Source organism: Microbulbifer sp. TYP-18 (assembly GCF_040932045.1).
Taxonomy (GTDB): Bacteria; Pseudomonadota; Gammaproteobacteria; order Pseudomonadales; family Cellvibrionaceae; genus Microbulbifer.
Map to the genome: position 1 here is coordinate 287,707 of NZ_JBFRBC010000003.1, position 57,671 is coordinate 345,377.

Below are 57,671 nucleotides of genomic sequence, written 5' to 3' on the forward strand. Positions count from 1 at the left end.
TCGGGAACTGCACTGGATCAAAGCCTCGCACTGGTGGACTGGTCCCAGGCCCGGTCGCTGGCCGGTGGCGTTGCCGGCGCCGGTGTGCAGTTGCGTCTGCAGGATATGCTGGGCTCCTACGGGGTACTGAGGGAACTGCTGCGCGAGCTTCCGCGACAGGATTTTTACGGTACCGACTGGACCCGTACCCACGGCAACCTCTACCAGGCCATTCAGATGTCGCGCAATCTGGTGAGTCTGCTGGTGTTGCTGATCATCGGTATCGCCGCATTCAATGTGGTGTCGACCCTGGTCATGGTGGTTATCGATAAACACAGTGATATCGCCATCCTGCGCACAATGGGCGCCAGTACCGGCGAAGTCCTGCTCACTTTCGTCAGCCAGGGTGCACTGGTGGGTTTGGTGGGCGCGGTGGTCGGTGGATTGCTGGGCGTACTGGGTTCCCTGGCTGTCACGGACCTGGTGGCGGGGCTTGAGTCCCTGTTTGGTATTCAGTTCCTCAAGTCGGATGTGTACCCAGTGGATTATCTGCCGTCGCAACTGCACTGGGGCGATGTCGCACTGGTGGTGGGGGCTGGCTTTCTGCTGAGCCTGATCGCGACCATTTATCCGGCACTGCAGGCGAGCAGGGTTCAGCCGGCGGTGGCGCTGCGCAACGAACAATAACATTGCGCGGAGCAAAACCGCGGACTTTTGCGGGTATTGGGGGGAAGCCGATGCAGTTTGCACGATTTATGGCGGTAATACACAGAGTGGAGATCTTCTGGTGGCCCTTCCCCTTTCTGCGTCCCAATGAAGGCAGCGCTTTTGGCCGTTTTCGCCTGTTTAGCTGTGCGCTCCTCTATCCGCTGTTCTTCTGGTCCTGGTTATCGGTGCTGCTGTTTTTGAAAAAAGGCGTGCTGATTGATGCACTGATCCTGTTGTTTGTGGCTATGATAATGTTCTTTTTGTCCTATTACGCCCTCGTCGCCCACTGCTGGAACCGGGTGCATCTGCCCCCGTCCAATCACAGCGGCCATACTTAGGCAGGCTAACAGCCTGTGGCCGCACGCCGCTTCAGGCGCAGTTTCCAGCGTTTAATCACCTGCCAGCGCCAGAGTGCCTGCATCCCCAGGTAGGCCAGGGTGGAGAAGAAGATTCCCGCCAGAAGTGAGCCAAAAAACAGTGGCAGCCAGATTTTTCCCACCTCGTTGGTCAGCCACTCCAGAGAGAGTTCCATGCGGAAGTCCAGTGGCGGAGTGCCCAGTATCCAGGCCCCCAGCTTGTATGTGCTGTAAAAAATCGCCGGTATGGTTACCGGATTGCTGATCCATACCAGCAGCATCGACAGGGGCAGATTGCAGCGAAACCACAGTGCCAATAGTGCCGCTATGACCATTTGCCCGGGCAGGGGCAGAAAGCTGGTGAAGACGCCTACGGCAAAGGCCACGGATACCGAGTGGCGGTTCAGGTGAAACAGGTTTGGATCGTGCAACAGGGCGCCGAGAAACCCCAGGCCTTTGCTGGCCCGGACCTGCTCGGGAGTTGGCAGCCAGCGCCTGATAACACTTTTCGGCATAACGTCACTGATTCCGCGAAACCGACGGCCAATATCACTGGTGTTCCGGGCACACCGGGCAGGCAACCCTGGGGTCGCCTGCCTCTCTCCGGCACTCCACCATCACCCCGCAATGTTTGAACACGGGATTTATAGGATAGATTGCGGCTGGCCACCCGGTGGGGGTGGCGCTGCGGGCGCTATTATGCCCAGATGGTCGGGATAAAACTACTATTCCCCGGCAAGTCATCCCCAGCCCCTTTTTGTCAACAATTAGAGCGATTTTTTGCCATTGACTGGGCAAATTTTGTGGATTATTGTCCGCTTCCTTGAATATTGTCGACAATTTCGTGAAAAGTCTGGAGAGACCCCAGTAGATGCAGGAGCTGTCACAGGCGCAGGGAGGGGAGTCGAGTCTCGCGGACCGGCTTTTCGTCACACTGCGCGGCGAGATAGTGGAAGGGCGTATTGCCGCCGGCAGCAAGATCAGCGAGCCGGAACTGGCGCGCAGGTATGGCGCCAGCCGCGGCAGCCTGCGCGAGGCACTGATGCGCCTGGAGTCCCTGGGACTGCTGGAGCGCCGGGTCAATGTGGGTGCCCGGGTGGTGACTCTGAGCGAGCGGGGCCTGTTGGAACTCTACGAGGTGCGCGAGGCCCTGGAAGGTATGGCCTGTCGCCTCGCCGCCGCAGAGCGCACCACAGAGGATCTGGTTGATCTGCGCCATATGCTCGCCCGCCATGAACAACAGGAGGAGCTGCAGGCCGGTACTGCCTATTTCCAGCCCGAGGGCGACTTTGATTTCCATTTTCGTATAGTGCACGCATCGCGCAATGACCTGTTGGTGGACACCCTCTGCAACCGGCTCTATTACCGGGTCAGAATGTATCGCTACCAGTTGGGTATGGCCAGCCCGCGCGCCCGCAGCGCATTCCGAGAGCACAGTCATATCATCGAGGCGATTGAGGGAGGGGATGGTGAATTGGCGGAAATTCTCATGCGCCGCCATATTCGCGCCTCGCGTCAAAACATAGAACACAAGTTGAGGTAGTTTATGAGTCTGCAAATATCCGCCGGTGCGCGTTTCCGGCGCGCTCTTGCCGAGAGCCATCCGCTGCCGGTGGTAGGCACTGTCAACGCTTACTGCGCCATCATGGCGGAACGCATAGGGCACAAGGCGATATACTTGTCCGGCGCCGGCGTGGCCAATGCTTCCTATGGGCTGCCGGACCTGGGTATGACCAGCCTGGACAATGTGCTGGAAGACGTGCGCCGTATTACCGCTGCCAGCACTCTGCCGCTGTTGGTGGATATCGACACCGGCTGGGGCGGTGCCTTTAATATAGCGCGCACCGTAAAGGAAATGATTCGCGCCGGCGCCGCGGCGGTGCATATTGAGGACCAGGTGGCGCAGAAGCGCTGTGGTCACCGCCCCAACAAGGAGATTGTTTCCAAAGGGGAAATGGTGGACAGGATCAAGGCGGCGGTGGATGCCCGCACCGACGATGACTTTTTCGTTATGGCGCGTACGGATGCGTTCGCCCAGGAGGGACTGGAAGCAGCCATAGAGCGCGCCCAGGCCTGCATCGAAGCCGGCGCCGATGGGATCTTTGCCGAAGCAGTCACCGAGCTGGAGCATTACCGCGCCTTTAAGGATGCCCTCGGAGTGCCGATTCTGGCCAATATTACCGAGTTCGGTAAAACCCGGCTTTACAACTGCGAAGAGCTGGCCGGGGCCGGAGCCGATATTGTGCTCTACCCGCTGTCGGCTTTCCGCGCCATGAGCCGCGCGGCGGAAAATGTGTATGCTGAAATTCTGCGCAACGGGGACCAGCAGGCGGTCGTCGATACTATGCAAACCCGGGAGCAACTTTACGATTATCTGAACTACCACGAATTCGAGCAAAAACTCGACGAGCTGTTTTGCAAGTGAGCGCTTCACAGGAATCAATGGAAAAGGGGAACTAGAGATGGCTGAAAAAAAACTGGAGGGAGCGGGCCTGCGCGGCCAGGTTGCCGGCAAGACTGCCCTGTCGACAGTGGGGAAAAGCGGCTCCGGTCTCACGTACCGCGGCTACGATGTGAAGGATCTCGCTGAGCACTGTGCGTTCGAAGAGGTCGCCTACCTGATTTTTTATGGCGAACTCCCCACCAGCGCGCAATTGGCGGACTACAAGAGGATGCTGAAAGGGATGCGCGGCTTGCCTGCGGCGCTGAAGGATGTGCTGGAGCGGATCCCGGCGGATGCGCACCCGATGGATGTTATGCGCACCGGCTGCTCCATGCTGGGCAACCTGGAGGGCGAGGAGTCTTTCGCCCAGCAACAGGAAAAAGCCAACCGGCTGCTGGCCGCATTCCCGTCCATCATCTGTTACTGGTATCGGTTTACCCATGACAATGGTGTGCGGATAGAAACCGAGACCGATGACGACTCCATCGGTGGCCATTTCCTGCACATGCTGCTTGGCGAAAAACCCAACGCCCTGCACGAACAGGTGATGAATGTATCCCTGATTCTCTACGCCGAGCACGAATTTAACGCCTCCACATTTACCGCGCGGGTGTGTGCATCGACCCTTTCAGATCTGTTCAGCTGTATTACCGGTGCTATCGGTTCCCTGCGGGGCCCGCTGCACGGCGGTGCCAACGAGGCCGCTATGGAACTGATCGAGCGCTTTGCTTCCGCTGACGAAGCGGAGCAGGAGCTGCTGGGGATGCTGCAGCGCAAGGAAAAAATCATGGGTTTCGGCCACGCGATATACACTGAGTCCGACCCGCGCAACGCCATTATCAAACAGTGGTCGGAAAAACTGGCGGCGGATGTGGGCGATGAAGTTCTGTTCCCGGTTTCGGTGCGCTGTGAAGAGGTGATGTGGCGGGAGAAAAAGCTGTTTTGCAACGCGGATTTCTTCCACGCCTCCGCCTACCACTTTATGGGCATCCCCACCAAACTGTTTACGCCGATTTTCGTCATGTCGCGGGTCACCGGCTGGGCCGCCCATGTGTTCGAACAGCGTGCCGACAACCGTATTATCCGGCCGAGTGCCGAGTATATCGGCCCTGAGTTGCGCAGAGTGGTACCGATCGCCGACCGGGGCTGAGAGATTCCCTACAGGGCGTTCATCGCAAACCGGTGAAGACCATTCCGCCCGGCCATGTTATTAACCCGGCAACTAATGCCGGGTTAATGTTGGCAGAAGCCCCCGATTCGCCTACCTTCCAGTACTCGACTGATTGACCAACTTATGAATAGCAAATATCGCAAATCCCTGCCCGGCACGGAGCTGGACTATTTCGACACCCGTGCCGCGGTGGACGCCATTCAGCCGGGGGCCTATGCCAGACTCCCCTATACCGCGCGCATACTGGCGGAAAATCTGGTGCGCCGCTGTGAACCGGATGCACTCACCGCCAGTCTGCGGCAGATTATCGAGCGCCGGCGCGAGCTGGATTTTCCCTGGTTTCCGGCCCGCGTGGTGTGCCACGATATTCTAGGGCAGACGGCACTGGTGGATCTCGCCGGCCTGAGGGACGCGATTGCGGAGCGGGGTGGCGACCCGGCCAAGGTTAATCCCGTGGTACCCACCCAGTTGATCGTCGACCATTCACTGGCGGTGGAATACGCCGGCTTCGATACCGACGCCTTCGAAAAAAACCGCGCGGTGGAGGAGCGCCGCAACGAGGACCGTTTTCACTTTATCAACTGGAGCAAGACGGCGTTTGAGAACGTCGACGTAATTCCGCCGGGCAACGGCATCATGCACCAGATCAATCTGGAAAAGATGTCTCCCGTAGTGCAGGTGCGGGAGGACGGGGATGGCAAGCGTATCGCATTTCCCGACACCTGCGTGGGTACCGACAGCCACACGCCCATGGTGGATGCGCTGGGCGTGATCTCCGTCGGTGTCGGCGGTCTTGAGGCCGAAAGTGTCATGTTGGGTCGCGCTTCCTATATGCGCCTGCCGGATATTATCGGGGTGGAGCTGAGTGGCAGGCTGGGGCCCGGTATCACCGGAACCGACTTGGTGCTGGCACTGACGGAATTTCTGCGCCGCCAGCGGGTGGTGGGCGCCTACCTGGAGTTTTTCGGCGAGGGCGCCGCCAATCTGTCTCTGGGTGACCGCGCCACTATTTCCAATATGACCCCCGAATACGGGGCCACAGCGGCCATGTTCGCTATTGATGAGCAGACCATCGACTACCTGCGGCTGACCGGCCGGGACGATCAACAGGTGGCACTGGTGGAAAGTTTCGCCAGGGAAACCGGTCTCTGGGCAGACGCGCTGGCGGGGGCGGAATACGAGCGCCTGCTCAAGTTCGACCTGTCCTCTGTAGAGCGCAATCTGGCCGGTCCCTCCAACCCCCATGCGCTGCTGCCGGTGGCGGAGCTGGCAAAGCGCGGCATCGCCCAAGCTTGGGAGGAAAAGCGGGATCAAATGCCGGATGGTGCCGTGATCATTGCCGCCATTACCAGCTGCACCAACACCAGCAATCCGCGCAATATGATCGCGGCCGGCCTTATAGCGCGCAACGCGAACAAACTCGGCCTGACCCGCAAGCCCTGGGTAAAATCTTCCCTGGCGCCGGGTTCCAAGACGGTCAAACTGTATCTGCAAGAGGCCGGCCTGCTGCCGGAACTGGAGCAACTGGGTTTTGGTGTGGTGGCTTTTGCCTGCACCACCTGTAACGGCATGAGCGGCGCGCTGGACCCGGACATACAGCAGGAGATCATCGACCGCGACCTCTATTCCACCGCGGTGCTGTCCGGTAACCGCAATTTTGATGGCCGCATCCACCCCTATGCCAAGCAGGCGTTTCTGGCCTCTCCACCCCTGGTGGTGGCCTATGCGATTGCCGGTACTATTCGCTTCGACATCGAGAAGGATCCGCTGGGGCTGGATGCGGACGGCAAGCCGATCACTCTGAAAGACATCTGGCCGAGCGACGAAGAGATAGATGCAATCGTCGCGCAGAGTGTCAAGCCGGAGCAGTTCCGCAGCGTCTATATCCCCATGTTCGATCTGGACAAGGGCGGGGAGGAGCGGGGCGAACCCCTGTATGACTGGCGCCCCAGGAGCACCTATATCCGCCGCCCGCCCTACTGGGAGGGCGCCCTGGCCGGTGCCCGCCATCTGAAGGCCATGCGCCCGCTGGCGGTGCTGGGCGACAACATAACCACTGACCATTTATCGCCATCCAACGCGATCCTGGCCAGCAGTGCCGCCGGTGAGTACCTGGCGCGGATGGGGCTGCCGGAAGAGGACTTCAACTCCTACGCCACCCATCGCGGCGATCACCTCACGGCCCAGCGCGCCACCTTCGCCAACCCCAAACTGTTGAACGAAATGGTGCGCGACCACAAGGGTCGGGTGAAGCAGGGTTCCCTGGCGCGTATCGAGCCGGAGGGTCGAGAGGTTCGCATGTGGGAAGCCATCGAAACCTATATGGAGCGCAAGCAGCCGCTGATCATCGTCGCCGGCGCCGATTATGGCCAGGGCTCTTCGCGGGACTGGGCCGCCAAGGGCGTGCGTCTCGCCGGTGTTGAAGCCATTGTGGCCGAGGGGTTCGAGCGTATTCACCGCACCAACCTGATCGGCATGGGAGTCCTGCCGCTGGAGTTTGAGCCGGGCACCAGCCGCAACACGCTGGCCATAGACGGCACCGAGACTTTCGATGTTATCGGTACCCGCGGGCCGCGCGCACGGCTCACCCTGGTGATCCGGCGCCAGGATGGCGAAAGTGTGGAAGTGCCGGTGATCTGTCGTCTGGATACGGCGGAGGAGGTTACCATCTACGAGGCGGGCGGCGTACTGCAACGCTTTGCCCAGGATTTTCTGCAAGCGGAGGCGCAGGTCTGATGTCGCAATTCACCCCGCAAATAAGAATTCCCGCCACCTATATGCGCGGTGGCACCAGCAAAGGTGTTTTCTTTCGCCTGCAGGATCTGCCGGAAGCCGCGCGCCGGCCGGGTCCGGAACGGGATGCATTGCTGCAGCGGGTGATCGGCAGCCCCGATCCCTACGGCAAGCACACCGACGGCATGGGCGGCGCGACATCCAGCACCAGCAAGGCGGTGATTGTGGCGCAGAGTTCGGAGCCAGAGCACGACGTGGACTACCTGTTCGGCCAGATCGCCATCGACAAGCCATTTGTGGATTGGAGCGGCAACTGCGGCAATCTCACCGCGGCGGTGGGCGCTTTTGCCATCAACAGCGGCCTGGTGGATGCGGCGCGGATTCCGCAGCAGGGTATATGCTGTGTGCGTATCTGGCAGGCCAATATCGGCAAATCGATCCTTGCCCATGTGCCCATCAGCAATGGTGAAGTGCAGGAAAGCGGAGATTTTGAACTGGACGGCGTCACTTTTCCGGCGGCGGAAGTGAAGATCGAATTTTTGCGCCCGGCGGATGGCAGCGGCGGTATTTTCCCCACTGGCAATCTGGTGGATGAACTGGTGGTGCCGGGGCTCGGTAGCCTGCGGGCGACGATGATCTCCGCCGGGATACCGACCATTTTTATTAATGCGGCGGATATTGGCTGTGACGGCACTGAATTGCAGCAGGACATCAATGGCAGTAAACAGATGCTGGCGATGTTCGAAACCATACGCGCCCATGGTGCCGTGCGCATGGGGCTGATCGATTCGGTGCAAGAGGCGGCCAATCGCCAGCATACCCCCAAAGTGGCTTTCGTGGCGCAACCGAAAACCTATGTGGCATCCAGCGGCAAAAAAGTGGATGCCGAGGATATAGACTTGCTTGTGCGCGCAATGTCTATGGGCAAACTGCACCATGCGATGATGGGCACGGCCGCCGTGGCCATAGGCACTGCTGCCGCCGTACCCGGCACCCTGGTGAATCTTGCTGCTGGCGGTGGCGAGCGCAGTTCAGTGCGCTTTGGACATCCGTCGGGAACCCTGTGTGTGGGTGCCGAAGCGGAAGAGCAGGGCGGCCGGTGGACCGCCACCAAGGCTGTGATGAGTCGCAGCGCAAGAGTGTTGATGGAGGGCTGGGTGCGGGTGCCGGAAGGTAGCTTCAGTTAGGGCGGCAAAACTTTTATTTTAGTTGCCGGGTTAACAGCTGCTTGTTGAGCTCCCGGGTTTTCTCAGTCTGGGTTTGTGGGGTATGCCCACAAACCCGCCACAATAAATCAAGTTTGCGAACCGTATCTCCCTGTCCGTACCAGCAATCTGCCGGCTAATCACGGCAACAGGCCTACAAGGTCTCTCGGTTGCCCGACTAATATCTATGCTATTAGGGCCTGTTCACACTAACTGAGATAGCCCTGCTGCTTCAGGTTTTGTGACCTGCATGGCAGGAATTGCGGAGTGTGGTGGGTCCACATAAGCAATTTCTAACGCCGCAGGGCGCGAATCCAGGGGCAGCCCTTCGGGTTGTGCCGGAAAAGGCGCCACTCTTCGTTGCTCGTCGCTCATTTGGAACAACCAAACTGCGCTCCTCTTGCCTCGATTGGCACCTTTTCTGTCACAACAGGGCCAATTCCGTTAGTGTGAACAGGCCCTAGTGTCAACGGGCCCTAAACCGGCAGTTTATTGAGGTGCCGGGTTAATAATACCCTATGGATGATCTCTCGCAGGGAAAGCTATGGACAGCAATGCCGATCAAAACGTCCGCCCGGCCTTTGATCGGGTGATCCAGGCAATCGCCGACTATGTGGTGGCTTGCCAAATCGATTCCGATGAAGCTTTTGCTACCGCGCGCCTTTGCCTGATGGACAGCATCGGCTGTGGCTTGCTGGCCCTCAATTTTCCCGAATGCGCCAAACTGCTGGGGCCGGTGGTAGAGGGCACAGTGGTGCCGGGTGGCGCCAGAGTGCCCGGCACCCGGTTTCGGCTGGACCCGGTAAAGGCCGCATGGGACATCGGTTGTACTGTGCGCTGGCTGGACTTCAACGACACCTGGCTGGCTGCCGAATGGGGACATCCCTCTGACAACCTGGGTGCGATTCTCTCTCTGTGTGATTACCTTGCACAAAAACAGGTTGCCGGCGGGGATCAACCGCTGACCATGCGGGACCTGTTGGATGCGATGATCCGGGCCTATGAAATCCAGGGAGTACTGGCGCTGGAAAACAGCTTTAACCGGGTCGGGCTGGATCACGTACTGCTGGTGCGGGTTGCTTCGGCCGCGGTGTCGGCCAGGTTAATGGGGGGCGATCGGGATCAGGTGATGGCAGCGGTTTCCCAGGCCTGGGCGGATGGCGGCGCACTGCGCGCTTATCGCCACGCCCCCAACACCGGCTCGCGCAAATCCTGGGCCGCTGGGGATGCCAGTGCCCGTGGCGTGCAGCTGGCAGATATAACCATGCGCGGGGAAATGGGAATTCCCGCAGTGCTCTCCACTGGGGCCTGGGGTTTTTACGATGTCTTGTTCAGCAAAACCAACGCCGACCAGAAAATAAAGCCAGTGCCGGAGCGACAGTTCGTATTTCCACAGGGCGCCTCGCCGGACTTTGGCAGCTATGTGATGGAGAACATTTTATTCAAGATTTCCTTCCCAGCGGAATTCCATGGCCAAACTGCCTGTGAGGCCGCTGTCAGGCTGCATCCGCAGGTTAGAGACAGAGTTCGGGACATCGACAGGGTGGTTATTACCACACAGGAATCGGCGCTGCGAATCATCTCCAAAGAAGGTCCTTTGAGCAACGCCGCCGACCGCGATCACTGCCTGCAATATATGACCGCTGTATCCCTGCTGTTTGGCGACCTCACCGCTGAGCATTACGAAGACAGCTTCCATCAGGCGCATCCCGAACTCGACCGGCTGCGGGAGAAATTCCAGGTCGTCGAGGACAAAGAATATTCAAAGGCGTACCTGGACCCCCGGAAGCGGTCTATCGCAAACGCCGTGCAGGTATTTTTCAGTGATGGTAGCGCAACCGAAAAGGTGGAGATTGAATACCCCCTGGGCCACAGGCGGCGCAGAAAGGAAGCTATTCCATTACTGCACACCAAGTTCCGTCGCAATCTTGCCAGCCGCCTGCCCAGGGATCGCTGCGAGAATATCCTTTCCCTATGGACTGAGCCGCAGCGCTTCGACCAATTGTCAGTGAATGAGTTTATGGATAGGCTAGTTATTTGAATGACGACTGGCATGTTTGTGTCAGGAAATAAGTCAGGCTGTTCCTCACATAGTTCCTGATATTAGCACTCGAAAATTAGTTGTACCTTCTACCACTATGTACGTTTCAGCTACGTTTATCGCCTACTTGAGCAATATGGTTGGCACGTTGAGTAATCTAGGGTTTGTACCGAAGTGCTTTGCTGTATTTCTGATTTAAAATCTGGACTATTCGGGATTTTGCGACTTAACCTTGTAAACTAGAGTGAGGTGCCCCTGCTTTATTTTCCTGAATCACTCTCACGAACAATAAAACTGTCCATGAAAGTGATTAAAGCTCAGGTTTTACCTGTTTTATAGATTTTTTTTACCAAAGTTTTTTTGTTTTGGTCTTCTTTTTCTTAGGCTTGTCCTTGCTGACGACTCTGGCAATCATTCCCTTTTCAATATCCCCTGTTTTTTCGATTATTCTAGCTTTGGAATACTTGGCTTGTGCACTAAAAACTGAGACTTTCCCTACTAATATTTCTTCGCTGCCAAGTTCTTCACCGGTATCAGGATCAATAAAAGATTCTCCTTGGTTATAAATTTCTAGTTGGTAGCCATCTTGCAGGTAACCGTCGCCGTAATTTAACATTACATCCCCATTTTTTGTCACGGCAACAACTTTAATCGGATATATTGTGGAGACAATTAAATTTGTAATATTTGTTGCGGTTTCTCGCATAACTTTACCTAATAATGCTCCGCTGCTATTGTCGCCACCACTAGCAAACCCTGTTACATTTAAAGAGTTGCTTCCCGTTGATTCTGCCCTAACTGTTTCGGCAAATCCTATAGAGCCGTTTGCAACATCAAGTACCCTCACATCAACGGCCATGCTGGCTATTCGTTTACCTGTTGCAAACCCCGCGACTTTCATTGCCTTTGCTGTTTCGCCATATTCTGTAATAGCACCAGTAAGAATATAGTCTACGCCCTTTAAATTGAAGCTATTACCTTCATACCCGCCATTTACTACGCCTTCCATGCTGAGGCCTTGCTCTTTTAGTATTTCAGCCATTCTGTCTCGTTCGATAACATCAAATTTTCTGGTTTTTACTAATGCGGTTGTAAGCATGTCAACAAAAGCACGGGTGTCTTCCCTAGAACCTTTTCCATAGGCTCTGTACATCTTATTTTCACTGCTGTCTTTTGCCCTGTATTCGATATCACCAATTGCGATTGTGACCTTTTGAGCAAAACTGGGATTGCTAAATAATCCTATGAAAGTTAACAAAATAATAACTACATTTTTCATTCTGATATTCCTTATTTCGACAATTTTGTATTTTCTTAGTAATTGTTCTATATGCACAATATGCGACTATAATTTAGCAGTTAAATTACAAATTGGAGTGCCAGTCCTTAAACAGCGATATTCCTTGAATAGTTATATATCTTCCACCTGCATATTTTTATTTTAAATAATTATTGTGGCTTGTATTCTTTGAAAAAAATCTTTTCTTTAAGCCATATGGAAAAACATGGAAATTCTCAAGCCTTATTAAAATTTAATTCTATAAAAATCTATGATTATGCTTTGTATGCTTATCTTCGGGAGTCTTTCTGGCAATGGGTGGGAAAGTAATTCTTGTCACAAAATAGAAATTCATAGATAAAAAGAATTCTTAATATTTAACGTCAGATTTTTTTTGGAAACTTAAAAATAGTTAAAAATATCCTAGAGGAATTATTTGTAAAACAAATCCAAATCTGAATAGTATTTTTTACTGAAGCACCTAACGCCTTGTTTGACCATAGTCAAGCCATAAAATTGATTGTTCAGTTAAGGACTTCACGCATTAGATGAATTTCAGACATATTCAATTAATTTACCCTATATAGTACAACCAAGAAGAGAGCGTTAATTTATATGCGTCATATGAATCCGTTCAGCCATTATTTTTTCTATAGCTTAATCTGCCTTGGTGTCTAGTTAATTTTTGAGTCGCCGAAAATAAATAATTTCAGAAATTTTTGCGTAAATTTTTTCCTGGCAATCTTAGTTGTTAATCACTTTAGCATCGGGCTGAAAGTTAATAGCGAGTGATTCCGTGTCTCTTGTTTCTTCAATGCCTACAGTATAATTAAAACCCAATTGAAATACTTACTCCGTCCCCGATTAATTCAACGTAAAGCCCCCTAGGGCGGACCTGTGGAGCTACTTGAATTGCGTTGCTCTGCTCCTCAAGGATAGCCAAACCTGTTCTTCGTGGAGCACTTTTCCATGTGACCTCACAGTTTGCGCCAAGGCATCGCTAAGTTCATCAGGGAGGCCTCTTTAAAGTGACCACTATTATGCTGATTATACTTTCGTATGCAACTCTGCGTGAATTCTTGAAAATTTCTCCAGTTGTCAAGTTATCATACTAATTTGATACTTCCGTGCTAATTAGAAATCCAATTACCTACTACCCTACCCCTACACATGCTATTTTATAGCTGCCTGTATTTCCTCGTTGCCCTCTCACAATTTTTTCCAGTCAAAGTAACAGTTAGAGTGTGCGATTTTTCGGCTAGTATCTGATCACTTTCGTTGTAAACAGCATATATATCCAAGTTTAACAGGTTTTCTTCATGGCTCAACTTACGTTTTGGTATTTTATGCAGTATGGTCAAAGCACATGCGGACAGCGCGCGATGTAATTGTAAGCTGTTCTGCTTTAGTGACTTGTATCCAGACACTTTTCTTTCAAGGCCCAATTTCTCAATACCTCAATATTTATACTTGCAGCAGGTGGCGTACTTCTTTGATCTGGCTACCAGCGGTAGCGGACGGTTGGAGTGGTCCGGCTGTAAGTTCTTAGCAGGCGTCTTTACATCGTTGTAAGGGAGCCTCTGATTAATTCGAGGCAAAGCCCCGCTTGTGACGCTACTTGGGCTGTGCTGCGGAACTGGTTAAAAACAGCCAGCCTTGTTATTCAACATTCCTGCAAGCTACGTATATCAGCTTATGCACCTTTCGGAACGGTGGATGTGGGCGTAATCCGAACTGGCTCCCAGATAAACTGGGGTTGTTAAACCTACAACTAAACAGGTTGCCGGTTTAACAAGAGAGTAGGGGGGATAGAGGGAAGCGGGTTTGCGGACAAAGTGCGCTGCAAACCCGCGCCGAAACCGGTTTGGGTGCCGTTGGCCGGTAGGATTTGACCGGTTTTCGGTCGGTTACTGTTGTTTCTTCGTCAGTTTTTTAGCACCGGTTTTAATTTTAGAATTTCAACTCTGTACCGATACCAAAGTAGGAACGATCATAGTCGTCGGCAGCGGTTTCATCGGTATAGAAACCAAACACCTTGGCGGCGCTGGAGAGTTTGTAGTCCAGTCCCAGGCTGTAGGTTTCTCCGTCGTTCCTGACGATGTCGGACTGGCCGTACTGGGCCTTCAAGGTCCACTGATTGATCTTGTAGGCAGCCGAGGTCAGCCAGCCGTTCTGGGTGCTGCCGTCAGCCTTTTCCTGCTCTTCAAACAGGGCGCCTACCTGTACCGGGCCCAGGTTGTACTGAGCCACCATACGCTGTACGTACCAGTCATTGGCTTCCACATTCTGGTCATAGGCGTAGGCGAGATAGAAACCTTCGTTGTCGTAAGCCACAGAGACAGAGGTGCCGTCGCTGCGGGTGCCGATGGGCTCACCGTCTGCGTCGAAGAGTTCTTCACCCTGGTGGCCTATGTAGGCAGCGGATACTTTGACGCCGGCAAAGGCCGGTGTAGTGTATTGCAGGTTGTTGGATTCGCGGTTGTCGCTTCTGGTGATCAGGCTTTTGATATCGCCTTCCAGGTCGTTGAACAGATCGACTTTTTTCTGTGCGACTTTCAGCGGTGTATCGAACTTGCCGCCGATCACCTGGCCGAAGCCACCTTCCAGGCCAGCGTAGATATTGCGCTGCTTAAAGACGTCCTCTTCGCCGTCGACGTCTACCTCATACTCCATTTTGTAGATACCCTTGAGGCCGTTGTCCAGGGGCAGCTCACCTTTGACGCCCAGACGCGAGGCGTTGCTCTTTATATCCGTATTGGCGCCATCGCCTTCGTCCGCGGATTGGAAGGTGACATTGGCTTTGCCGTACAGCTGAACCGCTTGTGCGTCATCTTGCGCATACGCCAGTGAGGCCGGGACCGCGGCAGCGATCGCCAGGGAGATAGCAGTCTTTTTCATCGGTCATCTCGCAAAGTTTATGGTGTTGGAATCGGGCTGGTGGTTTGTCTTTCAAATTCCCACCATGGCTCGAATGGCTGCGGATTTTCCGGGTGAAATATTACAAACACGTTAAAAAAGACAATTTTCTTAAGTCTTTATGACCATGGATATTACTTTGGACAGCTAAGACAGTTGTTGCGGCCCTTTCGCACGTAAACTGTGCTCACCGGTGGCTTTACAAGTCATTGCCTCTTCTGGCACAAGGAAGCAAAAGAACGGACAACATCAGGGCCCTCCAGGGCATGAATCCAACAATCTCCAGGATTGGTTTTGATATTGAAAGGGGCTGGTCGCTGCGTTGTGGCCAGCTGCTGTGGTGCTATGCGGCGGGCATAGTGGCGGCGGGGTCTTTGCCGGCGTTGCCGGAAATCCAGTTGGTGCTGGCTATGGGGCTGGTGCTGGGGATTGTGGCCCTGATGTTGCCGTGGCGGCGGCAAATTCTTCCTGTCGTACTGGTGTTCGCCGCTGGCTTTTACTGGAGTGTCTGGCACAACCAGCGGGCCCTGGACCAGCGCCTGCCTCCCAGTCAGCACGGCTCTGATTTCACGCTCTCTGTACGCCTGGTATCCCTGCCCGGTCACCACTATGGAAAGGCTGGCGCTGCGCCGGAGAACGGTGCGCAAAACCCGGATCTGCGTTTTAGCGCACGGGTCCTTGGCATGGACGTGGGGGGCGGACAGGGGCTGCCTCCGGGAGCCCTGCTGGATTTGACCTGGTACCGGGCACCGCACAAGGTGCTTTCCTCGATGCGCGCAGCCAGTGTATGGCGGTTGACTGTGCGATTGAAGCGGCCGCGGGGCAGTGTGAACCCCCAGGGGTTCGATTATGGGGGCTGGTTGTTGCAGCGGGGTGTTTTTGCCACCGGCTATGTCAGAGCTGGGGATAAAGCACCAGAGCTGATGGCCGCCGGATCCGGGTTGGATGATTTTAGGCAGAGGATCCGTGATCGGTTGTGGACGCGCCAGCTGCCGCGCAGTGACCTGCTGGCGGCGCTGTTGCTGGGGGACCGCAGCGGCGTTGGCCAGGAGGACAAAATGCTGTTGCGTCACACGGGCACGGCCCACCTGCTGGCCATCTCCGGGCTCCACGTGGGTATGGTGGCGGGACTGTTCCTGGCACTGGGCACCCTGCTGGGTCGCTGTTTCGGCCTTGTGACCGGCAGAGTGGCGGTGGCGTGGCCCGTCGGGCTGGCTCTGGCTGCGGCGGTGGCCTACACCTTGCTGGCGGGTGCACCACTGTCCGCGCAGCGGGCACTGGTGATGACCGGGGTGTTATTGCTGGGATGGTGTTGGCGCCGTCGTATCTCCGCGGGGCTGGCTTATGCAGCTGCGCTTGCCATGGTGCTGACCATTCAGCCATTGGCATTTTTCAGCGCGGGTTTCTGGCTCTCTTTTCTGGCGGTGGGTGCGCTGTTACTCAGCTTTGTCGGACGCTGGAAGATCAGTGCCGCGCCGGCGCCGGACAAGACCCCCTGGCGGCTGCGGGAAACTTTTTTTGGGTTGTGCCGCAGCCAGTGGGTGGTGGGGCTTAGCCTGCTGCTGCCTTCACTGGTCTATTTTTCCGGTTTCAGCTTCAACGGTTTGCTGCTCAACCTGGTGGCGATTCCCTGGATGGGTCTGTCGATACTGCCGTCGATCATGGCGGGCACACTGCTGGGAGACACAGCAGCGGGCAATGTACTGCTCGGTTTTGCCGGTAAGCAACTGCAGGCACTGATGGATCTGCTGAGTGCCGGCCGGGATCTGTGGCCCGGCTGGTGGGTGATGGTTGCGCCACACAAGGGATCAGCATTGTTCCTGGCGGCGGTGGCCATTCTTTTATTGCTGTTGCCGCGAGGGTTTCCGGGACGGGTGATGGGCTGGCTGGTAATAGTGCTGTTGGCGGCACCTCTGGTGCCGCAGCTGGCTGCGGGCGTGCGGGACAGAGACCGGTTTGCGGTGACGGTGCTGGATGTGGGGCAGGGCCTGGCGGTGGTGCTGCGCGGCGGCGGAAACCTGTTGGTTTACGACGCGGGACCAAGCACCGCCGGCGGCTGGAATTCGGGCAGCGCCATAGTGGCTCCTCATGTGGTCGATGCAGGCTTTACGGCGGTGGATACGGTGATCATCAGCCATGGGGACAATGACCATGCGGGGGGTGCCGGGGGGCTCGCTGCAGAACTGCGATTGGACCGGCTGGTGGCGCCCGGTGCCCTTGCCCATAAGCTGGCCCGCCAACTGGGGGTCGGCGGCTCCCAGTGCCTGGCGGGAAGGACTGAGCGGCTGGGTCCGGTGTCCATCCAGTGGCTGTGGCCGCGATCGGCTGAAATAAGCGGTGAAATCAACGATCACAGCTGTGTGGCATTGGCACACTGGAGGGGTGTTCGCGTGCTGCTGGCCGGCGATATTTCCGCGGCGGCTGAACGAGAGATGGTCCGGCGAATTCCGCCCCCGGGGCCCGTGGATCTGCTGGTCGCTCCCCACCACGGTTCCCGTACCTCATCTTCCGATGGATTTATTCAGTGGGCCAGGCCGCGCAATGTGGTCTTCAGTGCCGGTTTCCGGCATCACTTCGGTCACCCCCACCCGCAAGTCGTGACGCGCTATGTCCAGGCCGGGGCGCGGGTGTTCAACACTGCCGACAGTGGTGCGGTGACATTTCTCTGGAGTGACGATTCGGGGCTCCGGGTCAGTGAGGCCCGCGACGGCGGCCGTTTTTGGTATCGGGACAATGAATTGCCTCGAACCGACTAAAGCGATAAGGACTGTTTTTCACCCGCTTTCGCACCGCATAGGGATTCCTGTACCCACGTTGGCTGATTGATACCTGATTCAAAGCGCTGAGAAGGGAATCCGGTTTACGGGTTTCGACTCTGTTCAGATACTGGCGGTGCTTTTTTGAGCATTGGGCACAACGAGCTCTGATAATGAGAAAAAAGTTTTGCAGTTTGGTCTTGCTGGCCGCTGGACAACCGATAGACATCAGTTGAATGAAAAAGATGTCCCCATGGTGCTTAGTTGGCGGGACCAGCTGTGGTAGAGTTTCAGCGCAAAATTCCCGTTCCGCAGTCTGGGGCTTAGAAGAGTGTTAGAAATAATAAAATCCGGCGGCTGGCTGATGCTGCCGATCCTGCTTTGTTCCGTTGCCGTGATCGCCATTACCATCGAGCGGCTGTGGACCCTCAACCCGCGCCGCATTGCGCCCAGACACCTGCTAGGGGAGGTCTGGAACTGGTTGAAGAATAACCAGATCAATGGGGATAAGATCAAGGAGCTGCGTGACGCCAGCTATCTCGGGCGTATCTTTGCCGCCGGGCTGTCCAACTCCCGTCACGGCCGGGATGTGATGAAAGACAGTATCGAGGAGGCGGCCAGCCAGGTGGTCCACGAGCTGGAGAGGTTTGTGGGTGCTCTCGGCACCATCGCCGCCGTGGCGCCCCTGATAGGACTTCTGGGTACAGTGGTGGGAATGATTGAGGTGTTTACCGCCATCATGTTGCAGGGCACCGGCAATGCCGGCGTCCTGGCCGGGGGTATCAGTCAGGCACTGATTACCACTGCCGCCGGCCTGACCGTGGCAATTCCCGCATTGATGGCACACCGCTACTTTCAGCGCCGGGTGGACAGCATAGTGGTCACCATGGAGCAGGAAGCGGTGAAGCTGGTGGACGCGCTGCACAGCGACCGTCGTATCGAAGTGGCCTGAGCGGGGTAACCAGGGATGCAATTTCGCCGCCAGCCGAAGGAGCAGGAAGGGGTTAATCTGACGCCCCTTATCGACGTGGTCTTCCTGCTCCTGATATTTTTCATGGTGTCCACCACTTTCACCAAGGAGAGCCACCTCAACGTCAATCTGCCGCAGGCCGCCGGCCCGCAGGCGGAGGATCCGCCGGCTGGTATCGAGATACTGATCAATGCGGACGGCTCCTACGCGGTGGATGGCCGTGCCCTGATCAATAAAAAACTGACAACCCTGAAATCGGCGCTGTCGGAAGTTTCTGCGGGCGAGTACAATCGCCCACTGATCATTACTGCCGATGCCACCGCCCAGCACCAGGCGGTGGTGCGTGCGATGGACGCCGCGGGACAGCTCGGATTCGTCAATCTGAGTATCACTACGCGGCAGCCGCAACCAGAGTAACCCATGGGATGCCCAGGGATCGCCGCCAGGCGTGTCGGAGTATCCGCAACCGGGCACTGTAAGACAACTTATGGACAGAGCCGCCGCATCACCGCGTAAACCCCTGCACGGTGCCAAAACCTACCACCGCCTGTTGCAGTATGCTTTGCCTTACTGGCCCATCTTCCTGCTGGCGGTGTTTGGCTTTCTGTTGTTTTCCGCTATGGGCGTGAGCCTGATCGCGGTCACCGAACTGCTGCTGGATGCGGTTGGGGCCGGTATTCAGGAGGGTCGTGGATTCCTGTCCAGGTTTGTCGCCGGCTACTTTCCCGGCGGTGTCATGCCCCGGGAGACTGCCCGCTGGCTGATCCCGCTGGCCATGCTGCTGATCATAGTGCTGCGCGCCTGCGGCAACTTTGTTGGCAGTTACGGCCTGGCCTATGTAGCGCGCTCCGTAATTCACCGTTTGAGAACCGAACTGTTTGTTAAAATCAGCGAACTCCCCAGCGCCTATTTCGATCGCTATACCGGCGCCTACCTGATTTCCAAGGTTTCCTACAATGTGGAGCAGGTAACCAATTCCATCAGCAAAGCGCTCAAGGTTCTGATCAGGGAGTCGTTTACCACCATTGGCCTGCTGATTTATCTGCTTCTGGTCAACTGGAAACTGACCCTGACCTTTTTTCTCTTTGCACCAATCATCGCCACCATAGTGCGGGTGGTGGGTAAGAGGTTTCGCAAACTCAGCCACCGCATACAGAACACCATGGGCGATGTCACCCATGTGACCCAGGAAGCCATCAACGGCTACCAGGTGGTCCGCATGTACGGCGGCCGCGCCTACGAAAATGCGCGCTTCGAGTCCGCCAGCGATAAGAACCGGCAGCAGTTTATGAAACTTGTGGTGGCGGACAATGGCAGCGTTTCGGTGATCCAGATTCTGGTGGGGCTGTCCACTGCCACGATTGTTTGGCTGGCGCTGGCACCGGGCATAGTGGAGTCCATGACCGCCGGGGTGTTTGCGGCCTACATAGGTGCAGCCGCCTCACTGGCAAAGCCAGTGCGCAGCCTGTCGGAGGTTTTCGCCGATATTCAAAAGGGCATTGCCGCGGCGGAGAGTATTTTCACTGTGTTTGACGCGCCCAAGGAACCGGATACAGGTATGGCGAAACTGGCAGAGCCTGTACGCGGCGCGGTCACTTTCGAGCACCTGGGTTTCCGCTACGACGATGCGGCACCGGAAGTGTTGAGCGATATTCATTTTCAGGTTTCGCCCGGGGAAACCGTGGCACTGGTGGGAGCCTCGGGTTCCGGCAAAAGCACGCTGGTCAGTTTATTGGCGCGCTTTTACCAGCCCACAAGCGGGCGCATCCTCCTGGATGGCATGGATATTGCGGAATTGTCCCTGAGCGATCTCCGCCACCAGATCAGTATGGTGTCGCAAAATATTGTGCTCTTTAACGATACCGTATATCGGAACATCGCCTATGGCGAGCTGGAGAACTCGACACCCGAACAGGTCGAGAGAGCGGTGAGGCTCGCCCATGCAACGGAATTTGTGGAAGAGCTGCCCAACGGTCTGCAGACGGTGTTGGGTGACAATGCGCAGATGCTGTCCGGGGGGCAGCGGCAGCGTCTGGCCATTGCCCGTGCGCTGCTCAAAAACTCCCCTTTGCTGATTCTCGATGAGGCGACCTCCGCGCTGGACAATGAATCCGAGCGCCAGATCCAGGCGGCGCTGGAAGAGGTGATGAAGAACCGCACCACCTTTGTTATCGCCCACCGCCTCAGCACTGTGGAAACTGCGGACCGGATACTGGTCATGGAAAATGGCTGCATCATCGAGAGTGGCAACCACGGGCAACTGCTGCGCGCAGGCGGCCGTTACGCCACACTGCTGCAGCAGCAAACCGCGCGCTAGGGTGGGGTGATGTCACTGGAAGACTGGTTCAACAGGCGCTGGTACCCGAACGGGAATAGTGGCTCTCCGCTGACCCCGCTGGCGCCCCTGTCGGGGCTCTATGGTGTACTGGCCGGCCGGCGCCGCAGGCGATATCTCACCCAACCCCCGGAGCCGCTACCGGTACCGGTGATTGTGGTGGGCAACATTACCGTCGGTGGTGCCGGCAAGACACCGCTGGTGGCGGAGCTGGCGCGCTGGCTGCACGGCCGGGGGCTGAATCCCGGGATAGTGAGCCGGGGTTACGGCGGTCGGCCCCGGGCCTATCCCTATCAGGTCACCGCCCAGTCCCATGTGCTGGAGTCCGGCGATGAACCGCTTATGCTGCATCTGGTCACCGGGCGCCCGGTGATGGTGTCGCCAAACCGTACTGAGGCCGCCCGGGCCCTGATCGATTATCATCAGTGTGACGTGATTATTGCCGATGACGGCCTGCAACATTATGCTCTCTGGCGCTCGCTGGAAATCTGTGTGGTAGACGGCGTCCGCGGGCTGGGCAACGGCAGGCTGCTCCCCAGGGGGCCTTTGCGGGAACCCGGTTCAAGGCTGCGCCAGGTGGATATGGTGGTGGTCAATGGCGAGCCCACAGAAAAGGTACGGCAGCAGTGCGGCGACCTGTTGGAGTTTGAGATGCAGCTGGAGCCATCCTGCTGGCACCAGTTCAACCTGGATGATACTTCAACCCTGAAGCTGGCTTCCGGCCCGGAGCCCGGCCCCTGTCACGCGGTTTGTGCCATTGGCAACCCGCAGCGGTTTTTTCGTGGGCTGAGCGCAATGGGTTACCAGGTGAAGGAGCAGGCTTTCGGCGACCACCACCAGTTTACGCCCCATGAATTGCACTTCGATGGAGAGACCCCGGTCATAATGACGATGAAGGACGCGGTAAAGTGCCGCGACTTCTGGCAGAGCCACTGGTGGGCTCTGGAAGTGCGAACAAAACTGCCGGACACTTTTTACCAGCGTGTCCACAGCCATCTGCAAGAATTTCAGCGATGAGTCAACACCCTTCCTTTGACATTGTTATCCCGGCCCGCTTCGGTTCCAGCCGGCTACCCGGAAAACCGCTGGTGGATATCGGTGGCGAACCCATGATCCAGCATGTACACCGGCGCGCCAGTGAAAGCCGTGCCCAACGCGTGGTGGTGGCTACCGATGATGCCCGGGTGGCTGAGGCGGTTCATGCCTTTGGCGGTGAAGTCTGCATGACGTCCCCAGAGCATGTGTCCGGCACCGATCGCCTGCAGGAGGTTGCGGTCAAGCTGAATCTGGCGGCGGATCGGATACTGGTCAATGTGCAGGGGGACGAACCGCTGATTCCCCTGGCGGTGATCGATCAGGTTGCAGCGAATCTGGCCGGAACCTCTGCGGGTGTTGCCACCCTGGCGGAGCCCATTGGCTCTGCCGGGGATTTCCTCAACCCAAATATCGTCAAGGTGGTCACCTCCGGATCGGGCTTCGCGCGCTATTTTTCGCGCGCACCCATTCCCTGGCCGAGAGACGCCTTTTCCAGGGATTCGAGTCGTCTGCCGGACGGGTTTTACCCCCGGCGCCATATTGGAATTTACGCCTATCGGGTGGCCCTGCTCAATCGCTTCGTCGCCTGGCCAGTGGCACCACTGGAGGCCGCTGAATGCCTGGAGCAGTTGCGCTTCCTGCACCACGAGCACCCCATCCACGTTGCGGATGCCTGTGAACAGGTCCCCGGCGGTGTCGATACGGAACAGGACCTAGAGCGCATGCGGGAAATACTGGCCTGACCCATGATTGACACCGACGTGGATTTACAGCCCCTGAACACCCTGGCCATAGCCGCCAAGGCGAATTATTTTGCCCGGGTGAACAGCCTGGAACAGCTGCTGGAGGCGCTGGAGTTTTCCCGCCGGCGGCAACTGCCGGTTCTCCCTCTCGGTGGTGGCAGCAACATAGTGTTGACGGGAGATTTTCCTGGGCTGGTGATTCACCTGCAGTTGCAAGGTGTGTCGATGGTGGATACCGGTGAGGACACTCTGGTGACTGCAGCGGCGGGGGAGAACTGGCACCAGTTGGTAATGCGGACTGTGGAGCAGGGTATTGGCGGACTTGAGAACCTGGCGTTAATCCCCGGCTGTATTGGCGCCGCGCCAATACAAAATATCGGCGCTTATGGCGTTGAGCTGCGGGATATTTTTTGGGACCTGACTGCGGTGCATATCGCCAGTGGCGAACAGCAAAAATTTTCGGCTAGTGACTGCCAGTTCGAGTATCGCAACAGTGTTTTTAAGGGCAGTACCCTGGACCAATATGTCATCACACAAGTGCGGATGCGATTGCCACGCCGCTGGGTACCACGGGTTGATTATCCGGCCCTGCAGCACTACTTCAGTGAGCATCGGCTGGATGCGGCTGAGCAGGGGCCGGACGAGATAGCGCGGGCAGTAATTGCCATTCGCAGCAGCAAGCTGCCGGACCCGGCAGAGATCCCCAATGCAGGCAGCTTTTTTAAAAACCCATTGGTTAGCGAATCCTGTTATTTTGCCCTGAAGCAGCGCTACCCGGAACTGGTGGCCTTTCCCGCCGGCGAACGGTGGAAGCTGGCGGCCGGCTGGCTGATTGAGCGGGCCGGCTGGCGCGGCAGGCGCATCAATAATGTCGGCGTGCACCATCGCCAGGCATTGGTGTTGGTAAACCCGGGACGGGGCCCGGGGGCAGAAGTGACACGATTGGCAGCTGAAATCGCAACAGATATTTACCAGAAATTCGGTGTCGAGTTGGAGCCGGAGCCCCGCTACTATCCCTAGCAGGTTGTTGAAAAAGGCATCCTGCCTTTTTCAACACACGAAAAGCGAAAAATGTGATTTTCACTTTTCTCCCAAAATCAACGACTTAGGCGTCGCCGATTTGCCGGAACATCCATATTCCGGTACCAGGCGTCGAAATTCTTCGAATTTCAACAGCCTGCTAGGGCCTGTTCAAACTGACAGAATTGGCCTCGTCCGGGACAGCAGTTTAGCGGGTGGCGTGGCGCCACTTTTCGATGGGCAGACTCCCGGCGACGTTTTGCAATCGGTGGAAAAAACAGGGCTCCACGACCAACCATGGTGAATGAGAATATTTTTACCTCCAGAGCACTGGCGGTGGCCGGGGCCAGTGAATCGGTCGAACGGTTGGCACTGGAGCCGGGCAGAGCACTGTTGATCCGGGACTGGTTATCGCCGGAGGCCTCGGGCGAACTTCAGCGGGACTGCCGCCAAAACCTGCAGTGGGATCAGCCGAAAGTGTACCTTTTTGGCCGTCACTACCCCATTCCAAGACTGCACGCCTATGTGGGTGACCCGGGCGCTGTGTATCGGTGGTCCGGGCTGGCTTTGACTCCCCAGCCCTGGAGCCGGCCACTGACGGCTGTGCGGGCGCGGCTCGCCGCCGCCGGTTTTGATTTCAACTCTGTATTGGTCAACCGTTATAGGGGTGGGCGTGACAGCATGGGGTGGCACGCGGACAACGAGCGGGAACTGGGTACTTATCCAGTCATAGCGACACTCAGTCTGGGACAGTTGCGCAGGCTGAGTTTCCGGCGACGGGACAAGAGTCGGCGTCTGGCGTTGGATTTACCAAACGGATCGCTGCTATTAACTTCGGGTGCGGTACAGCAATTCTGGTTGCATCAGCTGGCAAAAAGTGCGCGCCAGATGGATGAAAGAATCAGTTTGACTTTTCGAAAAATCGAATTGAGTCCATCATAAGTCCGTATTCATTGTCGGGTTAATAGATGCTTTTCCATTCGCCGGTGCTGGCATCACTGGTATCCCTTTGCACCGACAGGATAGTCTGGTATGTTGCTCCAAGGCTTTGTGGCATTACTTTTACGAGGTCGGTTTCCTCGTCAGGTGAAAACTATAAAAACGGTAAAAGATTGCAGGCGGGACTGGGTTCCGCAAAACGCAACGTAGTGTATTCCGTAGTTGGGGCGAAATTGACTAAAGTCTTGGTGGTAGACGATCACGACCTGGTGCGTATGGGTATTTCGCGCATGCTCGCTGACGTCGATGGAATTGAAGTGATTGGCGAGGCGAGCAGCGGAGAGGAGGCCCTGGATTTCTGCCGCCAGACAGAGGTTGACGTTATTCTTATGGACGTCAAGATGCCGGGTATGGGAGGACTCGAGGCCACCCGCAAGTTGTTGCATCGCTGGCCCCAGATGAAGGTAATCGCAGTCAGCGCTCTCGACGACGATCTTTTCCCGGGGCGCATGCTAAAAGCCGGAGCCTGGGGTTATCTGACCAAGGGTACGCAGCTCAAGGAAATGATCGTGGCCATTCGCACCGTAGTTGCCGGAAAGATGCATATTACCAGAGATGTTGCGGTCAAGTTGGCAGTGCGCAATATGGGCGGGAAGCTGGCAAATGCCTCCCCATTCGATAAGCTTTCCGAACGTGAACTCCAGGCGGCTGTCATGATCGTCAACGGAATGAAAGTGGCGGAGATTGCCAATACCATGTCGGTCAGTTCCAAGACTGTCAACAGCTATCGCTATCGTATTTTTGCCAAGCTGGATATTCAGAGCGATGTGGAGCTGGCGCTGCTCGCGGTAAAACACCAACTGCTCGATCCGGAGGCCGCCCTGTAAGATCTTGTTGTCAGACCGGAAATTTTGATGTAATTCCCGGCACCAAATGACGGATCCCATAGCAGATAGCTGTACCACTATGAGGCAACCTTTCGACAGCAAGCGCTTTTTGCAGAGTCTGACCCGCAGCCCCGGTGTCTACCAGATGTTTGACGCCGAAGGGCGCATATTGTACGTCGGCAAGGCCAAGAATCTTCGCAACCGCCTCTCCAGCTACTTTCGCGCCGCCGGGCTCACAGCCAAAACCATGGCGCTGGTGGAGCGAATCAACAGCATTGAGGTTACCGTCACCCGCAGTGAGACCGAGGCCCTGGTGCTGGAGCAGAGTCTCATCAAGTCCCAAAAACCTCCCTATAATGTGATGTTGAGGGATGACAAGAGTTACCCTTATATTTTCCTCTCCAGCAAAGACACCTTTCCCCGCATTGCTTTGCACCGGGGTGCAAAGCGCAAAAAAGGGCAGTATTTTGGCCCTTATCCCAATGCGGCTTCCGTAAGAGACAGTGTGAATTTTCTGCAGAAGACATTCCGCATCCGCTCCTGTGAGGACAGTGTCTTTCGCAACCGTTCACGGCCCTGTTTGCAATACCAGATCAACCGCTGCACCGCACCCTGCGTCAATTTTATCAGCGAGGAGGACTATCGCGCTGATGTGCGCCATGCGGAAATGTTTCTCAGCGGCAAAAGCGACACTATCATCCGCGAACTGGCAGATGAGATGGACAAGGCGTCCAAACTGCTCGACTTTGAAAGGGCCGCGCGCCTCCGCGACCAGATCGCCGATTTGCGGCGCCTGCAGGCAGATCAGGTGGCGGAGAGAAGCAGCGGTAATGTCGATGTGATCGGAGTGGCCGTCCTGGGCGGTAATTGCTGCGTACACATTCTATTTATCCGGCAGGGGCGGATACTGGGCAGCCGCAGCTATTTCCCAGCGGAGCGGCTGGGGCTTTCCGCTGCCGAATTGCTGTCCGCTTTTATTCCTCAGTTCTATCTGGGGGGACGGCGCGAGGTGCCGCGGGAAATCCTCACTGCGGAGGCTGTCGGCGATACTGAGCTTTTGCAGCGTGCCCTCAGCGAACACAGTGGGCGGGAGGTGACACTGGCGCACCGGCTGCGCGGCAACCGGGCGACCTGGGTCTCTATGGCACAGCAGGCCGCGGAGCAAAATCTCAGCAGCCGCACCGCAGCCCAGCAAAAGTTGCTCAGCCGCTTCGGCGCCCTGCAGGAGAGCCTGGGCCTGGAGCAGCTGCCCGAGCGGCTGGAGTGCTTTGATATCAGCCATTCCAGCGGGGAGGCACCAGTGGCATCCTGTGTCGTCTTCGATACCGGCGGCGCAGTAAAGTCCGACTATCGCCGATTCAATATTGAGGGGGTCCAGCCCGGAGACGACTATGCGGCGATGGCCCAGGCACTGAAGCGGCGCTACACACGCCTTGCCAGCGGGGAGGGTAAATTCCCCAATATACTGCTTATCGACGGCGGCAAGGGCCAGGTGCGGCAGGCGGTGGACTGCCTGAATGAATTGGGTGTAGTGGGTGTGCAGATAATTGGCGTGGCCAAGGGCAGCAGCCGCAAGGCGGGACTTGAAACCCTCTATGTGGTGGCGGGGGACAAGACCCATGTGCTGGCATCAGATTCCGCTGCGCTGCACCTGATTCAGCAGGTGCGGGATGAAGCGCACCGCTTTGCCATAACCGGCCATCGTGCACGACGGGATAAAAAGCGTCGTGAGTCGCCCCTTGAGGGCATCCCCGGGGTTGGGCCGGCACGCCGCAGAGCCCTGCTGCGTCATTTCGGGGGACTGCAGGAGATACGTCGCGCGACTGTGGATGAGCTGGCGGGTGTGGATGGTGTGAGCGGAAAGCTGGCCAGGGAAATTTACGACGCGATGCACAGCCACTGACCCGCGCACTGTGTCACAGAGCCAAAAAGCCGGGTCGCAGGCAATGTTTCTTTTTCTTCCATGACTTGGTAAGTTACACCCTCATTAAAGACAGGGGCAAGCATGACACTCGCCAACCAGATAACGCTACTGCGCGTCGCGTTGATACCGGTATTCGTATTGGTATTTTACCTGCCCTACAAATGGAGTTATCTGGCTTCGGCAGTAATTTTCTCCGCAGCGGCCATCACCGATTGGCTGGACGGCTACATAGCCCGGCGAATGAATCAAAGCACGCCTTTCGGAGCTTTTCTGGATCCCGTAGCGGATAAGCTAATGGTTGCCACTGCGCTGGTTTTACTGGTCGGTCTGCATCAAAACAGTTGGTTCACCGTGGCTGCGGCGGTGATTATCGGGCGTGAAATTGCGGTATCCGGGTTGCGCGAATGGATGGCTGAACTGGGTAAGCGCAGCAGCGTAGCGGTTTCTTTTATCGGCAAAATCAAAACGACCGCCCAGATGGCGGCTATTATAGTGCTACTGGCTTTCGATGTGCGGGAATATCCACTGATGGAAGCCCTTGGCTATATATTGCTCTATGTGGCCGCCGCGCTCACATTGTGGACTATGGTATTATACCTTCGCGCTGCCTGGCCGACCCTGATGGGCGAGCCGGACGTCTGAATCAATTGCTATTCCGGCGCCTGCGTCGGTCCCTGTTCTGCAGCAATACTTCCCTATACCGCACTTGCTAGGCACTTTATTTGGCGGGTTGGTTAATAGTTACCGGTATAAAAAGCCTCCCCGGCTTTTTAGCCAGAGTTTGCGGCGCATCTCCGCAAGCCTTTCACCACGAAGAAAAACTATAATCTGATGAATTCTTGTGTGACGGTAAAAATATTTATTTCTATTTTCGTTTGCTTGTACGGCTCAATTTTATTCTATTCATCTTCACTTTTTAAACTTTATTGCTTGATTCCGCAAAAGATTTTCCGGCTGATATTCTCCATTTTAAAAATTCGTTTTGCAATGATTGATTCTGGGTGGTGCCAGCTTTCATCCTGATGGCGTGTGGCTTGCAAAGGTGTCCGCCATGGATTTATCTATTTTTTCCAGGGCCTGCCGCCAGAGCGGTAATTATTACAATTAATTGATGCGTCTTTGGTTGTCTGTAGGGCTTGTAAACAACGACGGCGAGATGTTATAAAAAATAGTATTGAAAAATAGAAAGAGGATAATTTTTGAATTAGAGCAAGATTTTCTTATTTAGGATAAAAATCATACAAGGATTCGTCATATGAATGTCATAAAGACACGCTCATTTTTTCTCGCCATACTCTTTTTTATCTGCACAGTTTTCTACTTTATTCCAGGCTACTCCCAGGCACATATCAGTGAATTCAGTTTTGCCACTTTTAATATGCAGGGGGCAAATAGCGATACTGACAGTACCTGGCAAGTGGATGTCCGGGCGATTTTGAGCGGAACCAGAGAGTATCTTGGTGCTCCACGGGATCTGGTAGCACTGCAGGAAGCCGGGGCAGTGCCCGCCTCGGCCGGTAATGCACTGAGAAGCTGGGAGGCTGCAGCGGCTCCCGGAGCCATCGTTTCAGAATATCTGTGGACTGTAAATCGACAGAGTTACTATATTTATCATCTGCCGGTATTTGGAGATCACGATACGCCTTCCGACGGTAGGCGCACCAACCTTGCCATTGTTTCACGCTATAGAGCCAGTGCAGTATCCATCCTTCCCGCGACACAGGGCACCAGCCGCGAAAGTTTTGGAATTACCATCAATACCGGTGCCCAGGGTAGTACCCCTACCACGGTCTACACTGTTCACGCGGGCTCATATGGGCGCACCAGGAACAACAATGCCGATACGGTGTTGGCGCAGATTGCGACAGCCAACCCCACCTCTTCGTGGCTGGCTCTGGGGGATTTTAACCGGGACCTGCAAAACCATGAATATCCGGATACGAATGGAAACCCTCTGCCGGATTTAACCCCAACACTCCCGGCCGGAAGCCACCTGTACCGGAGCTTTCAGCCAACCCATATATTTCCCACCAATGATACCAGGCCGGGTGAACTGGATTTTGCGGTGTCAAGTGATTTTATCGCTGGATTTGGTGGCAGAAATCTGTCGGTTTACTCCGACCATGCGGCAGTGGGGTTCGAGTTGGGTGGTGCTGCAGGTGAAGGCCATATAGCGCTTAAACTTCGGGATCAGACCAAATGTGTGGAAGTGGCCGGCGGGCAGCCAGTGGACAAAGCGAATTTACAATTGTGGGACTGTAAGAATCGTCCGTCACAGCGCTGGTCGTTTTATCCGGATGGCACTATTCGCTCCATGGGTTTGTGCATGGGCCGTGTCAGTGGTGACTACAACGTACAACTACAAAACTGTATATCCGGAAGCCTCCAGCAAAGGTGGGTGGTTGATCATGTCGAAGGGCATATTGCCTCTTCATCGGCCACAGGTCTGTGTCTGGACGTCAATAGGCAACAAGGTGGCGATAACTCAAATGGGGCCAATATCGATCTCTACGATTGCGGCGGCCTTACCTATGATGCGGACTTTTCCTGGGTAATTCCGGCGCGTGAGGGAAACCTGGTGCCCAGGAAAGACTATAGCAAGTGTGCTGAAGTATCCGGTGCTCAAACTGCCAACGGAACCCAGATCACAATTTGGGGTTGTGAAGATTTACCCAATCAGACGCCGGAACAACTGTGGACCTTTTCCACAGATGGCACAATTCGGTCTATGGGGAAGTGTCTCGACAATGCCGGAGGGAGTAGTAGCAATGGCAATATAATCCAGTTGTGGGATTGTAGCAATAACGGTGCTAACAATAATCAGCAGTGGGTGATAGCAAATAATCAGCTAAAAAACCCTTTTACTGGCAAGTGCTTTGACCTCAGTCAGGGGGATACTTCCAATGGTAATGATGTCTGGCTTTGGGATTGCCAGAGGACAAATCTGAATCAGCAGTGGTTCTATCCCGAAGTTCAGGGTCGTCTGATGCTCGTTGATAGTGGGGTTAGTGACTGTTTGGATGATGACGGAACTCAATTCCTGGACGGCGTCTGCAAGCCATATAATGATCCGGAAGCAGGAAATCAATTGTTGCAAATCAATGTAGATGGAAGCATCTATAACGATGGGCAATGCCTGGGGGTCAACGCCAGTCAGTCCAACCGCGTAGAATGGATGAACTGCAATGGTTCTGACGCCCAGAGATGGTATCTTGACGATGATCTGCGCTTAAATAATTCCATCTACTGGCCCTTGGTTATCGATACCTACTCTCTTTCAGAAGCAGAATTTATCATATGGTAATCTGGTCGTAAGGCGCTCAGGGTTTCTGGCCGGTTTGCTTAGGGCTATGGATCGGCAATATTATGAGCCCGGCTGGACAGCACAATATCTGGAGTTTATCCCAACGCGGCACAGCTGGCCCGATGCCTCGCAAGTTTCGCAGGATCGCTTGCGAATTGGGCAGATTTTGGGCTTTGAAAAGGACTGGGAAGCTTTACTTCTTAAGGTGACCTTCTGTTGCAGAAATTAGCGTTGAATAGAGTTCAGGGGGAGTACAGTCCCGAGGGTAGTGTAAGCTGGGCCCGTCCTCAAGGTGTATGCCAGTGCAGGACGCATTTATGTCCTCAGGTGTGATGGTCAGAGGGGTAGGCTCGGCAGCAGCAGGCTGTTGAGCCGGTCCCATTAATTCGTATGTTTGTCGTCAAGGGTTGGTGACGCCAACTTCCTTTTCCGGATTTGAGCTGTTGATAATCATCTAGTCTTGAAGGAGGAATTGGCCAAAGTTGTCCTGGCCATACTGTGGCCGGAGGTAAATTGATGCACAAGCAAACTCTTTGGTGGATCCTTCCTCAACGCCTCGCTGCAAGCTGGCGATCTTTGGCGTCAATTGCCTTCTTAGTGATATCCGGCTCCGCCTGGACCCAGGAAAAGCCTAACATTCTGGTGATCTGGGGAGACGATATTGGTGTTTGGAATATCAGTTTCAACAATCGGGGCATGATGGGTTATATGACCCCCAATATCGATCGCATAGCCAATGAGGGGCTGTCGTTTACCGACTATTATGGCCAGCAGTCCTGCACCGCCGGTAGGGCCGCATTTGTAGGTGGCAATGTCCCCGTCAGGACAGGAATGACCAAGGTTGGACTGCCAGGGGCAAAAGAGGGCTGGCAGGAATCCGACGTGACCATTGCAACGGTGATGAAAAGTCTCGGCTATATCACCGGTCAGTTCGGTAAGAACCATTTCGGTGACCGTGACGAGCATCTGCCTATCAATCACGGATTCGATGAGTTTTTCGGTAATCTTTACCACCTGAATGCGGAAGAGGAACCGGAAAATCGGGACTACCCTAAAAATCCGGAGTTCCGCAAGAAATTCGGCCCTCGTGGTGTGATCCGAGCCAAGGCAAACGGAGAAATTGAAGACACAGGGCCGCTGACCAAAAAGCGCATGGAAACCATTGATGACGAAACTATTGTGGCGGCGATCGAGTTTATCAAGCGCGCGCACAGGGACAATAAGCCTTTCTTTGTCTGGTGGAATGCCACGCGGATGCACTTCAGGACACATGTTCGGGAGGAGCACACTAACCTTGCCGGGCCCAACAGCAACGAATACGAAGACGGTATGGTGGAACATGACCAGCATGTGGGCCAGTTGCTGGATCTTCTCGATGAATTGAAAATCGCCGACAATACCATCGTCTTCTATTCCACTGACAATGGTCCCCACTACAATACCTGGCCAGATTCCGGAACCACGATTTTCCGCAGCGAAAAGAACTCCAACTGGGAAGGGGCCTATCGGGTGCCGGCTTTTGTGCGGTGGCCGGGTAAATTTCCCGCCGGCAAGACCTTGAATGGTATCGTTTCCCACGAGGACTGGCTGCCGACCTTTGCCGCCGTTGGTGGTGACCCGGACATCAAGCAAAAACTGCTTGAAGGAGTCAGACTGGAAGGCAGGAAATACCGGAACTATATCGACGGCAAAAACATGCTGCCGTATTTCACTGGTGAGACGGATAAATCACCACGCTCGGACTTTATCTATGTCAATGACGATGGTCAGATAGTGGCGATGCGCTACGATGCCTGGAAATCGGTCTTTCAGGAAAACCGGGGGCAGGCGTTTGGTGTCTGGATGGAACCCTTCACGGAATTGAGAGTCCCTCTGTTGTTCAATCTGCGCCGCGATCCATTCGAACGCGCGCAGCACAACTCCAATGTATATTACGATTGGCTGATAGACAGGGCGTTTGTGTTGGTGCCAATGCAGCAGATAGCGAGCGAGTTTCTCAAAACCATGCAGGACTATCCACCCAGCCAGAGTCCGGGCTCATTCAATCTGGAAAAGGTCCAGAAGCAGATAGAGGCAGGTGCTTCCGGCAGCAACTGACCTGTATAAGGACGGGGTCCTGTGGACTTGGGGAGCCAGTCCCTATCTCCATTCGGTGTCCGTCTATCTATTGCTCGAGAACGAAGATCGTCTTCCAGTCGTTCTTCATGCTGATCACGATCCAGCCGGACTCTTCCGCCTCCCGCATTAGCTCTTTGGAGAACCTTCCAAACTTGGTGTCCGGCAGCCCGCGGGCGGGGCCGTAGGCATATTCCCGTTTTGGATCGTCGTGGAGTACCAGCATCATCAGGCGCGCGCCCTTGCCGGCGGCGGTCCACTGCAGCATTTCTCTGTCGCCGTCGGAGTTTCCGAATGCGGCCAGGGGCCGTTTGCCAATGAAATTATGAATACCTATCGGCTTTCCGGCTTTGTCGTCCACAAAATTCAGCTCCGATAACCGCAGGAGCCGCGGCTTGCCATTCTCTATCTCATACTTGATTTTTACGCTGGAGCCAACCACCTGCTCCGGTGGAATTCCATAGACTGTCTGGGAAATAGGCCGGATGAAGTCAGTCCCGCCGCCCGATACTATATAGGTTTTGAAGCCGTGGCTTCGCAGATAGTTGAGCAGTTCCAGCATCGGCAGATAGGCGAGCTCTGTATAGCGGCGTTTGAAGCGTGGATGTCGCGCGGATGCAAACCAATCCTTGACTATTGTTTCGAACTCAGTGGTGCTTATACCGGTATGCGAGGCCATCACCAGTTCCAGGATACCCTTGGAGCCCAGTTGGCCGAGTGCATTGAAGTCCTTGTCGAGCGCTGCTTTAAATGGCTGCTTGTTTTTCCAGTCCGGATGCGCAGGTGCCAGAGCGTCGATCCGGTCCAATGCAAACGCCAATTGCGTGTAAACGGGGTGGGATGGCCACAAGGTCCCGTCGTTGTCGAAAACAACGATTCTGTCCTGGGGCTCCACATAGACCGCTTGAGACTGGTCTGTGACTGCTTGAACAAACTCCACTATGGCCTGTTTCGCCGCTCCCTGATTCCATGAGGGCAGTGGATCCTCGTCGGCGAAGACTGGTAAGGACAGTGTCAGGGCAGTCAGGGGGATGGTCAGCAGTAGCGCCAGTCTGGCGCCTGGCGAAGCGGCCATAGCTTGAATTCCTCGAAAGGGTGGATTTGGCCCCGAGCCTTTCTGTTCCCCATTGGGTGGTCGGGATCTGTAAATAAGTACACAGTATAGATACAGCCTGGCAGTCTGGCCTCGTTCGGTATCCACGATCATTTCACCCTGGAAGTGGGCCTGGGCTAAGCGAAAGCCGGGACACAATTTAGCGCAGTAGGGTAATGTGCATGCCGATTTCCGGGTATAATCCCGACGATGACCAATGAAGACAAACGCCCACTGTATATTCCCCATGCCGGTCCATCCCTGCTGGAGATGCCACTGCTCAACAAGGGCAGCGCCTTTACTCTGAAGGAGCGCCTCGAGTTCAATCTGGCCGGGCTGCTGCCCCACAATGTGGAAACCATCGAAGAGCAGGTGCGCCGCGCCTATCACCAGTACTGCCAGTGCAATACGGATCTGGAACGCCACATCTACCTGCGGGCAATCCAGGACGACAATGAAACCCTCTTCTTTCGCCTGATCCAGGCCCATATTGAGGAAATGCTACCGATCATCTACACGCCGACGGTGGGCCAGGCGTGCGAGGAGTTTTCCAATATCTATCGCAACCACCGCGGCTTGTTTGTGTCCTATCCGGACCGCGAGCACATGGACGATATCCTGCGCAGCGCCACCAAGGACAATGTCAAAGTCATAGTGGTTACCGACGGTGAACGTATCCTCGGCCTTGGTGACCAGGGTATCGGCGGTATGGGCATTCCCATTGGCAAGTTGTCCTTATATACCGCCTGTGGCGGTATCAGCCCCGCCTACACACTGCCGGTCACGCTGGATGTGGGTACCAACAACCGCACTTTACTGGACGACCCCATGTATATGGGATGGCGCCACGAGCGGGTGCCCCAGGAAGAATATGACGAATTCGTTGAGGAGTTTATCGCGGCGGTGAAACGCCGCTGGCCCAGAGTATTGGTGCAGTTCGAGGACTTTGCCCAATCGAATGCCATGCCGCTGCTGGAACGCTACCGGGACCGGCTGTGCTGTTTCAACGACGATATCCAGGGCACTGCAGCGGTTTGCCTGGGGACGCTGCTGGCGGCGTGTAAGGCAAAAGGGGAGCCTCTGGGCTTGCAGCGTGTCCTTGTGGTGGGAGCCGGTTCGGCCGGCTGTGGTATTGCGGAGCAGATCGTAAAAGCCATGGTCGACGAGGGGCTGTCGGAGCGGGAATCCCGGCAGAGAATATTGATGTTTGACCGCTACGGCCTGGTTACCGACGACGTCAAGGGGTTGCACGACTTCCAGGCGCGCCTGGCCCAGGAATCGGCACTGTATCCCAACGCCAACCAGTGGAGTTTGCTGCAGCTGGTCCAGCAGGTCCAGCCAACCATTCTGATAGGTGTTTCGGGGCAGGGCGGCCTGTTCACTCAGGAGGTGGTCGAAGCCATGCACGCCGGCTGCAAGCGCCCGCTGATTTTGCCCTTGTCGAATCCCACATCGCGCGCTGAGGCCCGGCCGCAGGAACTTCTGGCCTGGACCAATGGCGACGCCATGGTCGCCACCGGCAGCCCCTTTGCGCCGGTGGAGCTGGAAGGGAAGAGCTACAATGTGGCCCAGTGCAATAATGTCTACATTTTCCCGGGGGTCGGGCTGGGTGTGATCGCCGCCGGAGCCACGCGGGTGACTGACGGCATGTTGATGGCGGCATCCAAAGCGCTGGCCGAACATGCGCCGGTGGTCAGGACCGGAGCCGGTGCCCTGCTGCCGGCACTGTCCGATATTCGTGAAATTACCCGCTATATCGGCATGAAAGTGGGCCTGCAGGCCCAGGCCGACGGTGTTGCGCCGGGTATAACCGAGGACAAGCTGAAAGCGGCGATAGAGCGGAACTTTTGGTGCCCCGGATACCGGCGTTACCGTAGGCGATCTTTTTAGGGCTTGTCGACACTATTAACCTGGCAATCTAGTCGATGGGGAATCCTCCGCCGGATTGCCTGGTTAATGATGTGAAGGTGACAATCATGGCTGAGGCCATAGAAAAACCACTGCCAGACCCGCGCAAAAAGGCAGCGCGAACAATAATATTAATCGCCGGAACAGCGCTCTTCCGCCAAGAATACCTCCCACAACAGCCTTGAAGGCCAGGTTGGCGAGGGTGGCGATGACAATTGCACGCAGGGCGGTTGCGGGCTCCAGCAACCCCTCCCCAGCCAGATTGGCACTGGAAAGGGTGATGGCATCCACGTCGGCAAATCCGGAAATCATTGCCACCAGATAGGTGCCGCGGTTGCCAAGATACTCCTGGCCGGCGGCGATACCCAGCAGCACCGCAGCGTAGAGACAGGCGAAGATCAGCGCCGAGCCAAGTTCCGCCGGGTTGCTCTGCGCCGGTATGTCGTACTTCCGCCGGCTGATTGTACGATAACCGACGCCACAGACCGCGACGCTGACCGCCATTAGCGCGGCCAGCGGCGGTGCCAGCTGGCCCAGAATATGGGGCGCCACCACTGAGATCTCAACAAAGATACGCACAAACATGGTAGTGGAGGCGATCAGTATCACCAGGGCCGCCAGGTCGAGCGCAGTGTCATTGTTGCGGACGCGCTGGGCATAGCTGACGGTGGTTGCGGTGGAGGAAATAAGGCCGCCGATGACACCGCTCAACAGGGTGCCCGCCTGGGCGCCCACCAGTTTGTAAAGACCATAGCCTCCCAGGCCGATGCCGACGATAAGTACTACCAGCAGCCAGATTTTGAAGGGGTTCAGGACGTCGTAGGGGCCAAAGGTTTGATTGGGCAGCACTGGCAGAATAATGAGTGAAATTAGCGCAAATCGCATAATTGCGCGAAGGTCATTTTCGCTCAGCCGCTGTGCAAACCTGTGCATACTGGGTTTCAGGTGCAGCAGTACAGTAATGGTGCCGCCAGCGACCACCGCCAGTGTTTTGTCACCGACCACCAGCAGGACGCCGAGGAGAAACATCAACAGGGCGGTGACTTCGGTGGTGACACCGGAGGTTTCCGCCTCTCCGCGAAGGCGTTCGAGATTTCCCAGTAATATCAATACCACCATACACAGAAGGCCGATGGCCATCAGCCAGGCGGCGTCATAGATCTGGCTGGTGCGCGCCACCATGGCACCAAACAGTGCGATCAGGGGAAAGGTCCGGATTCCGCCGAGGCGGACAGCGGTGCGCTCCCTCTGCAGTCCAACCAGCAGGCCAAGTCCCAGGGCGATACCGAAAGCGACCAGAGTGTCCGTATCTAAAAACAGCTCCGGCCAGACTGCTCCAGTTGTGCCCGGCTTGGCGGGGGGTTCCGTCATGATTTGGTCCGCTCAGTGGCAGTCAGTTTTGCTCGGTTGTTGCTGTGTCCTGGGCCTGTAACAGGCCGGTAATAACTCCACAATGCCGGCGACCCCACAGGGTGGACTGAATTAAGAGGTGGCTTGCCAGCTAAACAACTGCTTAATTAATAATAAGGTAGGAGAATTTTCCCCTATTGGCGATCTGGGCTGGTGTGTGCCTTTATTGTGTAGGGTGTTCCTGGAACCTAATTCCCGGTGTGGGTCATTGCGCCTCGATATGCCAACCTGCAAAGTTCAGATTTGACCTGGCATACACTGAAATCCCGTTTGCAGACACTCAATATGGCTTTATCAGCCTGTCGCCAAGGTGGACTTGGGCATTCAAAAGCGGGCAGATAAGATAATTGACAATATATTACCATTATGACAGCATAAGTTCCTATGAAGCGAACAGCAGAAGGCGAGGCTTTGACTGCCCTGATCCTTGAGACCTTTCGGTTGAATGGGGAGCTATTGGCGGCCGGCAACAAACTGACCAAACCGATGGGCATGACCAGTGCCCGCTGGCAGGTAATGGGGGCTATCGACGAATGGGGGCAGCCCCTCACGGTCGCCCAGATCGCCAGGAGGATGGGGCTCGCCCGTCAGGGCGTGCAGCGCATCGTCAATGATCTCAAAGCCCAAGGATTGGTTACTTTGGAGGCAAATCTGGATCACAAGCGTTCGCCGCTTGTCGCCATCAGCGAAACCGGAAGTGCGGTCATGGTCGAGATAGGCAAAGCACAGGCCGCCTGGGTCAACACACTGGCCGAGGGGCTGAGTGAGCGACGTATCCGGGATGCGCTTCGGCTCTTGGAAATTGTTCGCGGCCGTATTGAGTAAACAAGTGTTATCAGCAACTGTTAGAGGATTTGAATGATGGCGAGGTTCGAAGAGCTCAACGACAAAGTCAGTCTGGCTGACCAGATGCAAACCAACGAAGACGGCTCCATAGTGCTAATCAACGTCTTCACCATCGATCCAGCCGATGGGGAGGCCCTGCTTGCGGCGTGGAAGCACGATGCAGATTTTATGCGCGCCCAGCCCGGTTATATCTCCACACAGCTGCATAAAGCCATAGGCGGCAGTGGGACCTTCGTTAACTATGCAATATGGGAAAGTGTGGAGAGCTTCCGCAACGCTTTCACAAACCCGGAATTTCAGAAGCGCATCGGCGGTTACCCCGAAAGTGCGGTTGCCTCGCCGCACCTGTTCAAAAAGCTGGCCGTGTCCGGCCACTGCGTGGCCTAAGCCACTGCGCAGCGTATAGAGAGCAGCAAGATGTCACTCAAAAGCGCACCGGATCAGTACGGTATGGTTGCTGTGGCTATCCATTGGTTCAGTGCTTTGCTTATGGTTGCACTGATTGGTTCGGGTTTTCGAGCGGCTGAAATGGAAGACGCGGCCGCCAAAGCAGCCGTCTTGCGCGTACATATCCCCATAGGCGTCACCATTCTGCTCCTTACCTTGACACGCCTCGGCTGGTGGTTATTTGTAGACAATAAACCTGCTTCCGTACCCATGCCCAGCTGGCAGCATGTTGCCTCTCGAGTTGTCCATATTTTGTTCTACGTGCTTATTCTCGGCACGGCCGCCAGTGGCATTGGAACAATGATTTTGTCGGGTGCTGGCCCGATAATTTTTGGTGGAGAGCTGGTGACAACGCTGCCTGACTTCTTCGACTATCCACCGCGCAGGTCCCATGAAATAGGCGCCGGCGCCATAGTTGCGCTGCTGGTTCTCCATGCCGGAGCGGTGCTATATCACCAGCTATTCAAACAGGACCAGCTGCTGCAACGCATGTGGTTCGAAGAGAGGCAACGATGATGAAAACCAGAGTTCACGCAATTGCCGGTATTGTAAGTTTCTTAATGATTGCCAGCTTCTGGACCTCGACAGCGGTTTCAGAGCTGATAGGTAACGAAGCGGCCGTTACGGCGGTTAAGAATGGCATTCTCTGGGGAATGGCTGTGTTGATTCCGGCCATGATAATTACCGGAGGCTCCGGAATGTCCCTGGGGCGGGGCCGCAATAATCCCGGCGTTTTGGCGAAGAAAAAGCGGATGCCGATTATTGCATTGAACGGCCTGATCATTCTGGTTCCATGCGCATTTTTTTTGGCCTCGAAAGCCAACTCTGGCTCCTTTGATAGTGTTTTCTTTGCTGTTCAGGGGTTGGAACTGATTGCCGGCGCGATGAATCTGACATTGATGGGGCTTAACATCCGAGATGGCTTGCGTCTCACGGGTCGGATCGCATCCCCCAGCGCCGGGCCCGCGAAGAGTGCTGCATCGATCGAGTTAAGCAAGAACGGCCCCGCGATCACACATAGCCTGGAGGACTTGAAGGGAGTCGATGGTGCAGACATACCCACTCGGGCCACGATGGCTCTATGCCGCTGCGGTGCATCAAATAACAAGCCATTTTGTGATGGTTCCCATGCCCGCGTTGGATATTCGGATAAGAAATCCCCTGAACGAACCACAGACGAAATTTTGAGCTACAAGGGCAGAGACATAACAGTCCTTTACAATCGCCTGGTCTGTTCCAAGTCCTACGAATGCGGCCGGCGCCTCCAGGCGGTATTTGATACAGAGCGTGATCCCTGGATAGACCCAGACAAAGGTTCGGTCGCTGCAATAATTGACGTTATACGCGCTTGCCCCTCCGGCGCCTTGCGCTACGAAAGAAATGGTGAAGGTATCCACCACGAGATACCACCCGGGATTTCAATTCAAGTAGAGGCAAATGGACCCTATCGTATTCGTAACCTGGCACTGGTAAATGCGGATTGGTGTGAGGGTGCGTGCGAGAAAAAATATTCCCTTTGCCGTTGTGGTGCTTCGAAGAACAAACCCTTTTGCGATGGATCACACCTTGCGGCAAATTTTACGGATGAAGCCTAGCAGTAGTTTTTTTATGCGCTATTCGTTTTTCAAGCTTGATCAGCTCCATGCTTTTGCGCACATAGCTGTCGGCTGATCAGGATTGTCATTTTCACCCTATGCTGCTGCCAGTTGAGCAAGTTACAAGTGTTTGCGTAAGTTCTCGGCGGTATTCGCACTTCAGGCTGTGCTGTTGGCTGGAGTATGGTAGAAGTAGGTCCAGTTGCGGTCCGGCTCGAGTGCGCCCAGGGTGATAATATCCCAATCTTTTGCCTACTTCTTAATCAGAGAATTCCCGGCTTTGCTCCTGATCCTTTTCACGTCTGGGAATTGTGACGTTCCCCAATTGAACTTCCGGCAACCCGGTCAAGTATCGACCTCGCTAAGCTAAACTCCTGCAATCCTGCTTACTGAGCATGTCAGGCTAATTGCGATTGCAGTGTAATACCGGCTCTGGATTGGTTTGAAGAATCCTATTCGGATTTCTGCGCGGGGCTGCTGCATAAAAACCTGATTTTTCCTTAGGAATAGACCTCAACTATTATCGCTGCGTTGTCGTTATTTTCTTCCCCAATTGATCTGAGGTGCAGCTAGTTCAGAAAGTATTGCCAAAATTTTCGCTTTGGGGTGCGCGATAAAGAGCCTTTATGGCCTATAAATAACTTGTCATAAGCTACACGAATTTTACTGAAATCCCCCTTGGAGACAAGTTACACATATCGGTTGGAAAAACTATTGCCGAATAGGTGTGATTTAGCGCCTTTACTGCAATAACGGTATTTTAATTGAAATACTTGTGTAGTAGGGTCAAAACCGTAAATTGTGAGATACATAGATGTAGGATGGGTGCTAGTGTATGGCTGTTAGGCCGCCATATAATTTCTAGTAGTGGAATAATTTAGAAATGGCTGCTGCAGTGATCCGGATATTATTTTTGGCCGGAGCCTGAAAATACCTGGGAATGATGTTGTTGCCTGAAATCCTGGCGAATATTTTTACCTGTTCGGCGTCAGGTTTGCTGGAAAAATAACAATCCACACAGGGTCCAGTGAATGCGATGCTTCGCTTCTCTCTTAATCGCCTCTGTCTCTTTGCCGGCGACAGCTTCGCGCCCGGATTATGTCCACCTTGCAGCAATACTTTCCTCTCTCTGCACCCTGCTTACCCGATGTTATTTCCAGGCGGCTGCACCTACCTCCGCGCCTCTAAATAAGCTGTCAGGCTACCGGGGCTTTCAGAAACCAGGCGGAGAGGCGCACCGGGACCTATCAGGCTGTTGAAATTCGCAGAATTTCGACAGCCTGGTACCGGAATATGGATGTTCCGGCAAAATCGACGACGCCTAAGTCGTTGATTTTGGGAGAAAAGTGAAAATCACATTTTTCGCTTTTCGTGTTTTGAAACAGGCAGGATGCCTTTTTCAACAACCTGCTATGAGCTAAATAGAGGAATTATTAACCGGGCAACTCAATGGGTTGACCGGCTGTTGCGATACAAGGATGTGCCGCCGCCGGCCGAAAGCCCTTGAGGGGCAAGCGATTCGGTGTAATTGCACGGATTTTCATGGGCGGCCTTCCAGTGTATGAATTTGACTATTGAAACGCCAGATTTACAGGCTGGGTAATCACTTCAAGACAGGTTAGAGATTTCTTCAGGCTGAAAAAAATCAATCAATTTGAAAAGGACGGGGGTCGGATTGATGAGGGGAAATATCATGGGTAATTTATTCTCGGCACTGAAACCGGCACAATTCAGGCGTTGGTTTGTTGCTCCCTCGGTGTTGATACTGCTGCTCCCGCTTTCCGCCTATGGGGCCTGGTGGAGCCCGGCGTTCGACGTCTCTATCGAAACGACCACCAATGGCGAGGACGCGGATGCGCCACCGGGGCCGGAAATCCTGCTTGGCTCTCCCGTTACCTGGACCTATACAGTCACCAATACCGGCAAAGCCACACTGCGGCGGGTGCATGTCTTTGATCGGGCACCGGGATCGCAGAGCTGGTTTGGCAACGTCACCCGGGTATGCACCATTGAAAAGCTGAAGCGGGGTCAAAGCCAGACCTGTACCCTGGAGGGTGTCGCCAAACAGGGCCAGTACCGCAACACAGGCATAGCGGTGGCTTACGGTAACCGCTGGTGGCACTGGGCAAAAGACAGAGACAGCAGTCATTATTTGGGCACTTTGGGCAATCCTGCCGTCGAGCTTGAAAAAGCGACCCAGGGCCTGGACGCAGATAGCCCGCCGGGACCCGAAATCAATGTCGGAGACCCCGTAAACTGGTCCTTTGTGATTACCAACAGGGGAGACGTTGATTTATCCAACGTTGTGGTCACGGACCAGCAGGTACAGCCCGCCGGAGCGCCGGAGACCAGTGTCTGTGAAATTCCCATTTTGACGGTTGGCCAGTCCCATACCTGTGAGCTTTCCGGCACTGCCATCGAAGGACAGTATCAAAACCTGGCCCAAGTCACCGCACAGGGGCTGGGGGACAGTGTGGTCACCAATCAGGACGGCAGCCACTATATTGGCATATTGGAAGACGTTTTAGCTGCCTTGCCCAGCGCGAAACCGACCAGTGGTGTGGCGCCTCTGTCAGTGGTCTTTACCCCCAACGCCACCACCGATAACGCAATTGTGCGTTATCAGTGGGATTTCGAGGGTGACGGCGTCTTCGAGCGCAGTGAAACCGTAGGTCGCAACCAGAGTTTTACTTACAGGACGCCGGGCAACTACGATGCCACCCTGCGGGTGACCGACAGATTGGGGGAGCAGGCCACGGGAAGTGTATTAATTGCGGTCGGCAACCAGGCTCCGGTGGTAACTGTCAACCTGACGCCTTCCAATGGGCAGATTCCACTGTTTGTCACTTTCTCCGCCACCGCCACCGACAGTGATGGTATTGCCCAGTTCGAATGGGACTTCGAGGGTGATGGCACCTTCGACACCACTACGACTACGGGGAGTGTGTCTCATACCTATACCACAGAGGGCTTTTTCCAGGCGCGCCTGCGGGTCACCGATAATCTCAGTGCTGCCACCACTTTGACCATACCGACGTTGGAGGTGAATGCTCTGCCTACGGGCAGCCCCACGGTGACATTGGTAGTTTCTCCAGCTACTGGCAGGCCGCCCCTGAATGTCAACTTTACCGCCACGGCCAGCGATCCGGATGGTGGTGGAATCACTCAGTACGAATGGGACCTGGATGGCGACGGCACCGTTGATCAAACCACTACCACTGGCTCATTGAACTTTGTTTACAGTGCACCCGGCACCTTCTATCCGCGTGTGCGGGTAGCGGATACCGGGGGATTGCAGGCGGAGGATGCGGCCAGAATCTTCGTGGAGCCGGATCTGTCCCTGAATGTGAGTATCGATACCATCGATCCCCTGATCGGGGAAACCGTCACTATTGGCACTGAGCTTGGCGGTGATACCGAGGTCAGCCTGGTGATTGAGGATCGCAATGGCCAGCAGGTACGCACCCTGGTGCCCTTTGCGGAGCGCGCGGCGGGCAATTATCAGGACAGCTGGGACGGCAGCGACGATGCCGGGCAGACGGTGACTGAAGGGGAATACCGGGTGATTCTACTGTACCGTGTCGACGGCATCGTACAGCGCCTGGATCTGGCGCTGACCAGTGGCGGGATTCAGAGCAATCCACCCCGAAGCCGTATCCCCTCCAGCTTCTCTCCGCTGGCTGGCGATCCACTGGATATTACCTTCACCCTGAATCGCGCTTCCGAAGTCACTGCTTTTATGGGCCTGTTTAATGTCAATACGCGCCTGGTGACTTTCCTGCAGCGGCAGCCATTGGGGCGCGGCTCGCATCAAATAGTCTGGAATGGAGACAATGCGGACGGCCAGTTGATTGAGGCGCCTCCCGGCGACCGCTTCCTCTTTGGTATCTTCGCCTACACATTGCCGAACAATGCCATTTACGTACGTAGCGGCGTGCATGTAAGGAGCGTCAGTGCCTCTCCCTCTATCTATCAACCCACACAAGCGGGCGGTGATATCTCCAGCAACTTCAGTGAGATTCAGGTGGACTTGAGCCGCGCCGGCAGTGCCCGGCTTGTGATCAACGATACCGAGAGCGGTGCTACGGTAGCGGAATTCAGCTATCCGGGTTTGAGCGCCGGCAACAACCTTCTCACCTGGGACGGCCGTGACAATAACGGCGACTTTGTAGCCCCTGGCACCTATCGCCTCGGGGTATCCGGCATCGATGAGACAGGTTACGAATCCCTCACCGTTTTCGCTCTGCAACGCGTCTTTTATTAAGGAGAATCGCCGATGTCAAAACTCATACGACCCATAGTTGCGCCGGTATTTCTGCTGCTGGTTTGTGCGGTTTTCCCCACTGTTTCCAAGGCTCAGGAGATCACTGTCGAGCATTATATAGCCATGGATCTGCTGGCGCGACAAGCCACCCTGGACGGTGTCCGCCAGCGCCTGAATCTGCTTCAGAGCAGGGCTGACCGGCCAGAGCAACTGGCCCAGGACAGTAAAACCCGACAGTCCGTGGAAGCCATTTATGCGGATTTTGGCACCACCTCCGCCCAGGCCGTTGCCTGGGCTACCCGCAACCGCCAGGCAATTAATCACTGGCTGGACGGGAATCCCGGGCTTCAGGCCGAATATGCGCGTATTGCCCGTGAACTCGAACAGGTATCCGCTCGCATTCAGGCGTTGGCCAGTCAATAAAAAAGGAGATTGATCATGTCGTTCAAATGTATTGGAGCAAAGCGAGAGAACAACCCGGCTTTGATCAGTTTCCTGGTGGCTGTGCTTGCTATTGCCGGACTGTTTTCGATCTCACCAGCGTCCGCTTTCCATTTTCCCTGGGATCAGGGTCACGATACCACCGATCCCAATGACCCCGTAGATCCCGGTCCTTGTGAAGGACCAGAGTGTGAAAATGATCCCTGCAATGGCAATAGTACGGGTTCTCCAGTTTATTTGGCTACGGGGCAACTGATTTGGAGTGAAACAGATATAGTGCTCAAAGGCCGTCCGGCTTTATCGGTGAGTCGCACCTATAATTCCCATGACCCTCGTGTGGGTTTATTGGGCAATGGCTGGAGTATGAGTTGTGATAGGGGACTAATTTATACTGTGCGCTACGAAGTGGATGAAACGAGCAACCTTACCACACAGGTAAGAGAATTTATTCGTCGTCTACCCAATGGCAAGCGCTATGTTTATTCGGAGCAAGCCGATGGCACTTTTTCGGCCCCAGGTTTATTTGACGTGGTGAGCCTGCAGGCGAACAAAACAGGCCGCCTGGAACGCCGTGATGGGAGTTATGCTATTTACAGTGAGTCAGGTCAATTACAGTCGGATGTCGATCGAAATGGCAATTCGGTTAATTACACTTACGATATTGAAGGACGTTTAACTCAAAAAGCTGATACCAATGGCCGTTCACTTACGTACGAATATAATACGAATGGCCTGGTTTCCATGATTCGTGACCATACGGGTAGAGTATGGCATTACGGTTATGATGCGAACGCTGATCTGATCTCGGTTACTGACCCGTTGGGTGGAGTTCGTCAATACACCTATCAACCCTACCAGGCCACTGGCGATGGTCAGGTTTATAGTCAATTGACGCGGGTGACAGATGAAACCGGAGTGGTTGAAACACAAATCACTTATAGCGGAGAGCGGGTCGCTTCCCATAAAGAACATGAGGATACGTTCAGTTATCAGTATGATAGTAGCAACCGCCGCGTAACTAAAACAGACAGTAGAAATAGTCGCTGGATATTTACCTATAATGAGTCCGGGCAAACTATCCAAGTGGCAGCTCCCCTAAACCGTACCTGGATTTATGATCGTGATAGTGACAGTTTATTAACAAGAATGGTTGACCCGTTGGGAACGGAATACAATTATACCTATGATCAGTATAGCAACTTACTGACACAGTCTGATACACGAGGAGTCGTAACTAATACCTATGATAATGAAAAGCCCTGGCCCATATCGATTATTTCAAGAACCGGGCGAGCCACTACTATCAATTATGATACGAATGGGAATCCTTTAAGTATTACCGACCCCACTAATGCAGTGACGTCGATGACATGGACAGCCCAAGGTGATTTGCTGACAAATACGAACGCCTTAGGAAATCAAACGAGCTTGACTTACAATGCGCAGGGAATGCGTTTATCGCAAACAGATGCACTGAATCGCGAAACCAGGTTTGAATACGATTCTTTAAATAATATCGTGCAAATAACTAATCCTGAGAACGAAGTAATGCACTACCAATACGATATATTGGATCGTATGACTTCTTCTACGGATGGTAATGGTAACACTACTACGTATTCCTACGATGCGGCAGGCCGAATTACGCAAATTGTGGCGCCGAACGGCCAAGCCGTAGAATATAGTTATGATAATTTTGGGCGAATGAACCAGAGTACTTTTTACGACGGTACAACGCATAATTATCAGTATCGTAGTGATAATTTAATATCACAGATCAAGCGCCCTGATGATGTGATTATTAGTTTGACGTATGATGCTGCCAAGAGAATTACGAGACGTACTATTGGTAGTGAGGATATCTATACTTATAGCTACAATCTTAGAGATGAGTTAACGAGTATCAGTAATAATACAGGTACCGTCACGATGGCTTACGATGGTTTCGGTCGCAAGATCAGCCAAACTGTCAATGGGCAAGCTACAACTTACCAATACAATACAGAAGATGAGGTAACTCAGTTAACCAGTTTAGGAATAACTCAGACACATCAATTTGATCAGAGAGGTTTAATGACTCAACTGGATGTGAGCGGCTCCACTTACCAATATACGTATGACGCGTTTGAGCAACTAACAGTACTGGGGCGCAGTGGAGCTAATGATACTAGGATTCAATATGATGTTGCTAACCAAATAACCGATATTAGCCATGGAGTGAATCAGCGCAATTATCAATATCAATATGATCAAGCTAGCCGCATTAGTCAGTGGCAGGGTATTGCGGGTGAAACAAGAAATTATAGTTACGATGACGTCAGCCGTGTGACAGATGTCCAGTCACCCACCACACCTGAAGAATTTAGCTATGATATGCTAGGTAATCGAAAAAATAATAATGCACAATTTGATGTGGCTAATCGTATTCTAGAAGATGATGAATTTACTTATAGCTATGACGTCAACGGCAATCGAACGGAGAAGAATAATAAGGTTACCGGTGAAGTAGAGCGCTATACCTATAATAGTTCGGATCAGCTCGTTCGTTATCAAAATTATCCTGATAGTACATCCACCGCGCCAGTAAAAGACTACAGTTATTCTTATGGTCCGCTGAAACGGCGGTGGTTGAAAGCAGATAATCTTACAAATACTAATACTCAGTTTTACTGGGAAGACGTTAATTTAATTGGTGAAAGCACTAATGGTGTGCAAAGACGTTATATTTTAGGGGATATGACTCCCCTGGGTTTTTTTGAGGCAGGGCAAATTTATCATTATTTGAGAGATCACCTGGGAACTGCCCATGAGATTATTGATGCTACTGGCAATATTGTCTGGCAAGGCAACTATATTACTTTTGGTGAGATCGAAGAAACAATTTCTCTAATTAACAATAATCTGCGCTTTGCAGGGCAATATCAGGATACTGAGAGTGGTCTGTCGTATAATGTTGCGAGATACTATGACCCAAGCTTGGGCATCTATGTTACCAGTGACCCGGTTGGACTGGACGACGGGCCAAATACTTACAGCTATGTGTATAACCGTCCACTAATGCTTATTGATCCCACTGGTGAATTTGCCAACTTCCTGGTGGGTGCAGGTATCGGGGCTCTATTAGATATAGGATTACAGCTTGCACAAAATGGTGGTAACTTTCGCTGTATAAATTTGGGGCAGGTGGCGGCCTCCGCTGCTTTGGGTGCCGTAGGCGCAGGGTTGGGTGCTAAGCTGGCTGGAGCAGCGGGGAAAGGCAAGCAATTTAGTCATTGGGTTCCAAGCAGGGCAAAAAATTGGCCTGGATTTAGTGGTAAAACGGGGAAAAAATTCTTGAAACCTGGGAATAAATTTAATGGCAACTATGTATCCAAGAAAAGACATTACAAGCATGATCCTTATGCATATGGCAATGTAAAGGGCGAACATCTAAATTGGGGTGGAAAATGGTCCAGACCGGTTCAGCAGTTGGATCGTATACCAAATGTCTACAAAGGTGCAGTTGCTGGCGGTGCTGTTGGAAATGCGGCTGGTAGTAGTTTAGGTTCCAGTGATTGCGAGTGTTCAAACTAATGATTAGGGATTTTTTGAGAAGTATTTGGTATGAGCTGGTACATGGGGGGGAAACCTATCTTTATGACTTGGAAGTGGTGGTCTTAAAAAATATGCTTGCTTCTATGGAAGGGGCTAATAAAGACTGTTTTCTACAACAGCTAAACAGGTTGGACTTAATTCAGCGTAGTCCAGATGGTAGAATAGTTACTCTTTTTGAAGCAAGAGATACCTATTTTAAGTCTTGGGATAATATATTGTTAGATAATAAAAAGGATTATTTTCTTGCGTATAAGGCTAAAGTTTCGGGAGATATCTGCCCCAAAAATAGTTTAACAATAGAGGTTTTTTTTCACCGGGGGCGTATTGGTACTATTGAATATAAAAGAAAAATGGAATGGCCTGTGGGGCAGAAGAAAATACAATTGAGAAAAATAGACTGGCTGTTTAATAAAGGCGGAGAGTTAAATATTGAGAATTTTGAGTTGTTTCTATAGGCCTTCTATTTTATAGCCCGGCTAATAATGAATTTAAGGAAGGCTTGAGTATTGAAGACTGACCCCGGAGATCTTCGGAAACTGCTGATAGAAGAATTGGCTGGTCGTTTGTTGGAACCCTGGTTGAAGAAGGGCTTCGGGCTGGTTTCTCTTGGGTCTGATGAAAAAGGGGCGGAGCTCGAAACGGCTTTCCCTCTCGGCCGCCTGAAAAAAGACAGGAATGGGGATATAGAGATTATCGAAGTCCAATTTGACAAGTATGGTGCGGCAAGGTTTGTCATTAACTTCGGCATAGTCCCCAAGGAGGGGGTTGAGCTGCCCTGGGGGCAGCATTTGGACAGGCACCAGGCGGACGCCTCGGCATTGCCGGAGGCGTACAGGTTATATCGTCGACCATTTTTGGATGGATGGTTTGGATTGAACTTTTTTTCGCCCAAGGGCAGGGATGCAGTAAAAAACATTGTTGATACTGCCATTGGGATTTCCTCAGAAATGGAGGAATGGTTCCGCTCTAAAGCAGTTGGCCGGCATATGAAAAGATTCGGAATGCACGGGGGTTAATTCCGATCCAGATAAAGGTGCGATGCAGTGCACTACAGCTTGCCGGTACAAAGCTATTTTGATTCAGTTAAAGTGGCCTTTGATCCGGATTTATGTGCTCCCATATCTCGAGTTATACGCTGCCTAACCTATTGATTAATATAGAAAATCTGGTATATTTCACCCCTATATATTGCATGAATAAACTCCTGTTCTGTAGTTTAATAACGGTCAGGCTTATTGCTTGTGAGCTTTTTAAACGTATACCAAAAAACAACCAAGTGCATGACAGGTATTAATTCCATTACTAAACTGTTAACTTTTGGGGGGAGGTCCGATTGAGTATTAATATCCGGGAAGAACAACCGGGTGATGTGCAAAGCATTGATCAGGTCATTATTGCTGCATTTCTTGAAGCTCCTCATACTGGTCATACAGAACATTTTATTGTCAAGGCACTTCGTGAGTCAGGCGCATTATCAATTTCAATTGTTGCGGAAGAGAATGGCGATATTATTGGACACTTGGCGATTTCTCCCGTTACCATTTCCGATGGCGCAGATAATTGGTATGGATTAGGTCCCATCTCAGTTCTTCCCGATAGGCAGGGTAGGGGTATTGGTTCAAAACTTATGAATTCAGCCATTAGGCAGTTAGAAAATATAAAAGCCAAGGGCTGCGTTTTACTTGGAGAGCCAAACTATTATCACCGCTTTGGCTTTAAGCCTAGAGAGGGCCTGGTACTTATGGGTGTGCCTCCAGAGTACTTTCAAGCTCTGGTACTTCAAGGCGATTTGCCCCAGGGAAGAGTCACATACCATGAGTCCTTTTCTGCAAAGGATTAAATAAAGTACCCGGACGTAGATAGGCCCTGCACGGCGGGGCTGCGGCGGCAATAGGACTCTGGTGCTCCGCACCTAACAGGTTGTTGAAAAAGGCATCCTGCCTTTTTCGACACACGAAAAGCGAAAAATGTAATTTTCACTTTTCTCCCAAAATCAACGACTTAGGCGTCGCCGATTTTGCTGGAACATCCATTTTCCGGTAGCAGGCATCGAAATTCTTCGAATTTCAACAGCCTGCTAAAAAGCAACCATCCTTGACTTTCGCACAGCGCCGTGCCAAAAGGTACAACAGGCTCCACTGAGGCAGTATTGAATTAGCCAGAGGTTCCTGGAGAGGCTGCCGGAAAAGCCTTTCCTGGCTTTTCTTATCCCGGACTGCAAACCCGCCGTCACAAATCAAGCTGTTGTACGCTTGATTTGCAGCTCGAATATTCCTGTTCGGGGCAACAGGTTGTTAAAGTTTGAACTGGGCCCAGATAGGGGCGTGATCCGAGGGGCGCTCCATAGCGCGGATATCGTAATCGACTCCCGCACCAACGCAAGCCTCCGCCAGGGACTGGGTGGCGAGAATCAGGTCAATTCTCAGACCACGTTTGGGGTCGCGGTCGAAGCCCCGGCTTCGATAGTCGAACCAGCTGAAAACATCGCTGGTATCCGGGTGTAGGTCGCGGAAAGTGTCTACCAGGCCCCAATCCTGAATTTTTTCCAGCCACTCTCTTTCCTCCGGCAGGAAGCTGCACTTGCCGTCACGCAACCAGCGTTTGCGGTTGGGTTCGCCTATGCCGATATCCTGGTCTGTGGGAGAGATATTCATATCGCCAATCACCAGTAAAGGCGCGCCGGGATCACAGTTCTGCGCAAGATAGTTGTCCAGATCGGCGTAGTATTTGCGCTTGGCGGGAAACTTGACCGGATGTTCCCGATTTTCACCCTGGGGGAAGTAACCGTTGATCACTGTAAGCGGAGTGCTGCCGCCTATATCGAACCTGCTTACCAGCAGCCGGCGCTGAGCCTGGGGGCCATCCTTTGGAAAGCCGTACTCGCTGTTGATAAAGGGCAGGCGGGAAAGGATGGCCACGCCATAGTGGATTTTCTGCCCAAAGAAGACGACTTCGTAGCCGAGATCCCGGATTTGACTCAGGGGGAAGTCCTCGTCGGTGACTTTGGTCTCCTGCAGACCGATGATGTCAGGTGAATGCTCCTTCACCAAGGTTTCGAGTTGGTGCAGGCGGGCACGGACGCTATTGACGTTGAACGAAACGACTTTCATTCTGTATTTTCCCTGGATTGGAGCAGAGCCGCGTGAGTCGACCCTGAAGTTCAGGCCTATAGCCGGAACTGAAGCTTGATTATATGGTTAATTGCCGCAGGCCCTGCAGAGTGGTCGCTGTATCGCGGAAGGGTGCCGACCAGGCGGCACTCTCACACGTTGAAGCCAGTTGCTACCCTCAATCAGCAGGCCAACTGCATTTCCTCAGAAGTTGGCAACCTGGGGCGGAGTTTTACTCATTTTGTTATAGAGGCCGATGAAGTCCGCCATTATATACCCGGTTTCACTCAGGATAGGGTCGTCCTCCAGCGTTATCTCCACCGGTCCCCCCACAGTGGCAACATCTTCTGATTCGCTCTTTTCGAAGGCTTCAAAGTCCACGTAGGGTTCTAGCCCTTTGGCGCTGCGACGGCGGTTTTCCATTGCCAGCAGTTCATGGTTTACGTTTTGCCTCTCCGTTTCCCGGGTGGTCTCGTTGAGCGATATCAGCTTGCGGTCTGCACGGTCCTCCTCAAAACGAAAGTGGTCGCGCAGATAGACGAAGTCCGGATTGGTGGTAGTGCGCTGGTTGTGTTTGCTGATCAGATTTGGAATCAGGGTTTTCAGATTGAAATACTTGGCGTGGGGCACTGAATGGATACGGTCCCAGGGCAGGGCTGTATCGTAAGCACTTTCCCCTACACTGTCCGCATCAATGAGTTGCGGCATTAGGATGTCGGGTGTTATACCGGCGTGCTGGGTGCTGTCGCCGGATACGCGATAGAACTTGGACTGAGTGATTTTCAGCTGTCCGTCTTTAAGCGGCGCCATAGTCTGCACAGTGCCCTTGCCGAAGGATTTGCTGCCCACCACCAGGCCGCGGTTGTAGTCCTGGATAGCGCCGGCAAAAATTTCTGAGGCCGACGCAGACAGGCGGTTGATGAGCACTATCAGTGGGCCCCGGTACATGGCCCTGGAGCGGGAGCGGTTGTGCCGCGATATCTGCTCATTGGCATGGCGGATCTGCACTACCGGTCCCTGATCGATAAACAGATCGGTGAGCATGGTGGCTTCCTGCAGCGAGCCACCGCCATTGTTGCGCAGGTCCAGAACTACGCCGTCCACGCCTTCCTCCTGTAGTTCATTCAGGAGTCGCGCGACGTCGCGGGTGGTGCTCTTGTAGTTGGGGTCGCGCCGGCGATAGGCTTCAAAGTCTATATAGAAAGTCGGCAGGTTGATTACCCCGACTTTGTAGATTTTGTCGCCGTTGGAAAACTCAAAAGTGGCTTTCTTGGCGGCCTGGTCTTCCAGTTTTACCTTGCTGCGCTTGATCAACACAGTGCGGTGGGAACCGTCGCCTCCAGCCGGTACAGTCTCCAGGCGCACATAGGTGCCGGCGGAGCCCCGGATCAGATCCACCACATCATCCAGGCGCCAGCCGATCACATCGACCATTTCACCTTCCTTGTCCTGACCCACGGCGACGATCTTGTCGTTGGGCTTGATCTTACCGCTGCGGTCCGCGGGGCCACCCGCTACCAGACGCGCTACCTTGGTGTACTCGTCCTCCAGTTGCAGGACAGCGCCTATCCCTTCCAGGGACAGGGACATGCTCATGTTGAAATTCTCCAGAGAGCGAGGGGAGAGATAGTTGCTGTGCGGATCGTAAAGCTGTGTAAGCGAATTCATATAGAGTTCGAATACGTCGTCGCTGTTCTGCTGTTCGACACGCTTCAGCTGACCGTGGTAGCGCCGAGTGAGCAGATCGCGGATCTCGTCGTCGGTTTTGCCGGTAAGACGCAGGTTCAGCACACTGGATTTGAGGCGTTTCCTCCACAGCTCGTCGGCTTCACTGATGGAGGTGGGCCACTGGCTTTCCTCCCGGTCCAGCAACAGGCTTTCGTTGCGGGTAAAGTCAAAAGTCGGAAGCCCCTGTTCCAGTTGTGAAACTATATTGGTGAGTCGGTCGGTCACCCGCAGCCGGTAACGATTGTAAATTGCAAACCCGGTTTTGATCTCGCCTTTGCGCAATTCGTCGTCGAGAAGGGTGCGATGATCGCGGAACTCACTGATGTCGGATGCGAGAAAGTAGCTCTTGGTGGGGTCCAGTGCGTCGATGTACTTGTCCCAGAGCTGGCCGGACATGTCGTTGCCAAGCTTGAGCTTGTTGTAGTGCAACATTTCCAGTTTGCCGACTATCTCCCGGGCTGTGCTGCCCTGGTCAGGTTCTGGCTGTAGCCTCTCAACGTCCGCTGAAGAGATGGAGGGAAGGGTGAGAATTGTGAGATACAGCAAGCCTGAGAACAGTGCGGTGAACCGATTGGTCAGCATAAATACTCTCTTTAAACGTCCTACTTCAGAAGGCGCCCCACTGCCGCGAAATCAGATCCCCGGCCGTGGCGACTTGTAGCTTACGACAAGTATAAAGGCATAAAGCTCCAAAAGGCATGAAATGCCTTCAATACGCGGTGGTTGGTTTTTCACAAGGCCACACAAAACGAGATGAAATTTCCGCCAGTGGTGAATTTCGGCGCTTTTGTGCTCAAATGTTGGGCTTGGACTGTCAGTGGCTGACCATTGTCGTGCACCCTGGCCGCAGTGGAGCCGGGGGCCTGCTGGTGTCCATGAAGGCGGGACTGCACATCTGCGGCCGGTCAATTTCATTCCCGGGAACTGCCCTAGGCACAGCTGTCAGGGGCAGTTCCCTAGCGGGGAATGACAGACGGGACTTGGCGGTAAGTCTCGGTCACTATACCATCGGCGGCGCCTGTAGAAACCGGCAGATGGAAACTGTAATAAAAACGGATTCCCGGCGACAGAGGGAGGGATTCAGCGGCGGTCAGCCGGCTGAACGACTTTGACTGCCCGCGGCCCGGGATATTGTGGCCGAAGGGTCAGGCAGGTTACCGGGAATCTTTTATTGGCAGCCGGGTCCAGCCCGCCTTTGCGGCACCGATGGGTGGCGATAGTGGGCCCGGCATTGGAATTCCAAGTTTGATCGTTAATTTACTGGGGACAGAAATGGGAACGAAATACCGCTATGTCTCGCCATCTTTGATGGCGGCTATGACTGCGTCTTTAGCACTGCCAGTGCTGGCTCAGGGTGTTGAGAGCCAGGACGGGGAGGCGCCGGAGCTGGTCGAAGTGGTTGGTGAACGAGAAGCGTCCACCAGGTCGGCGCCGGGTGCAGATGAGATCAATGACAGCTTTGGTGTGGGGCTGAGTAGCGCGGATATAGGCCGCTCAGTGACGCCTGTGGCAAGCTGGCTGCTGGAAGCGGCGGCGGTGGAAGACATCCGCGATCTGCAGCGCGTCGCTCCAAATACCTATTCCGCCACCGGCTTTGGCGCCCCCAGTCTACCCACCTTGCGGGGCCAGCTCGGCGAGTTGTTTGAGTTGGGATTGCGCCGCCAGGCCGGCAACAACGGACTCGGTATTCCACTTTCTTTCAACAGTGTGGAGCAGGTGGATGTGGTGCGCGGTATGCCCCCAGTTTTATTGGGCGCCACACAGCGTACCGGCGGTTTTATCAATTTGCAGCCCAAGAGACCCAGTCTGACCGACTCCGCCGGAGAAGTGACAGTGCGGGCCGGAGAGTGGCAGAGGTATCGCACCCAGGCGGATTATTCGACCCCGCTGATAGAGGGCCGCAGTGGGTTACGTGTCAGCTACGAGCACCGGGATGAGGGCAGCTTCTACGACTACAGTGGATTCGACAGTGACAACCTGTTTGTCTCCCATTTATTGCGTCCCGATGACGACTCCGAGTGGCTGTTGTCCCTGGAGTATTATGACGTTGAATGGACCGACAACGCCGGTATCAACAGGCCCACACAGCAGTTGATTGACGACGGACTCTACATCCAGGGGCAAGGTGTACAGCCCAATGGTTCCCGGGTTCCCGGCGCTGGCTCTGTGGTCAGCCCCACCGGACTGGTGAGAATCGACCGCAGCAATGTTTACACTGATCCACTGGATATAAACGGCGCTGAGACACTGTTGCTGCACTCGCTGTACCGGGTGCAGTTGACCGACGAAGTGGAGTTTATTAACCGGACTTACTACGAGCATCTGGAGCGCGAGGAAATCGCCCAGAACAGCTTCGTGGAGATCATAGATGGCGCGGATACCTTCGAAAACCGCAGTGAATGGTATTTTGGTAATACGGTCGCCGGTGTAAGCCTGCGCTATAACGATGTGCTGGGCTACAGCCAGTTCACCACCGAGGCGGATTTGCCGGTGGACCTGACCGGCCCGCTGAGCAATCGCCGGATTCCATTGACCGACGCGCAAAAGGGCCGCTTGGTAGAACTGCGTCCCGGCGTTTTTGTCTCTCCCGGAGGACAGTATGACCTGGACGGTGACGGTGCGGGTGATTTCAACCTGTCGGACACCACCGATTCCACCAGCCTGCAATCCGGCCTGTTTTTGCAGCACCGGCAGGACCTTACCGACGAGGTGTGGATTACCGCCGGGGTGCGCGGCGACTGGTACGATGTGGAGGCGCGCGATCCCCTGGCGCCCGAGGGCGTGCGGGCCGCGGAGGACAGCCACAGTGATTTTCTCAAATCCGGCAGTGCCAGCCTGCACTATCGCCCGCAGGACACTCTGACCTTCTACGCCACTGCAGCCTACCAGGAGTCCACCTCCAACAGCCTGGGTGGTGGTAACGTCCTGGGTGGCGACAACAGAATCAATCCGCTGAATTTCGCCACCGAAAACGAGCTGTATGAGCTGGGTGTCAAATACCAGCCGGAGGGCGGTAACTGGTACGCGGAAGGCACACTGTTTGATCAGACTCGCAGCCTCCGCAACCGCGACGGCAGTAATTCCGGTATTCGCACCCAAGGTGCGGAGTTGCAGCTGGCCTACCAGGGCGAACGCCTGTGGGCCAATATGGGCGCCAGCTATCTGGATGCCCATTTCGATGACTCGGCGGCTTTTCAGGACGCCAGTCAGGTGGCGGACGCCTTTGACAATTCCCGCCCCGATATTATTGAGGGCACAGGCGCTGGGGCACCGAACTTTACCGCCTTTCCGGCGAGTGATGCGCGTGTCCCGGGCATCCCCGAGTGGAGTGCCTCGGCAGCCACCGGCTATCGCCTAAACGCCGCCTGGTCTGTCGGCGGTTCCGCAGTGGTTACCGGCGAATATCCGCTGGATTATTTGCAAACCGTGGAAATACCGGTGCAGTTTACCCTCAACGCCAATGTGGAGTATCGGTTTAACCAACAGCAGACTGCATTGCGACTGGATATCTTCAACCTGACTGATGAAGAGAACTGGGCGCCGGTCTTCGAAGGTGGTTATTTTGGTTCTACACTGGTGTTTCCGGAGCTACCCAGGTACGCAGACCTGTCCTTGACCCATCGTTTTTAGACCATTTAACCCGGGCCGCATTTCTGCGGCCCGGGTGGCCGCGGCTTTTCGCCGGATCAGGGTTTTCTCGCCCTCAGCGGTTCGCGCAGGGACTCGGCCATCCCCAGTAGCAGTGTTTCGGTGGTTTCCCAGTCGATACACTTGTCTGTGACAGATACGCCGTACTCCATCTGGCTGTGGTCATCGAGAATCTTCTGGTTGCCGGCCTTCAGATTGCTCTCCACCATAATGCCGATAATGGATTGATTTCCATCCAGTATCTGGTGTGTGACGTTATCCACCACCAGTGGCTGCAGTTCGTGGTTTTTATTGGAGTTGGCGTGGCTGCAATCGACCATGACGTTGGGTGCCAGTCCGGCCTTGCGCAGTTCCTGCTCGCACATGGCAACGCTGACGGAATCGTAATTTGGTTTGTTGTTGCCGCCCCGCAAGACTATGTGGCCATAGCGGTTGCCGGCGGTGTGGATCACCGCCACCTGGCCCTGCTTGTTGATCCCGAGGAAGCGGTGGGGATTGGCGGTGGACTGCAACGCATTGATGGCCACCTCCAGGCCGCCGTCGGTGCCGTTTTTGAAGCCGACCGAAGAGGAGAGACCACTGGCCATCTCGCGATGAGTCTGGGATTCGGTGGTGCGTGCGCCGATGGCGGACCAGGAAATCAAATCCTGCAGATACTGGGGCGATATGGGATCCAGTGCCTCGGTGGCGGTGGGCAGCCCCAACTCGGCGATATCCTGCAACAGCTT

At 54.4% G+C, this 57,671-nt stretch carries 41 protein-coding genes (2 of these 41 only partly in view); 33 read left to right on the top strand and 8 right to left on the bottom strand.

Annotation, left to right across the window (positions count from 1 at the left end; genetic code table 11):
* A protein-coding gene (locus tag ABVT36_RS05615) for a lipoprotein-releasing ABC transporter permease subunit (RefSeq protein WP_368455660.1) crosses the window boundary here: on the top strand, positions 1-666 show its 3' portion. The gene continues 597 nt to the left of window position 1, outside the view; 666 of the gene's 1,263 nt are visible here — the last part of the coding sequence; its start codon lies beyond the left edge, outside the window; its stop codon occupies positions 664-666.
* A 50-nt stretch (positions 667-716) separates the two neighbouring features.
* The gene (locus ABVT36_RS05620) at positions 717-1,025 is read left to right on the top strand and encodes a hypothetical protein (RefSeq protein WP_368455661.1); all 309 of its coding nucleotides are present in this window, start codon (positions 717-719) and stop codon (positions 1,023-1,025) included.
* Positions 1,026-1,030: 5 nt separating this feature from the next.
* On the opposite strand, the gene ABVT36_RS05625 is transcribed toward ABVT36_RS05620, so the two are convergent.
* Positions 1,031-1,558 carry a DUF2062 domain-containing protein gene (locus tag ABVT36_RS05625; RefSeq protein ID WP_368455662.1) on the bottom strand — a complete coding sequence of 176 codons (528 nt, stop codon included), beginning with the start codon at positions 1,556-1,558 and terminating at the stop codon, positions 1,031-1,033.
* A 356-nt stretch (positions 1,559-1,914) separates the two neighbouring features.
* On the opposite strand from ABVT36_RS05625, the gene ABVT36_RS05630 reads away from it, so the two are divergent.
* From ABVT36_RS05630 to ABVT36_RS05655, 6 genes are all read left to right on the top strand, one after another.
* Entirely contained in the window at positions 1,915-2,586 is a 672-nt protein-coding gene (locus ABVT36_RS05630) for a GntR family transcriptional regulator (protein ID WP_368455663.1), read from the top strand.
* A gap of 3 nt (positions 2,587-2,589) precedes the next feature.
* Positions 2,590-3,468, top strand: a complete 879-nt coding sequence (gene prpB, locus ABVT36_RS05635) for a methylisocitrate lyase (protein ID WP_368455664.1) — start codon at positions 2,590-2,592, stop codon at positions 3,466-3,468.
* A gap of 37 nt (positions 3,469-3,505) precedes the next feature.
* Positions 3,506-4,636, top strand: coding sequence for a 2-methylcitrate synthase (gene prpC / locus ABVT36_RS05640; protein ID WP_368455665.1), 1,131 nt, complete (start codon positions 3,506-3,508; stop codon positions 4,634-4,636).
* A 144-nt stretch (positions 4,637-4,780) separates the two neighbouring features.
* Positions 4,781-7,393: a Fe/S-dependent 2-methylisocitrate dehydratase AcnD gene (acnD, locus tag ABVT36_RS05645; protein WP_368455666.1), complete on the top strand. Its 2,613-nt coding sequence runs from the start codon at positions 4,781-4,783 to the stop codon at positions 7,391-7,393.
* Complete coding sequence (prpF, locus tag ABVT36_RS05650; RefSeq protein ID WP_368455667.1) at positions 7,393-8,577, top strand: 2-methylaconitate cis-trans isomerase PrpF; 1,185 nt, start codon at positions 7,393-7,395, stop codon at positions 8,575-8,577. The genes acnD and prpF overlap by 1 nt, the downstream gene beginning before the upstream one ends.
* A 562-nt stretch (positions 8,578-9,139) precedes the next feature.
* Positions 9,140-10,636, top strand: a complete 1,497-nt coding sequence (locus ABVT36_RS05655; protein WP_368455668.1) for a bifunctional 2-methylcitrate dehydratase/aconitate hydratase — start codon at positions 9,140-9,142, stop codon at positions 10,634-10,636.
* 346 nt (positions 10,637-10,982) lie between these two features.
* Here ABVT36_RS05655 and ABVT36_RS05660 read toward each other — a convergent pair whose 3' ends face one another.
* Positions 10,983-11,915: a CsgG/HfaB family protein gene (locus ABVT36_RS05660; protein WP_368455669.1), complete on the bottom strand. Its 933-nt coding sequence runs from the start codon at positions 11,913-11,915 to the stop codon at positions 10,983-10,985.
* Positions 11,916-13,865: 1,950 nt separating this feature from the next.
* Complete coding sequence (locus ABVT36_RS05665) at positions 13,866-14,813, bottom strand: porin (protein ID WP_368455670.1); 948 nt, start codon at positions 14,811-14,813, stop codon at positions 13,866-13,868.
* Positions 14,814-15,097: 284 nt separating this feature from the next.
* On the opposite strand from ABVT36_RS05665, the gene ABVT36_RS05670 reads away from it, so the two are divergent.
* From ABVT36_RS05670 to ABVT36_RS05730, 13 genes are all read left to right on the top strand, one after another.
* Positions 15,098-17,587 carry a DNA internalization-related competence protein ComEC/Rec2 gene (locus ABVT36_RS05670; protein ID WP_368455671.1) on the top strand — a complete coding sequence of 830 codons (2,490 nt, stop codon included), beginning with the start codon at positions 15,098-15,100 and terminating at the stop codon, positions 17,585-17,587.
* Positions 17,588-17,918: 331 nt separating this feature from the next.
* Positions 17,919-18,539 (top strand): MotA/TolQ/ExbB proton channel family protein, encoded by a 621-nt coding sequence (locus tag ABVT36_RS05675; RefSeq protein WP_368455673.1) that lies wholly within the window; start codon positions 17,919-17,921, stop codon positions 18,537-18,539.
* Between the two features lie 15 nt (positions 18,540-18,554).
* Positions 18,555-18,974, top strand: a complete 420-nt coding sequence (locus ABVT36_RS05680; RefSeq protein WP_368455674.1) for an ExbD/TolR family protein — start codon at positions 18,555-18,557, stop codon at positions 18,972-18,974.
* Positions 18,975-19,044: 70 nt separating this feature from the next.
* Positions 19,045-20,874 carry a lipid A export permease/ATP-binding protein MsbA gene (gene msbA, locus ABVT36_RS05685; RefSeq protein WP_368455675.1) on the top strand — a complete coding sequence of 610 codons (1,830 nt, stop codon included), beginning with the start codon at positions 19,045-19,047 and terminating at the stop codon, positions 20,872-20,874.
* A gap of 9 nt (positions 20,875-20,883) precedes the next feature.
* Complete coding sequence (lpxK, locus tag ABVT36_RS05690; RefSeq protein WP_368455676.1) at positions 20,884-21,909, top strand: tetraacyldisaccharide 4'-kinase; 1,026 nt, start codon at positions 20,884-20,886, stop codon at positions 21,907-21,909.
* A complete protein-coding gene (gene kdsB, locus ABVT36_RS05695; protein WP_368455678.1) occupies positions 21,906-22,670 on the top strand; it encodes a 3-deoxy-manno-octulosonate cytidylyltransferase in 765 nt (254 codons plus the stop codon). Before lpxK ends, kdsB begins: the two co-directional genes overlap by 4 nt.
* 3 nt (positions 22,671-22,673) lie before the next feature.
* Positions 22,674-23,690 carry a UDP-N-acetylmuramate dehydrogenase gene (gene murB, locus ABVT36_RS05700; RefSeq protein WP_368455679.1) on the top strand — a complete coding sequence of 339 codons (1,017 nt, stop codon included), beginning with the start codon at positions 22,674-22,676 and terminating at the stop codon, positions 23,688-23,690.
* Positions 23,691-23,987: 297 nt separating this feature from the next.
* Positions 23,988-24,632, top strand: coding sequence for an alpha-ketoglutarate-dependent dioxygenase AlkB (locus tag ABVT36_RS05705; RefSeq protein WP_368455680.1), 645 nt, complete (start codon positions 23,988-23,990; stop codon positions 24,630-24,632).
* A gap of 230 nt (positions 24,633-24,862) precedes the next feature.
* On the top strand, positions 24,863-25,516 hold the full coding sequence (locus ABVT36_RS05710) for a response regulator (RefSeq protein ID WP_367150788.1): 654 nt from the start codon (positions 24,863-24,865) through the stop codon (positions 25,514-25,516).
* A 79-nt stretch (positions 25,517-25,595) separates the two neighbouring features.
* On the top strand, positions 25,596-27,419 hold the full coding sequence (gene uvrC, locus ABVT36_RS05715; protein ID WP_368455681.1) for an excinuclease ABC subunit UvrC: 1,824 nt from the start codon (positions 25,596-25,598) through the stop codon (positions 27,417-27,419).
* Positions 27,420-27,521: 102 nt separating this feature from the next.
* Positions 27,522-28,082, top strand: coding sequence for a CDP-diacylglycerol--glycerol-3-phosphate 3-phosphatidyltransferase (gene pgsA / locus ABVT36_RS05720; protein ID WP_368455682.1), 561 nt, complete (start codon positions 27,522-27,524; stop codon positions 28,080-28,082).
* Positions 28,083-28,695: 613 nt separating this feature from the next.
* Entirely contained in the window at positions 28,696-30,744 is a 2,049-nt protein-coding gene (locus tag ABVT36_RS05725) for a ricin-type beta-trefoil lectin domain protein (RefSeq protein WP_368455683.1), read from the top strand.
* Positions 30,745-31,260: 516 nt separating this feature from the next.
* A complete protein-coding gene (locus ABVT36_RS05730; protein ID WP_368455684.1) occupies positions 31,261-32,841 on the top strand; it encodes an arylsulfatase in 1,581 nt (526 codons plus the stop codon).
* A gap of 67 nt (positions 32,842-32,908) precedes the next feature.
* On the opposite strand, the gene ABVT36_RS05735 is transcribed toward ABVT36_RS05730, so the two are convergent.
* On the bottom strand, positions 32,909-33,934 hold the full coding sequence (locus ABVT36_RS05735) for an HAD family hydrolase (RefSeq protein WP_368455685.1): 1,026 nt from the start codon (positions 33,932-33,934) through the stop codon (positions 32,909-32,911).
* Between the two features lie 228 nt (positions 33,935-34,162).
* Here ABVT36_RS05735 and ABVT36_RS05740 point away from each other — a divergent pair, with 228 nt between their 5' ends.
* Entirely contained in the window at positions 34,163-35,842 is a 1,680-nt protein-coding gene (locus ABVT36_RS05740) for an NAD-dependent malic enzyme (protein WP_368455686.1), read from the top strand.
* A gap of 84 nt (positions 35,843-35,926) precedes the next feature.
* On the opposite strand, the gene ABVT36_RS05745 is transcribed toward ABVT36_RS05740, so the two are convergent.
* Entirely contained in the window at positions 35,927-37,231 is a 1,305-nt protein-coding gene (locus ABVT36_RS05745; RefSeq protein WP_368455687.1) for an MgtC/SapB family protein, read from the bottom strand.
* Between the two features lie 423 nt (positions 37,232-37,654).
* On the opposite strand from ABVT36_RS05745, the gene ABVT36_RS05750 reads away from it, so the two are divergent.
* The 10 genes from ABVT36_RS05750 (at position 37,655) to ABVT36_RS05795 (ending at position 50,297) form a co-directional block, all read left to right on the top strand.
* The gene (locus ABVT36_RS05750; protein WP_368455688.1) at positions 37,655-38,095 is read left to right on the top strand and encodes a MarR family winged helix-turn-helix transcriptional regulator; all 441 of its coding nucleotides are present in this window, start codon (positions 37,655-37,657) and stop codon (positions 38,093-38,095) included.
* 33 nt (positions 38,096-38,128) lie between these two features.
* The gene (locus ABVT36_RS05755) at positions 38,129-38,503 is read left to right on the top strand and encodes an antibiotic biosynthesis monooxygenase (protein ID WP_368455689.1); all 375 of its coding nucleotides are present in this window, start codon (positions 38,129-38,131) and stop codon (positions 38,501-38,503) included.
* A 30-nt stretch (positions 38,504-38,533) separates the two neighbouring features.
* Positions 38,534-39,079: a cytochrome b gene (locus tag ABVT36_RS05760; RefSeq protein ID WP_368455690.1), complete on the top strand. Its 546-nt coding sequence runs from the start codon at positions 38,534-38,536 to the stop codon at positions 39,077-39,079.
* Positions 39,076-40,158: a CDGSH iron-sulfur domain-containing protein gene (locus tag ABVT36_RS05765; protein WP_368455691.1), complete on the top strand. Its 1,083-nt coding sequence runs from the start codon at positions 39,076-39,078 to the stop codon at positions 40,156-40,158. Before ABVT36_RS05760 ends, ABVT36_RS05765 begins: the two co-directional genes overlap by 4 nt.
* 1,693 nt (positions 40,159-41,851) lie before the next feature.
* The gene (locus ABVT36_RS05770) at positions 41,852-44,422 is read left to right on the top strand and encodes a PKD domain-containing protein (RefSeq protein WP_368455692.1); all 2,571 of its coding nucleotides are present in this window, start codon (positions 41,852-41,854) and stop codon (positions 44,420-44,422) included.
* Between the two features lie 12 nt (positions 44,423-44,434).
* Positions 44,435-44,845 (top strand): hypothetical protein, encoded by a 411-nt coding sequence (locus ABVT36_RS05775; RefSeq protein ID WP_367151561.1) that lies wholly within the window; start codon positions 44,435-44,437, stop codon positions 44,843-44,845.
* A 15-nt stretch (positions 44,846-44,860) separates the two neighbouring features.
* Complete coding sequence (locus ABVT36_RS05780; protein ID WP_368455693.1) at positions 44,861-48,436, top strand: RHS repeat-associated core domain-containing protein; 3,576 nt, start codon at positions 44,861-44,863, stop codon at positions 48,434-48,436.
* Complete coding sequence (locus tag ABVT36_RS05785; protein WP_368455694.1) at positions 48,424-48,912, top strand: hypothetical protein; 489 nt, start codon at positions 48,424-48,426, stop codon at positions 48,910-48,912. Before ABVT36_RS05780 ends, ABVT36_RS05785 begins: the two co-directional genes overlap by 13 nt.
* Positions 48,913-48,963: 51 nt before the next feature.
* Positions 48,964-49,473: a DUF4304 domain-containing protein gene (locus ABVT36_RS05790; RefSeq protein ID WP_368455695.1), complete on the top strand. Its 510-nt coding sequence runs from the start codon at positions 48,964-48,966 to the stop codon at positions 49,471-49,473.
* A gap of 317 nt (positions 49,474-49,790) precedes the next feature.
* Positions 49,791-50,297 carry a GNAT family N-acetyltransferase gene (locus ABVT36_RS05795; RefSeq protein WP_368455696.1) on the top strand — a complete coding sequence of 169 codons (507 nt, stop codon included), beginning with the start codon at positions 49,791-49,793 and terminating at the stop codon, positions 50,295-50,297.
* A gap of 454 nt (positions 50,298-50,751) precedes the next feature.
* Here the strand turns inward: ABVT36_RS05795 and xthA are convergent, their stop codons facing one another.
* Positions 50,752-51,567, bottom strand: coding sequence for an exodeoxyribonuclease III (gene xthA / locus ABVT36_RS05800; protein ID WP_368455697.1), 816 nt, complete (start codon positions 51,565-51,567; stop codon positions 50,752-50,754).
* Positions 51,568-51,771: 204 nt separating this feature from the next.
* On the bottom strand, positions 51,772-53,877 hold the full coding sequence (locus ABVT36_RS05805) for a carboxy terminal-processing peptidase (protein ID WP_368455699.1): 2,106 nt from the start codon (positions 53,875-53,877) through the stop codon (positions 51,772-51,774).
* A 690-nt stretch (positions 53,878-54,567) separates the two neighbouring features.
* On the opposite strand from ABVT36_RS05805, the gene ABVT36_RS05810 reads away from it, so the two are divergent.
* The gene (locus tag ABVT36_RS05810) at positions 54,568-56,925 is read left to right on the top strand and encodes a TonB-dependent receptor (protein WP_368455700.1); all 2,358 of its coding nucleotides are present in this window, start codon (positions 54,568-54,570) and stop codon (positions 56,923-56,925) included.
* 56 nt (positions 56,926-56,981) lie between these two features.
* Here the strand turns inward: ABVT36_RS05810 and ABVT36_RS05815 are convergent, their stop codons facing one another.
* Positions 56,982-57,671, bottom strand: the 3' portion of a protein-coding gene (locus ABVT36_RS05815; RefSeq protein WP_368455701.1) for a 3-deoxy-7-phosphoheptulonate synthase. The gene runs 384 nt beyond the window's last position; the window shows 690 of its 1,074 coding nt (coding positions 385-1,074); the start codon falls outside the window, past its right edge — the gene reads right to left on this strand; the stop codon is at positions 56,982-56,984.

What these genes read in the sequence shown, in the direction of transcription:
- ABVT36_RS05620 (WP_368455661.1), top strand. Translation starts at nt 717, where the DNA reads ATGCAGTTTGCACGATTTATGGCGGTAATACACAGAGTGGAGATCTTC.
- ABVT36_RS05625 (WP_368455662.1), bottom strand. Translation starts at nt 1,558, where the DNA reads ATGCCGAAAAGTGTTATCAGGCGCTGGCTGCCAACTCCCGAGCAGGTC.
- ABVT36_RS05630 (WP_368455663.1), top strand. Translation starts at nt 1,915, where the DNA reads ATGCAGGAGCTGTCACAGGCGCAGGGAGGGGAGTCGAGTCTCGCGGAC.
- prpB (WP_368455664.1), top strand. Translation starts at nt 2,590, where the DNA reads ATGAGTCTGCAAATATCCGCCGGTGCGCGTTTCCGGCGCGCTCTTGCC.
- prpC (WP_368455665.1), top strand. Translation starts at nt 3,506, where the DNA reads ATGGCTGAAAAAAAACTGGAGGGAGCGGGCCTGCGCGGCCAGGTTGCC.
- acnD (WP_368455666.1), top strand. Translation starts at nt 4,781, where the DNA reads ATGAATAGCAAATATCGCAAATCCCTGCCCGGCACGGAGCTGGACTAT.
- prpF (WP_368455667.1), top strand. Translation starts at nt 7,393, where the DNA reads ATGTCGCAATTCACCCCGCAAATAAGAATTCCCGCCACCTATATGCGC.
- ABVT36_RS05655 (WP_368455668.1), top strand. Translation starts at nt 9,140, where the DNA reads ATGGACAGCAATGCCGATCAAAACGTCCGCCCGGCCTTTGATCGGGTG.
- ABVT36_RS05660 (WP_368455669.1), bottom strand. Translation starts at nt 11,915, where the DNA reads ATGAAAAATGTAGTTATTATTTTGTTAACTTTCATAGGATTATTTAGC.
- ABVT36_RS05665 (WP_368455670.1), bottom strand. Translation starts at nt 14,813, where the DNA reads ATGAAAAAGACTGCTATCTCCCTGGCGATCGCTGCCGCGGTCCCGGCC.
- ABVT36_RS05670 (WP_368455671.1), top strand. Translation starts at nt 15,098, where the DNA reads ATGAATCCAACAATCTCCAGGATTGGTTTTGATATTGAAAGGGGCTGG.
- ABVT36_RS05680 (WP_368455674.1), top strand. Translation starts at nt 18,555, where the DNA reads ATGCAATTTCGCCGCCAGCCGAAGGAGCAGGAAGGGGTTAATCTGACG.
- msbA (WP_368455675.1), top strand. Translation starts at nt 19,045, where the DNA reads ATGGACAGAGCCGCCGCATCACCGCGTAAACCCCTGCACGGTGCCAAA.
- lpxK (WP_368455676.1), top strand. Translation starts at nt 20,884, where the DNA reads ATGTCACTGGAAGACTGGTTCAACAGGCGCTGGTACCCGAACGGGAAT.
- kdsB (WP_368455678.1), top strand. Translation starts at nt 21,906, where the DNA reads ATGAGTCAACACCCTTCCTTTGACATTGTTATCCCGGCCCGCTTCGGT.
- murB (WP_368455679.1), top strand. Translation starts at nt 22,674, where the DNA reads ATGATTGACACCGACGTGGATTTACAGCCCCTGAACACCCTGGCCATA.
- ABVT36_RS05705 (WP_368455680.1), top strand. Translation starts at nt 23,988, where the DNA reads ATGGTGAATGAGAATATTTTTACCTCCAGAGCACTGGCGGTGGCCGGG.
- uvrC (WP_368455681.1), top strand. Translation starts at nt 25,596, where the DNA reads ATGAGGCAACCTTTCGACAGCAAGCGCTTTTTGCAGAGTCTGACCCGC.
- pgsA (WP_368455682.1), top strand. Translation starts at nt 27,522, where the DNA reads ATGACACTCGCCAACCAGATAACGCTACTGCGCGTCGCGTTGATACCG.
- ABVT36_RS05725 (WP_368455683.1), top strand. Translation starts at nt 28,696, where the DNA reads ATGAATGTCATAAAGACACGCTCATTTTTTCTCGCCATACTCTTTTTT.
- ABVT36_RS05730 (WP_368455684.1), top strand. Translation starts at nt 31,261, where the DNA reads ATGCACAAGCAAACTCTTTGGTGGATCCTTCCTCAACGCCTCGCTGCA.
- ABVT36_RS05735 (WP_368455685.1), bottom strand. Translation starts at nt 33,934, where the DNA reads ATGGCCGCTTCGCCAGGCGCCAGACTGGCGCTACTGCTGACCATCCCC.
- ABVT36_RS05740 (WP_368455686.1), top strand. Translation starts at nt 34,163, where the DNA reads ATGACCAATGAAGACAAACGCCCACTGTATATTCCCCATGCCGGTCCA.
- ABVT36_RS05745 (WP_368455687.1), bottom strand. Translation starts at nt 37,231, where the DNA reads ATGACGGAACCCCCCGCCAAGCCGGGCACAACTGGAGCAGTCTGGCCG.
- ABVT36_RS05750 (WP_368455688.1), top strand. Translation starts at nt 37,655, where the DNA reads ATGAAGCGAACAGCAGAAGGCGAGGCTTTGACTGCCCTGATCCTTGAG.
- ABVT36_RS05755 (WP_368455689.1), top strand. Translation starts at nt 38,129, where the DNA reads ATGATGGCGAGGTTCGAAGAGCTCAACGACAAAGTCAGTCTGGCTGAC.
- ABVT36_RS05760 (WP_368455690.1), top strand. Translation starts at nt 38,534, where the DNA reads ATGTCACTCAAAAGCGCACCGGATCAGTACGGTATGGTTGCTGTGGCT.
- ABVT36_RS05765 (WP_368455691.1), top strand. Translation starts at nt 39,076, where the DNA reads ATGATGAAAACCAGAGTTCACGCAATTGCCGGTATTGTAAGTTTCTTA.
- ABVT36_RS05770 (WP_368455692.1), top strand. Translation starts at nt 41,852, where the DNA reads ATGGGTAATTTATTCTCGGCACTGAAACCGGCACAATTCAGGCGTTGG.
- ABVT36_RS05775 (WP_367151561.1), top strand. Translation starts at nt 44,435, where the DNA reads ATGTCAAAACTCATACGACCCATAGTTGCGCCGGTATTTCTGCTGCTG.
- ABVT36_RS05780 (WP_368455693.1), top strand. Translation starts at nt 44,861, where the DNA reads ATGTCGTTCAAATGTATTGGAGCAAAGCGAGAGAACAACCCGGCTTTG.
- xthA (WP_368455697.1), bottom strand. Translation starts at nt 51,567, where the DNA reads ATGAAAGTCGTTTCGTTCAACGTCAATAGCGTCCGTGCCCGCCTGCAC.
- ABVT36_RS05805 (WP_368455699.1), bottom strand. Translation starts at nt 53,877, where the DNA reads ATGCTGACCAATCGGTTCACCGCACTGTTCTCAGGCTTGCTGTATCTC.
- ABVT36_RS05810 (WP_368455700.1), top strand. Translation starts at nt 54,568, where the DNA reads ATGGGAACGAAATACCGCTATGTCTCGCCATCTTTGATGGCGGCTATG.